This window comes from Paenibacillus sp. MAEPY2 (genome assembly GCF_000499205.1).
Taxonomy (GTDB): domain Bacteria; phylum Bacillota; class Bacilli; order Paenibacillales; family Paenibacillaceae; genus Paenibacillus; species Paenibacillus vandeheii.
Genome location: NZ_AWUK01000038.1, coordinates 230,686 through 280,815, shown reverse-complemented (window position 1 = coordinate 280,815; position 50,130 = coordinate 230,686). Strand labels below are relative to the sequence as shown.

Sequence of the window (50,130 nt, the reverse complement as noted above, 5' to 3'; positions counted from 1 at the left end):
TGTTATCCCCAGATTTTTTTAAATCCCTTATAAAGGGGAAATCCGGGGATAAAGGCGAACGCTTCGCTTCTTCACGTTATTTCTGTCCTCTCCGTTATCGTGTAAATGTTTAGTTCAATTTATATAGTTGTTTAGCGTATCTAAAAAGTCGTGGGGGATTCCAGTACTCTACTTGATCGAAACGTAAAAAAACCTCTAAATCATTGAAGAAGTCTTCAACATTCAGAGGTTTATTACGATTCGGAAATCTGTTTTCAGATCAAATTATGTTTTTCTCACCCAAATTAATGTGCAGTATAACCTCCATCAACAAGCAAGGTCGTACCATTCACGAAACTAGCATCATCGCTGGCCAGGAACAACACAGCTTTTGCTACTTCTTCCGGACGTCCAAGTCTGCCCTGCGGATGAAGTGAAGTTAAATATTGTTTACTTTTTTCATCTACGTTCTTCAATAAAGGAGTTTCAATGTATCCAGGACATACCGCGTTGACACGGATTCCCTCTTTTGCATAAGCAGTACATAAATTCTGAGTTAACAGCTTAACTCCACCTTTTGCCGAGGCATATGCTGTGGTTTTAGGCAACGCAACAAAGCTGTGAATTGAACCAGCATTCACAATAACTCCGCCATTTCCTTGCTTAAGGAACTGTTCGATTGCATATTTATCGGAAAGAAATACGCCTGACAAGTTAATATCAATCGTACGTTTCCATTTATCATAGGATAATGCATCAGCAGTATCGTCATCTGCAACCCCCGCATTTGCATACATAATATCCAGTTTACCGTATTTCTCAACAGTTTCATTAATCATGTGCTTAATATCTTCTTCTTTAGTAACGTCTGTTTTGATGAATACCGTATCATGACCTTCCCCATTGAGTTCGGCAGCTAGTTCTTTACCATGATCGGAAAAGTCAGCAATGACGACTCTTGCTCCTTCTTGTGCGAAAAGACGAACGGTGGCTTCACCAATTCCACTGGCCCCACCTGTGACAATAGCAACTTTATCTTTTAATTTCATACGATTCAACCGCTCCATTCAACATTAGTTAAGTTTATATACATATTTTGTCCATTCATTACCATCTTATAAATCCTAATCGGACTCAAAAGATTCAAGACCTTGTACTCTTCAATCTTACTCTTTTAATTTTGAAATACTATCCTATAAAGTTCTGTGTAATAATGGATTGTATACCCCCCGTTTGTAGGGTATTTTATTTTGAAGGGAACGGCTTATTATGACACAATCTTTTCACCCATATGCTGAAATGACTTTTCAGGAATTTGTATTGTTTTTCAGAACGCATAGCAAACAGCTCGAAGAAAATACAAACATTTACTTGATATCGGAAATTAACATCTCTGAAACACATCGGATCGAAACGGAAGCGTTGATGAAATCCTTTTTTCGCATATTTACTTATTCAGATATTGAAAATATGGATCATCACTACTCTTCTTATTTGGACACCTGGGTTCAATCTCAGCTATCCATGTTAAATATGGCAAGCTTAAATTGGCTTCAAATTATCTTTGAAAAAGCTTTGCTGACACTATTGATCCAATTGAAACATCAGCGAATGATGGAACCAGTCATGTTTATGCTATCTGTTTCTTCTTATCTGATGCATAGCTTTCATAAGTGGGCAGATACGGAGCCTGTAACTCATGATACGGATGAAAATGACGAATTGAAGAAGCTCCGTCTGCTGGACCAATTAAACAAACTCCTAGTCAGTTCTTCCGGAGTTTCCGATCTAGCCTTTATTCTTAAAAAATGTGAGAAGTATTTCAATTATAAACGTTGTGTTTTCTATGCCTATGTACCTTGGTCCAACCAGTTCTATGGGGTCATCGGCGAAGAGCTTCCAAAGGTTCAGAGTATGAAGGGACAATTGACTGAGCAAAATCTAATCTTCAACTCCAAAAGACCGATCTATTTGAAAAATCCAAAGCCTTATCTAAGGGACGAACATATCGAGTTATTTCACTTGTCTTCCATCATATTTGTACCGATTGCTCATGAGCATCAATTGTATGGCTGGGTTACTTTTGACCAAATGGGAGATTCATTTGACTGCACGAAGGGTGAACTGGAGTTGCTTGAAGAAGTGGGAAAGCGAATTGGGTTGTTTTTATCCAGAAAAGAAAAGGAAAACACCGCGAAAACGATGGCCATTCTGTTAACAGAAAGGGAGTCTACCGTTCTCAAACTTCTGGCAGAAGGATACGATAACAAGAAAATCGCTTCCTTGTTGTTCCTAAGTGAGTATACCGTGAGAGATTACGTAAGCAGCTTGATGATCAAGCTTCGTGCCAAAAACCGGACACAGGTCGTTGCCTCTGCTTTCCGTTGGGGTTTATTGAGTTAGTACATTGTGTTTAAATTCAATTCGTTAAAAATAAAAGATCACCAACTTGTGTCCATGTTGATGATCTTTTATTACATTTAGTGCTTTTTAGGTAAAAGCAAAATTACGTTGAATTGATCACCATGAATCTCGATTTTAATCTGCCCTCCGTGTAACTCAACGATGCTTTTCACAATGGCTAGCCCTAGTCCCGACCCCTCTGTCTGGCGGGATTCGTCAGCTCTTTTGAAACGCTCGAACAATTCTTCCGCAGCAAAATCAATTTCATAGGCAGAGGTGTTTTGAATTTTGAAGGTTACCTGATTATCAGACTCGTCCAAATAAATATAGATTCGAGTTCCTGGAAGCGAATATTTCTGCGCATTGTTAATTAAATTTTCAAATACACGCCACATTTTATTGCCGTCCAAATATGCATGAATTGGGAATTTCGCAATCCTCTCCCGAATTTCAAGCGACGCTTGTCCCCTATGCGTGTTTGATTCCGCAATCGCCTGGGTCAACAAAGTTGCCACATCGACGTACTCCATATCCAGATCTACTGTGCCGCTGGCCATCTTTGATATATCGAACAGATCTTCAATCAACAGCTTCAGCCGCAGTGCCTTACGTTCCAGCGTTTCAATATAGGCTCGGGATGTCTCCTCAGAATGATTTTCTTTTTTCAATAAATCGACATAGTTGATAATAGAAGTAAGCGGGGTTTTCAAATCATGCGATACGTTGGTAATCAGTTCAGTTTTTAAACGCTCGCTTTTCATTTGATGTTCCAATGCACTTTGATATCCGGCTTTCATATTGTTAATATAGCCAGCAAGTTCAGATAGGGAGTCGTTTCCGTTATCCTGAATGGAATTCTGAATATTCCCTTCGGCAATCTCTTTACTTCCATTGATGATGGCGATGAAACGTCTAAGCTTGGAAAGTACATATGGAACCAGAAATAACACAAATAGCAACAAATAAAGGATGAGCCATTCCTGTCCGTAATATGTGACTGCCTCCCAAAAACAAATGCCGGATATCGCAGTCAGCAGAAACATAATGATGAGGCCAAACGTTAGTCTCCCGTTTTGTAAGCTGGCTCTAAGGCCCGTTCCCCAATTATGAAAATAATCCATCAGCACACAGCCATGCCAGAAGGAACGTCTACTATGAGGTTCCTTAAAATAAAGATACAGTCGAGCTGCCAACAACCCAAGGATTATAATGGACAGCAATTCCAAAATAAAAATTGAGGTTGAAAACCTCAGACTCAACCCCAGATATAAATACTCGTTTATAAGTATATAGATCCATAAAATAACGGCGACAATGATGACAAGCAGGTCGATTCCAACCTTTCGATCTGCTTTACTTTTTCTCGATTTTGTATCCAATTCCCCATACCACCTTTAAATATTTTGGGTCTTTGGGATTGATTTCAATTTTTTCTCGAATATTTCTCACATGAACGGCAACCGTATTCTCTGAAGCAAAGATCGGTTCATTCCACACGCGCTCATAAATTTCCTCAATTGAAAAAACTCTGCCCTTGTTCTCCATAAGTAACTCCAAAATTTTGTATTCCTTCGCTGTCAGTCTTACGTCCTCTCCATCTACCTCGATAGTCTTCGAGCTTTTGTTCAGCATGAGTCCTCTGACTTGGATAATTTCATCCCCATTTGACTGGAAGGAACCTAAATTCGTAAACCGGCGTAGCTGAGATTGGACTCTGGCAATTAGCTCCAGAGGATTGAACGGCTTCGTGATATAGTCATCGGCTCCAACGTTGAGTCCCAAAATTTTGTCGCTATCTTCCGATTTGGCCGAAAGCATAATGATCGGTATATTTTTGCTTTCACGAATTTTAAATGTGGTTTTAATTCCATCCAGCTGTGGCATCATGTTGTCCATGATAATCAGATGAATCGTTTCCTGTTCAAGGATTTCTAGCGCTTCCAATCCGTTGGAGGCCGTAAATACATCTACATCATTGCTTTTTAAGTAAATAACGAGAGCTTCTCGAATTTCCGGTTCATCGTCTACAACAAGAATATTATTTATCTCCATATTTCTCACCTTCATCGCGTAATTGCTCCTACAACTCTACAATACTTTCTGCAGAGGCACCAGTTACGTAAAGCGAATACATTTTTCCATTTTCGTTTCACCAGACCATCATACACGATTTAAATGAAAAATCTTTGGTATAAAAACGAAGGAATTTCTGAAGTTTTTAAACATCGTAGTTTCTTTCCTACTAACTGCAAATTCTTTAGATTTTCTTTAGAAATTCACTAATCAATTCCTTAATTTCTCTCGTTAAGATACAGCTATCAACATGAGGAGTTGAAAAAATGATTATTAATACAGTATTAAATCTTATCCATCAATATGGCTATCTTTTCTTTTTTCTGGCCTTCTCTTTAGGCCCGTTCGGAATCCCCATTCCAAATGAAGTAACGATTCTTACCAGTGCTATTCTAAGTCGCTCAGGTTTTATCAATCACTGGGTTGCTTATATCAGTATCCTGATTGGCCTGCTAACAGCCATCACCGTTGCTTATTTTACAGGCAAATTATTCGGCCACAAATTCAAACATAAATTTTCACACAATAAGCACTATCTCATAGCCGAATCCATTTTAAGAAAAAGAGGCCATGTAGCAATGTGTATCGGAATGTTTATCCCGATTGTGCGTTATTTCATGCCTTTGCTCATTGGATTGAGCGGTATTAATTATCAAAAATTTGCATTTATAACGTACTCAAGCGCTCTGCTCTGGACGATCACTTTTTTTGCATTAGGAAGTTTCTTTGGAATCCCAATCTTATCCATGCTGGAGGATATAAAATGAAATCAAATGATAGTCTGCTATTTTTAAAGAGTTTTGTGAAGAGCCCCAAAAAAGTGGGGAGTATTATTCCAAGTTCTCGTTTTTTGGCCAATGCGATGGTTAAACAAGCAAGTTGGCAAGAAAATATGACAGTTGCAGAGCTTGGGGCAGGGACTGGAGCCATTACCCGATACATTCAAAAAAATGCACATAAAAGCACCATAGTTTTATTATTTGAAATGGATCAGACGATGCGGACCATTTTACAAAATGAATATCCAAATTTCACTTCTTACCCGAACGCGGCTACTTTAATGAACACAATGAGGAATGAAGGCATAGATGAACTGGATTATATCTTTAGCGGTTTGCCTTTTTTTAATTTTGAACGTACATTAAGGACCACTTTAATCGAACAGATTCACCAAGCTCTCAAACCTGGAGGACAGTTTATTGCTTTTCAATATTCTCTACAAATGAAAAAACAACTATCCGAAAAATTTATTATCGAAAAAATTGTGTTTGTCCCTCTGAATATTCCTTCAGCTTACGTTTATGTGTGTCGTAAAAAAGAAAGTAATAACTTGCAAATATCTTTATTCTAATTGTAGTTTGAATTGTGGAAGCTCTATGATTCCTTTGTAATTTCTCAAACTGCATTCTATGATAATCAAAAAACCAGTGAATGAATTTAAATCCCACTGGTTTTACACTTTATTTCGTTAAAAAGGGATCTTTCAATGCATATTCATAAAAAAGAATATTTGAAAAGCCCATAGTAAAGAGGTCCAATCATGATAACTAACGTTATTAACATCCAAACTCTCCTCACCGCAATCGGTAATTCCTCTAGAATTTCTTTATCTTCATAATCCTTTAGAAGCATCGTAAACGATATATCCCACAGAAAAGCTATCACGGTAACAATTTTCCAGAAAGCAGGAGTTAGAATAGTGTTTTCTGTAACGAACCCTAACAACCCAATCCATGTAATGACAGATACGATGAAATCTATTTTGCTAAGTTTTGATTTATACTTCCCTTTAAATAAAAACGCGAGAGATGCTGTTCCCAGCAGTCCAAGATACATCGTCCATAAAAAGTAAACCACATACATTCCGCCTTTTTGTTAAATTTCACATCTCCTTCTATATCCTTTTGCATTATAGCCAATCAATTTCGCAATTGATATATTAAAAACCTTCCATATATAGGGTCATTCCACTATCCGCTCACAACCTATGTACCCTATCTACTATATTCTTTCTACATCATAAAATAAAAAGCCGCTTAAATAGCGACTTTCAATCGGACTATGTTTTGTCTCCCTCAGGTAACCTTCGTCCGTAAGCTTAAAAAGATCATGGCCAAGCTGAATGCACATCCCCCAGCAATTCCAAGTAAAACTGTCCATAATGAAATGAGAGCATTTCCCCCGAAGTAAAGGCCTCCCAATGAGACAAACAACAGGATAGTCATTATGATGACCAGTAAACGTTGGTTCTTCATGCGTCCCGCAACGATCGGCACGATGAACGCTACGGGCAGCGCAGCTGTTTGAAATAGTGATAACATCCAACCCGCGCTGTCTTCACTCAAGCCCCGGCTTGTCATCATTTCAGGCAACCAAGCAACCAAAACATAGAATAAGAGAGATTGCATCCCCATAAAAATCGTAACCATCCATGCCAGAGGCGAACGCCACAGACTTCGCCGCTTGAGCACACCACTTGTTGCCGCTATGGCAGACCCTCTACTCGCCCGAGCTTGAGGCAACCAGAATAGCGCGGCCAACAGAACGAGTACGCCCCAAATGCCAAGTGCACCATTCCAGCCGAAACCGAGGTCGCGGGCGACCGGAACACTGACACCGGATGCAATCGCCCCGGATAAATTCATCGACACGGAGTACACACCGGTCATGAGGCCGACTTGATGAGCAAAATTACGTTTGACCAGACTTGGAATGAGCACGTTGCACACCGCAATCGCCAGCCCAATCAAAGCAGTGACTGCAAACAAAGAAGCGGTTGCGGCCAACGAACGGGTCGCGATACCTACTATGAGTAAAACCAACGCATAAAGAAGGGTTCGTTCCACCCCAAAACGGCGTGCCAGAATGGGGGCGAACGGCGAGAGCAGCGCGAAAGCAAGCAATGGCAGCGTTGTGAGCATCCAGACAACTCCTTCTCTGAAAAACTGCCTATAGTTAATCGGGACGAGAACTGTGCTGGACTTGGGAAGAAACTTGTTCCGCAAAGCAAAAAAGCCGCTAAAATAGCGACTCTCAATGGGTTACCAGGAATGATGTATGCACTTCTACTAGGTTTTTAACAAGAACATTAATCCGGATCGATCTCAACTTGTCTCTTCTCGCAAATCATGCTCCATGAAGAGAATGTCGCGTTTCATTTCCTTCATGCCCTGTCTTGAAATCCGGCCAGCCTCGAACATGGACTGGATGTTGTCTCTCTCCAGCTGAATTCCGACCCGTGCCAGCTCCTGCATCGCTGTACCGAAGTCTTTTCGAGTGTCGGCATCCCGTTCATTTCTGGTCAGACCCAGCAGCATACGTTCATATTGCAGAATCAGCGAGCTGACCAGCTCCATATCCCGCTCGCCTTCTGCGAGCAGAACATTTAGCTGCTTAATGACATAAGTAACATTTTGAATTCTAAGTCTGTTCAATTCTGCCCTTCTTTCTCGAAAACTTAACCGGAATTGCTTCAGTACTCCGAGCACTTCGTCCCAATGTTTTACCGGGAATAACTCTTTTTTATAACGCGCATCTCTTGTGTGCATAAACAACAGTTGGTTAATTCGGTTAAGGTAACGGTACGCTGTGTACGGATTCACTTCTTTCTTTTCAAGTGCAAGCAGCGTATTCTCTCTTTCCCAGTTCAGAACGGACAAACCCAAGGATCGCTGTGCCTTATTTTTATTTTCATCTTTCTTGAGTGTTCGGATTCTGGAAGTATACGTATTGATGATCTGAGCGGTTGCAAGCCGGTTCTGGTCCGTGGTCAGTTCATTTAATCCAGTAACCACATTCCTCAGAATCTCAATTTTGGCCTGAATCTCATCCTCTTCCTGCTCCGTTTGTGTTTCTTTACCTAATAAAAGCGGCAACAGATAGTTGGATGCCAGAAGCGTCCACAGGATAACTCCAGATGCAAGGAAAATGATCAGATCCCTGGCCGGAAATGCAGTGCCATCATTAAGAAAAAACGGCAATGACAACGTACTCGCCAGTGTGATCGTTCCCCGGACTCCCGATAGGCTCAGGATAAGCGCATTCTTCAATCTAAGCTTCCAAGGTTCGCTCTGTTTGGGCCCTTTAGAAATATCCATCAGAATAGCCCAGATGAGACGCAGCCCAAGTACAGCCAAAGTCAATACCAGTGTATACATAATGACTTTAAAATTCCCTATTTCCGGGTTACTCCAAATCGTCTGGATAATATCAGGAAGCTGTGTTCCAAGCAACAGGAATACCAGTCCGTTCAACACAAAGATAATGACCGACCAGGTGCTTTTGGATACAACACTTAGCTTGGCTACCTCGGGGTTCATTTTCTTGTAACCCAGAGAATGTGCAATCCCTGCAGCGACGACGGCGAGGATACCGTTGACTCCTAACTCCTCCGCTGCCATGAAAATCAAAAAGGGAGTCAAAATCTCAATCAGCATGTGGAGCGTGACATTCTCCATCCCCAGTTTTCGTAACCACTTCACCACACCATATTTTACAAAGGTAAGCAGAAGGCCCAGTACAACACCCCCAAGTGAAATGGAAATAAAGCTGATACTGGCAGATTGGAGTGAGAACACACCAGTGACCATTGCGGCTACGGCAAATTGAAATGAGACCAGCCCCGATGCGTCATTTATTAAAGATTCTCCCTCAAGAATTTGCATCGTCTGATGGGGAATCTTCACTTTCTGCTCCAATGCACCCACGGCCACAGCATCGGTAGGTGCTAGTGCAGCCGCCAATGCAAAGGCTGCCGCCAGCGGGATGACCGGAAGCAGCCAATTTAGGAAATAACCCATCACGGCCACAGTTACAAATACCAAACCCAGTGCAAGCAAAAGGATAGGTTTCTTCAGCTTCCACAGCGCTTCTTTATCCGCATGTCTGCCATCATTGAACAGCAACGGGGCAATGAATAGTAGCAAAAAAAGCTCCGGATTTAATTTCAATTCATAGTGCAAAGGCAGCAAAGTAATTAACATACCCAGCGCGATTTGAATAATAGGCACCGAGATCGAAGGGATAAACCGGTTTACTAAATTAGATAATGAAACTACCGCAAGCATTAGTAAAATAAACTCAAACAATTCCAAACGAATCTTACCTCCATATTGATCTGCAATAAGCAGCTTTTCGTGAAAATAGGTTCCTAACAACAAGAATTAATCTTATTGTAAAATGCATTTGTGAACTGAATATGAATCGCTTTTCACTTTTCACGTAGGCTGCCCAGAGCAAGATTCTATAATTCCCACAGGTTTCTTTATCGGAATTACAGAACATTTCGTTAACACTCCCTAATCGAAATTTCTATTTAGTAGATATGTAGAGATGAAATTGATCAAAACAAAAGCAGCCGGCGAGCGGCTGCCTCTATATAGCTAATTACTCGTATATTTAACCCAGTCGTACTCTGCGTACAATGGATTGGCACCATTATAAGGACCTAACCAGCTATCAACCCCGGTTCCATTCCATATATTCATCATAATTTTACCTGGTGTTACGGGGATATTGCTGGTTGCGGTATGCTTTAATACGCCATCAACATACCACTTGATATACCCTGGTTGCCAGTCGAAAGCATAGGTATGAAACCCCTGTGATGCATCAAAGCCAAGGTTAATAACCTTTTCATGACCACCCACCCCATTTGTAAAATAATTAAATTGCACTTTGGTCGTGTCTTTTCCTAAAAATTCAATATCAATTTCGTCCCATTGCGTGCCATGAGCAGGTCCTGTGTACGTAAAAAAGGAGGAAACTATGCCTGTATTTTTGGCAGGTTTCATGCTGACTTCATAAAGCCCATATCCGTAATTATTAGTCGAACGGTACTCCCCGCAATCAAACTTGTTGTATGCAGAACTTGTCAAACCCAGCTTGAGCTTTCCATCATTCGTAAAATTGACATTGTTGGCGCGCCACGTGCAGTTGAACATATCTCCGTTGGAGTAGCCATCTGCCTTTTGCCATGTTTCCGGGTTAAAATAAGTTAATGGTTCCCAAAAAACATAACTTGCAAAAGCACTTACCGAAATAAACAACGATACCACACCTGCCACTACCAACGTGTACCAAGACTTCCTCTTCATCACACACCTCCATGAATGATTTCAAACATGTCGAAGTTTGGGCAAGCGATCCCCAAAAAAAAACGAGTAGATACTCTTGCGGCAGCAAAAATATAAAGCGCTTACATGTTTGGTGTTTTCATTCTATATGGATGTAAATGGAATAACTATAACAATCTTTAAAGATAGATATTCATTTCTAAAGTTTTTCGTGATGAAAAGGTCAACGCCTTATTCTGCACGATCTGTTCATTTCCAGTTCATAAAGCTATTTTACTCTATACAAAATCATTAGAAATATTATGGATCACGGGAGGAACGAATATGAAAAAAAACATCCTCGTCAGCGGGGCGAGCTTTGCCGGCATCTCAACAGCCTACTGGATGAAGCAGTTTGGCTACAACGTGACCGTTGTTGAGATTGCTGAAGGTCTTAAAAAAGGCGGCACACCTGTAAATATTCGTGAACATACGGTCGACATCGTGAAACGTATGGGGCTGCTAGGCCAAATCCAGTCGAACAAAATAGACATGGAATTGATGGAATTCAAAAATGCCGATGATGTCACAGAACGATTCGAAATCCGTGAGCAGCTGGCAGAAGATGAATATGAAATCGAGCGAGATGTATTGCTGGATATTATGTTCGAGGCTGTCAAAGATGACGTTGAGTTTATTTTCGGAGATAGCATTACATCATTGAAGGAAGAAAATAATGGCGTTGAGGTAGCTTTCAAAGGAGGACAAAAGCGCTCGTATGACCTGGTATTCGGCTGTGATGGTATTCATTCGGCGGTCAGAAAATTATGCTTCGGAGAGGAGACGAAATTTTCGCATTTTCTTAAAAGTTATTTCTCTATCACGATCGTGGATAAGGTGTTGATCAGGGAGAATACGACACAGATGTACAACGAGCCGGGCAAAGCGATCATGCTGAACACCTATAACAATAAAACCGATATTGTCCTATGTTTTTCTTCGGAGAAGGAGCTCCCCTACGATTACCGAAACGAAGAACAGCAACGGGATATCATTTTGAATCAATTTTCTGGACTAGGCTGGCGAACGCCGGAATTGCTGGAAGAAGTGAAGAACTCGAAAACTTTTTACTTTGACAAACTGTGCCAAATGAAAATGCCGTCGTGGACAAAAGGCAGGGTAGCGCTAGTCGGTGATGCTGGATACTGCGCCTCTCCGGCTGCTGGCATGGGTGGATCACTGGCGATAGATGGGGCGGCAGCCTTGGCTGATGCTTTCCAAAAAAACGATGGGAATTTTGAGCTTGCGTTCCAAGAATATAATAAGAGTTTCCGTCCTTTCATTGAGGAAGTGCAAGAAAACGCGGAAATGATGGTAGATTTTCTTGTCCCACGAACTGAAGAAGCCATTCGCGAAAGAATTTCGCAAGCCGCATCCATCAAGGACATCTGAGGAACAACCTGTAGGATATGGAGAGGCTATCATTTGATGGTATTTTTCCCGTGTGTATTTGTTGAGTTTAATGATTAGGACCAAGTTCTTGTCCTCAGTTTGGGGCAAGAACTTGATTCTTTAAACAACAGCTCCATTTCGAGTTGGTTCACCTAAAATATAATACCGATAATTATGGCCGATAAAACGCTTACAAGAGTTGCCCCATATAACAGCTTCAATCCAAACCGGGCAACAATATTCCCTTGTTTCTCATTCAGTCCTTTCACTGCACCTACGATTGTACCAATGGACCCAAAGTTAGCAAATGAGATTAGAAAAACGGAGACAATGGCTGTAGTACGGCCACTTAAACCATCTTGGATCTTAACAAAGTCAAGCATAGCTACAAATTCATTCGCAACCAATTTCGTTGCCATGATACTACCGGCATGAACAGCTTCATGCCATGGCACACCGATCATAAAGGCAATGGGTGCAAACACATACCCTAGAACTCCTTGGAACGAGATGCCAAATATGCCACTGAAGACCCCGTTAATCAAGGCAATAATCCCGACAAAACCAACTAACATGACCCCAACCACGATGGCTACTTTAAAGCCGTCCATAATATATTCGCCCAGCATTTCAAAAAACGTTTGTTTCTCCTCTTCCTGGACTTCAACAATATCTTCTTCAGCTGTAACTTCATACGGATTAATGATGGATGCAATGATAAAGCCGCCAAATAGGTTTAATATTAATGCAGCCACTACATACCTAGGTTCGAGCATCGTCATATATGAACCAACAATGGACATCGATACTGTCGACATTGCAGATGCACATAATGTATACAAGCGATGCTTTGGTAATAAACCAAGTTGATTTTTCACCGAAATAAATACTTCATTTTGTCCTACAATTGCGGCTGCAACCGCATTATAAGATTCCAATTTCCCCATGCCATTTACTTTACTTAGCACCAGACCAATATACTTTATAATGAATGGCAGTATTTTGTAATGTTGCAGAATCCCTATTAATGCTGACATAAAAACGATAGGCATCAAAACATACAGGAAGAATGTATGTGCTCCTTCATTCGCCATCCCGCCAAAAACAAAGTTCGTTCCTTCGTTGGCATATCCAAGTAATTTCGAAAAACTATCGGCAAAACCTTTAATTAAAAATTCGCCTATACTCGTTTTTAGTATAATTAATCCCAAGCCTATCTGAATAACAATCATAATAATGATAGGACGATATTTAATTTTCCGCTTATTATTACTCGCAAGCCATGCCAGCAATAGAACCATAATCAGACCGACAACAGAAATTAGATAATGCATGTTTAACCCTCCAAATTATCGGTACATTTTTTTGGAATCCTCATATCGATAAATTAGCTCTCAATGGCTGTGTTAAGTGCTATTTCGACCATTTCATAAAAGGATTGCTCACTGTCTTGATGAGTTAAGTGCTCCTGTGTTAACAGTTGACTGCCTACTGTCAAAATGGATAGGGCTTTTACACCATATTTAGCGGCTGTAGTATAGAGGGCTGTGCTTTCCATTTCGACCGCTAATACACCAAAATCCATAAACTTGTGAAGACGATCTAAGTTCTCACGATAGAATTCATCGGAATTATAGATGTTACCCACAAAGACACTTACCTGTTTAGCTTGTGCTTGTTGATACGCTTTCATTAACAATGAGAAATCTGCCGTAGGTGCATAATTACAGCCATGGAAGATCTTATCCGTCATATTACTATCTGAAGACACGGCTTGAGCGATTACAATATCGCGGATATTAATTTCTTTCTGCATGGCGCCACATGTACCGATACGAATCAATTTCTTAACTTCATAATCGACGATCAATTCCGTTGCATAGATACTCATCGATGGATTTCCCATTCCTGTCCCTTGAACCGACACCGGTATGCCCTTGTACAATCCGGTGTACCCATACATACCTCTTACTTCGTTATAACAAATCGTCTCATCTAAAAAGTGTTCTGCTACGAATTTTGCACGCAAAGGATCTCCCGGAAGCAAAACGATGTCCGCTATTTCTCCTTTTTTCGCGCCTAGATGCCTACTCATATTTCTGCCCCCTACTCTCAATATTGAACTCAGGCTTACCGACATCTCTTCTGCATGCCTAGAAAATCAGTTCGGAAAGTACATTGAGCATAAGATTTTTTGTCATAACAAACTAGACCAAAATCTTACGGAGGGTAAGGGAAATAATTGGTCAAATTATAAAAGCAACTCTTTACGTATATTGTCCAGATCTCTTTTGGACGGGATCGTAGAGATAATAACAACAGGCACGGTCTGCAATGAAACCGGAATATTACTAATGACAAAATCAATCTGGTGTTGCTGCATCATTTCGTCAGAGAGCCCTTTCATTATGGACGTATTGATGACCAGCTGATCCCCAATTTCCTTCTTGATCAAATCCGCTATGTAATGACGAATTGAAAATTCTTCTCCGATTACTAGGAAGGCCCTTTTCCTTTTATAACGTAAACTTGAACGAACCATTAAGGTTAGCTTGGTTAAATGAAAATGATTGTACATGACGGCAGGGTAAGCTTTGCCCCATGTTTGCATGCAGGTTTGCAGTTCCTGATACAGCTGCTGGCATTCATTTTGAACATATGCCGTTAAATTACTTTTGGAAATCATCATCCATTCAGAAATTGCATTATCGATTAATAACTTGTCAAAGAACGCGTATATCTCCAATATAAATCGTTCTTCCATCTCCAAATTGGGGTATACCTTTGCCAATAGACTTAGGAGCAGATTACCCATTTGATATTCCTCTTTATCTTTATGTAATTCGACTTCTTTCCTGGGCGTTATTTCTGATCCTTCATAATAATGATATTGGCTGAGACTAACCAGGGATTGCATAAAGTAGATTTCACTTTTGGGAAAATCAATGGAAAGCTTCTCTTCAAGACTTTTGGCAAGGGTCTTCACAGGCATATAAAACATCCCCTTTTCCCAGGGGTAAGCACTTTCGTCGATGTTTACGAATTTCCCTTGAAAGACTCTTTCTATAACAATGGCCAGCAAAAAGGAAAGTCTCCTTTTGGAATTGATAAAATATACGATGTTTTTCTCATTCTCTATATTTGTGATCAACTGATTGATGTAATCATAATCGACATTCGCAAAAGGCCATCCTGTAAACTCATACGCATCGCAATACAACTTCCAATAAAAATATCGAATATTCATTTCATTCCCTTTGATCATAGGGGTTGAATACGTAATGCGTAACTTATAAGCTTTTAGATCATTATTATTTAATTGCACAATCAGTTTCTTCAAAGATGAGGTGCTCATAAACATGACTCCGGCAAGCTCCTCCACGGACAGTCGGTCCACATTCGTGAACAAAACATTCATCAGTCGATAAAAAATAGTTTGTCTGAACATCGAAGAAATCACTTCACTCATCGTCTCACTTCGCCCATCACGCAGAAGAACGATTCCCTTTCCTCTAGAAACTTCTATAGTTACAGTCGGGGGCAATTGCTTGCTGATTTCCTCAACCATCTTACGTATTGTTTTATCTGAGACCCCTAAACTTTTTTCAACTTCGGCTAAGGTAAACCATCTTTGTTCCGTATCCAGCAGCGTTAGTAGTTGACTAGCTAATGTAAATCCTTTATCCATGTTTCCACCCTATTCCACTTATTTTGAATGTCATCGTGTTCGTTCAATCCATATGCGAGCCGACCCTTTCGGCACCATTTATAGGTTTTTCCTTTTTTTTCATGAAAAAACCCCCTCTGCTCAGCAAGATCAAGTCCATCTTAACAGATGTCTTTTTTATCTTGTCTACGAAAAGGGGATAACAGCAATTTTAATCCTATAGTTCCTATACCTTATTATTCAATTTGGGTTGTCTTCATAAAGATTTTTTTCAAATTGTTCTTCTATATGCTCTGCGTAACGGACAACACGCGGGGATTCCAATAACCTACCTATTACAAAATATAATCCAATCAAAATACATACTGATATAATGATTTCAACCATGAGTGGCATCATTCTCCCATTTTCTCTCCTTGCCAGGTAGCGTCTAGTCGGCCAAGTTAAATTTCATGATTTGCTTGGTTATCCATTACCATTCCACTTGGTCGAAACGCATGTTTTTATAGTAATACTCTCTGTCATGATCCGTGATTTCACGAAGGACTCTGCAAGGATTTCCAACAGCAATTACGTTGCTAGGAATATCTTTGGTTACCACGCTTCCTGCTCCGATCACACTTCCAGCACCGATAGTGACTCCTGGTACAATCACAACACAGCTACCGATCCATACGCCATCCTCGATAACTACGGGCAAAGCAAACATCCCACCTTCTTTACGTTTTTCTGGGTGTACGGGATGATTGGTTACCGCAATCGTAACATTTGGACCAAACATAACATCATTTCCAATCGTCACTTTATAGTCATCGACAACAGTTAAATTAAAGTTGATATAGACATTATTGCCTACCGTAGTGTTTGATCCGTATGACATCCGAATAGGAGGCTCCATCCAAACATGTTCACCAATACTACCGAAAAGCTGTGCCATCAGCGTCTTGCGCATTTCAATATCATCGGGATGTAAACGATTGATCTCATAACATAGTGCCTTTCCTCGTTGACGCGCACGAGCCAGATCCGATGCTTCCTTTGGATAATTCGCATCATGATCCGTAAACAGTTGCCGATTTGCCATTCGTTCTATAATATTCATGCCTTTGTCCCCTCTGCCTTTAATCTATTTCTTTTAGTTGACCGTACATTCTTTGATCGCATATTTCTTAAGCTACTGGTGAAAAAGTCCTTGTAATGTTATTTAGCCATTTGTATTGTCGGTAACGAATGAATGCCAAGGGTAACTTAATGAACTCATCCAAACTGATAACGATATATAATACAAGGGGGGATACGTTCCATACAAAAGCACAGAAATAGCCAAGCGGCAAAATAATGCCCCACATTACAATTGAATCACACCAAAAGCCAAATTTAGAGTCACCTCCTGCAGTGAATATTCCCGATATATTGGTTGCATTAACGGATTTGGCAATACAATAAAATGCACTAATATATAACATTCCATCCAGGTAGCTTTGAGAAATGACATTTAGATTTACTACGGTAAAAACAAGCGGTTTTATCAGGATAATTGTGACCCCTGCTATTATTCCAAATAGTACAGCATATAGATTCATTCTGTTTCCCACCTGTTTGGCTTTCTCGATCTCCCCTTTCCCTAGATATTTTCCAACCAGTATAGAACCTCCACTAGCAATACCTCCACACAGTACAATGGTTAAATTCTTAACTACGGATGCAACTGAATTCGCTGCCACCATATCAGCACTTACATGTCCAATAATTGCAGCAGTCGCCGTTAGTGCACCTCCCCAAACAATATAATTGCCCTGTACAGGCATGGTGTATTTCAGGAAATCCTTGAGGAGATTGCGTTGAATGCCATCACGTATCGGGAAACGAAACCGAATCGATCCTCTTGTCACGGAATAAATAACACAGCAGGCCAATTCAATAAACCGAGCTAAAACTGTACAAAGAGCCACCGCCGCAATCGCCATTAGAGGTCTGTCTGGAAAAAGGACAAAGATGCATAACGCATTAAACAAAATGTTTAAAATTAAACATAATGAACTAATCCAAGCACTTAATCTTGCATTCTCCATACTTCGAATCACGCTGAGATACATTTGTGAAATGCCCATCGCAAGATAAGAAAACGAATTCATCTTTAAAAATAATGAACCATACTGAATTAACTCAACATCATTTGTGAAAAATCGCATTAACGATTCAGGATATACAAAAGATACGAAGAAAAACAAAATGGAGATGCTAAAGGAGAACATGCAGGTAGTGCTAAGAATACGCTGGATGGTTTGTACATCTTTCCTCCCCCAATATTGTGCGGTTAGAATTCCTGCCCCCGCAGACATCCCCATGTAAAACAAGGTCAATGCAAAGGTAATTTGTCCGGCTAGAGATACAGCCGACATTGTAGATTGGCTAATCATTCCCAGCATAACTACATCAGCTGATATGACTGTGGCTGAGATTAGATTCTGTAATGCAATCGGAATGACAAGAGTAATTAATTCCTTATTAAAATTCCGAGTCATAGGAGCAGTTAACGGTACACGTTTTTTCACCTATCCACCCCTCTCTGTTGATCTCCATATTATCAAGATAGGATAAAATCATTGTCCTTTCCATAAATATTTGCTATAATTTTGTCAAAATCGTATATTCGTCGGAGGCATTTTGTTTTATGAAAAATTTAGAAGTATTTTCTGATTTATCGGAACGATTGAATTATAATCTACCTGAGTTGCCCTTGTATGTCCGGAAGGGGAGCTTGAATCAATTTGATAATTTTGAAGCTGCGGCTCATTGGCATTCGGATGTGGAATTCATTTACATTCTTGAAGGTTCTATGGAGTATTCTATTAACGGACAAACCGTTTGCTTAGACCAAGGAACTGGGATTTTTGTGAACAGTCATCGTTTGCATTTTGGTTTTTCTCACACTCATAGTAATTGTTCATTTATAGTTGTAGTCATTCATTCCTCTCTTATCGGGGAAGGTGCTTCGTTGATGCAAGCATACTGGGGAGAGAAGTTCGGTCCAAACATGGATGATTTTCTAGTACTAACAGATGAGATCGCCTGGCAGCAAAACATATTGTCATCTATCCAAGCGATCTATGAGGAAATGCACAATAGCTTTGCTCCAAATCCGTTCCGTTTAACTTCACAGGCTTTATCTCTATGTGCTGGTGTGGGAGATCATTTGCAACAGAAGGTGGGGGGGATTCAAGATGTGCAATTATGGACGAATATTCAGAAAATGACTCGATTCATTCATCAAAACTACGAGCAAAAAATAACTCTTCAAGACATCGCATCCGCAGGAGCCGTTTGTAGGAGCAGCTGCTGTACTTTATTTAATAAATACGTGGGTCAAACTCCCAACAACTATCTCATTCGATACCGCCTTCATAAAAGTTGTGAGATGTTGCGAGAGACCAAAAGATCGGTGAGTGAAATCGCACTGGCCTGCGGCTTTCAAAGTGTGAGTTATTTCTCATCCCTTTTTCGCAAACAAATAGGATTAGTTCCGCTAGCATATCGAAAAAGCGGTATAAATGGCTTAAGTAAAACGGAGAATTAAATCTACTTACAGCGGACCTTTTAACAGCACGACTTAAGGTTCAGTTTTGTCCTGCCAACCCTTCCTTTTACGCGCATTGCCTTTGGCATTCACCCTCTTATGAGCCAGCTATTTATCCGTTTTCAACTCACTCTTTGCTGTATGGATGAAGGCAGCCATTGATAGAGAAATCCATTTCTCCCAATGCCAGAGCATCTGTGCGGAAAGGAACCTCCGATAGATCCCATGGTAAGGCAACCAGCCTGCCCTCTCTCAAGTCTTCTTTCAGAAAAATTTCAGGTAACAAGGAGATTACGTACAGGAATAAGTGGAGACATTAGCTATAATCCCGTCGATCGGTACAACTTCGAGCAGGCATTACGTAAAATCTCCTCTCCTGCACTCGTTATGCCGGGGTCAAATGATTTGTTTTTCACCCCAGAGGATTTATACAGTCTCATTGATTTTGATCAACAATTTCTTTAATACTTGCTTCTCTTCGTCGGTAAGGACTTGAACGATTTCTTCCTCCACCTTTTGAAAAGAGTCTTGAAAGTCTTCAATCAGTTCAACCGCTTTTGGCAATACGTATATATTTTTTTGCCGTTCATTATTGGCCGGGATTTTACGTTCGATGAACCCTTTTTGCTCTAGACCTTGAAGCATACTTGTAATGCTGGCCCGACTTAAATGAAACCGATCAGCAAGATCCATTTGGATAATATTTTTATTTTGGTTCTCGTAAAGATAGTCAATTACTTTTCCTTGTTGAGCGTTTAACCCCAGCTCTTTTATACTCTCGTCTGCTCTTTTCTTTAACTTAAGACCGATAATCTGAAATAAATCCAGATAAGGTGTTTCCTTTCGGGATTTCATCATCGTCCCCCCTTTGATTGTTAGTTATCTAATTGTAAGTAAATAAACTATACAGCGATCCTATTCGCTTGTCAAAAAAAACATTAGTCTATTGACAGTTAGAAAACTAACAGTTAACATTCAAATTGTTCATATACAACATTCAGGAGGAATTCAGATGGAGAAGTTAACTCAAACTGCTGCGTTAGAACAAGTTACGGCGATTACAAATGTACGAATCTTTGATGGAGAGCAAATTATTGCGCCCAGACATGTTGTTATTAAAGGGGAGTCTATTATTTCAGTCGGTGGCGACTTTCCAGCCAATGCAAAGATTATCGATGGAGAAAATGCGACTTTAATGCCTGGTCTGATTGATGCACACGTTCACACCTCGATCGGCGGATTACGAGATGCCCTAAAATTCGGCGTTACCACGGAACTCGAAATGAACGGAGATTTTACTCAAAGAGGGCGCGAAATTCAGTTAAAAAATGTGAATGACATCGCAGATGTGCGTTCTGCTGGCACAGCGATCACCGCTCCAGGCGGACATCCGGATGAATTACTACCGGATGGAGATGAAATACCGGAATTCGTATTAAAGGAATTAGCGAAGTTATCGGAGGCAGACCGGGAAGCCATGTTAGCCGCTTACGCTCACGATCATGAAGAAATACCGCAAGTGACAACGGTGGAAGAAGCGATTAAACATGTGCATACCCAAGTCGAGAATGGAGCCGACTATATTAAGATCATGATAGAAGAAGGAACGGTCATGGGTGCACCTGGCCTGCCTGTATTGAGTGACGAGATTCTAAAAACAGCCGTGACAGAAGCCCATAAGTCCGGTAAGCTGGTCATCGCCCACGTCTTGACGGCTCTTTCTTCTCAACAAGCCATCGATTTTGGAGTCGACGGTTTGGGCCACTTGTTCATCGACAGACCCGAGTACACCTCCGAGTTAGTGAAATCTATAGCGAGTTCAGGCGCATTTGTTACTCCGTGCTTGGTGTTGAATTCATCGATTATCGGAAATCCAGCATCCGAATTGGCGAATGATCCGCGTGTTCATTCCAAATTAAGTTCAGATTGGATTGATATTTTGAACTCAAGCTTCAATACGTTCCCTCAAGGCAATATGGAGAACAGCTTTAAAAATGTGATGGACCTTCACCGTGCTGGAGTTGATATTTTGGTAGGGACGGATGTCGCGCCGGTTCCCGTTCCAAATCTTGGCGGCCTTGCTCATGGGGCAAGTGTCCACCACGAAATGCAGCTGCTGGTGAAGGCCGGATTCACTCCGATCGAAGCTCTGCAGTCGGCTACTTCGAAACCGGCCCGTTGCTTTGGTCTTCACGATCGCGGCCGCATTACCGAAGGTGCGCGAGCAGATCTCATTCTCGTTGACGGTGATCCAACAACTACGATTTCGGATACCTTGTCGATCAAATCCGTATGGTTCAATGGATCGCACCAAGTAGGTTAATCAGCCTCAATCTGCCTGTACAATAAAAACTAAATAACTAAATAACTAAAACTCCGTGCCAAAGCACGGAGTTTTAAAGTTTAATGATGCATCTTATTTCTCTGGATATGGATCAATCATGCGAATCGTGCCGTCCGGGTTGTACGTCAACTCGGCAAATTTTACGCAGCGCTTGTAATCAACTCCGCCGGAAAGGGAGCAATCGTGATAGAACAAATACCACTTTTCCTTGAATTGTACAATCGAATGATGCGTTGTCCAGCCCATGACTGGCGGCAAAATGGTACCTTGGAACGTAAACGGACCCATGGGATTGTCACCGATGGCGTACACCAACTTGTGCGTCGTTCCTGTGGAATAGGACAAATAGTATTTTCCATTATATTTGTGCATCCATGGTCCTTCAAAATATCTGCGATTCTCGTCCCCAGCGGTCAGCGGATTTCCTTCCTGATCCACGATGGATATCTCCAGCGCCTCCGAAGCCATTGAGAGCATATCTTCACTCAGCTTTGCAACTCTTGGGCCGATCGCCGGAGCACCCGGAGCAGGGCCCTCCGCTTGTTCCACATAGCTTCCAGTCTGCCATTTTTCCAACTGTCCCCCCCACAGCCCACCAAAGAGCATATAGGCCTGCTGATCCTCATCCACGAATACAGCGGGATCAATACTGAAGCTGCCCTGAATATATTGCTCCTCTGGCTTGAACGGTCCTGCTGGAGACGACGATGTAGCCACGCCGATGCGGAAAATGCCATCATGGTCCCTTGCCGGGAAAAACAAATAATAGGTACCTTTTCTGTATGCGGCATCCGGTGCCCACATCTGACTGGACGCCCAAGGGACATCCCTCACATGCAGCACCTCGCCATGATCCGTCACGGGTGAAGCCGTGTCCGCCATAGATAGCACATGATAATCCTCCATCTTGTACTGATCTCCGTTGTCATTTACCGGACCGTCGTGATCCAGATCATGGGATGGGTAAATATAAATGCGACCCTCAAACACATGCGCTGAAGGATCAGCAGTGAATATATGCGTAACTATAGGTTGATGCGGTTTAGGTAATTCGGACATACAAATGGCTCCTTCCAAAAGATATGCACTCCCGAGTTTCTCTTCGAGACTGCTATGGATTAAACGAAACGGTATTTCCGCTCCATGTCACTTAGGTACAGTGATTCGCGCAACACGCTGATAGGCTTCCTTGGGGCGATGCAATTCATCGAACAGGAATGGCCAATTTTTCCGCCCTCGGACCGGGAAATGGTCCAGCCAGGTGTAATCGTCGGCAGCCCCCCAGAATGTTACAGCGCTAATATGTCCCTTATATTCGTGAAGCAGGCGGAAGATGGATTCATATCGCTCGGCTTGCAATTCTAGCATCTCTTGCGAAGGCTGAACTAGATCCGTCCGCCTGTCTTCAAAGCGAAATACCGATACATCCAGTTCGGTGAGCTGAAGCTGCAGGCCAAGCTGCGCATACCGCTCAATCGCGGCGCGCATATCATCCAGGGAAGGATCATACAAATTCCAGTGTGCCTGCAGGCCAACACCATGAATTGGCACGCCTTGATCGAGTAACGAACGAACAAGCCGAAAGATGCGTTCCCGCTTCTGCGGATTGGATTCGTTATAATCGTTATAGAACAAAAGCGCCTGTGGATCTGCCTCATGGGCGAATTCGAACGCTTTGGCAATAAAATCCTCCCCGGCGATATCCAGCCATTTGGATGGACGCAGGAGCGCGCTTTCGTCATCTGCATCATCGGAAATAACCTCGTTCACGACGTCCCATGCATAGATAACGTCCTTGTATCTGCCAACAACGGTCTGAATGTGCTCCTTCAATCGCTCCAGCAATACATCGCGCTCCACCAGTCCGCCGGTTTCATTCTCGAACAGCCAATCCGGAGTCTGGTTATGCCAGACCAGTGTGTGACCGCGCAGCGCCATGCCTTGCTCTTTGGCAAAGGAAGCGATCACATCCGCATCCTCAAACGTATACAGTCCCTGCTGTGGATGCACACTGGAGAATTTCATTTCATTTTCTGCCGTTAGGCTGTTGAAGTGATATGCAAGCAATGAACGCTGACTTTCGATCGTCTTTGGATTCACTGCTGCTCCAATGTGAAAGCTATCCTTGTACAGGTCCTTCAGTGGAACCTCTTCTCGAAATGAACCCATGATTTCCCTCCTCTAATATTTCTAATTGACTAGCAGTTTAGCTCTTGTTATTGGCGGATTAGATCGAGTATTCGAACCAGTCGAATCGGGCAGGTGCACTGCTTGCCTGACCATTTCCGGTAGCATATAGTCCGACCACCGCCCCGGTAAAGCACATTTTGTGCACAAAATCCTCCGGGGAAATGGCTTGTGCCGAGCCTGAACCCAATACTGTCCAGTTCTGTCCGTCCTCGGAACAAGCCAGCCTATATTCCTTCTCTGTTGATTCAATTCGGAGCGATAGCCGCTCTGTTACAATCTCGCTCTCGTGAACCGTGTTAGACTCTCCCCGCACCGTCAAGCGAGCAAAGAGAACGTTTCGTCCTTTCAACCGCTTAATTCCAATCTCATAATGTGCGTCCTCATCCCGTCGAACGCACAATCCCGCTTCTTCTCCATCGGCAGCTGGCATGAATGAAAGGCAGGTCGTAAAACTGGCATGAATATGCTGCTGCCTGCGGCCTACAAACGTGATCTGACCGATGTCATCAAGACTTCCCGCCTGGCCATACAACGTCAGGTAACCTGGTTTTTCCGTAAGCATGCATACTCCTTCTGTCGGGTTGCGCACAAACATCCATTGCAACCCAAGCTCACCGTCGAATTCTTCCCGGCCGACAATGATGGCTGTATGGCTCTCGGGCAAGGAAGGCGATGCCACTGGCAAACGTTGGACCTTCATATCCAAACTCACTAGTCCTTCATTGTTGTCAATGTGTGGCCACCCCTCGTTCCAAACAACCGGTGCGAGGAAGGTTTCACGTCCAAGCACGCTATATCCATCCGCTGTCAAACGCACGCCAAGGAAAACGGCCCACCAGTCTCCATTGTGATCCTCCACCAGATCGGCATGACCCAAATACTGAATCGGATGATCCAGATGGCGATGGGTCAGAATGGGATCAGGATAGCGTTCAAACGGACCATAAAGTCGATCGCTTCGGCCGATGATCTCACGATGCTCCTTAGCCGTTCCGCCAGAAGCGGACATCATATAATACAAACCATTAATTTTATACAGATGCGGTCCTTCGGTCCACGGCCCGCCATCCCCATGCCACACAACTTGTGGCTCAGAGAGCGCCTCACCCGTGGCGATGTCGATCTCGTACTGGATGGCATGAGAATCGTAATCGGCGCCTTGTTGAGCGGTCACGTACACTCTGCCATCATCATCAAAAAACAGCGATGGGTCGATTCCCCCATATGGGATGCGAATCGGATCAGACCAAGGGCCAGCAGGATCGGTTGCCGTAACGTAGAAATTGCCAATGCCTCTCACATCCGTCGTAATCATATAAAATGTTCCTTCATGGTAACGCAGTACAGGAGCATAAATGCCGTCTGAACTTTTCCGCCCGGTCAAATCAAGCTGGCTGACCCGATTTAACACATTGCCAATCTGCTCCCAATGAATGAGATCCCGGCTCCGAAAGATCGGCACTCCGGGAAAATATTCAAACGAGCTGCAAATGAGGTAAAAATATTGTTCCGCCTTTACAATGCTGGGATCCGGATAGAATCCGGGAAGGATTGGGTTGGCATAATAGATGGTATTAGTTTGGAGTTGTTTCATCTATTCCTTCACGCTCCCTACATTTAGTCCCACAACAAAGTATTTTTGCATAAACGGATACACCAGCAAGATCGGTACCGAAGCAACAATTGTAATCGCGGCTCGGATTGAAATCGGTGTAACTTGGGTGGAATGTTCCATGCCCACACCATTGGCTACCGATGGATTGCTATTGGCATTCATACTGGAAGACAAGAGCTTCATCAATTCATATTGCAGCGTGCTTAGCTCTTGACGGGAGGATGTGTACAGGAATGCATCGAACCACGAGTTCCACGCACCTACCGCAACAAAAAGCGCGATGGTTGCGAGCACAGGCTTACAAAGTGGGAAAATGATTTTCCAGAAGATTCTGAAATCCCCCGCACCGTCGATTTTTGCTGATTCAATCAAGCTTTCGGGAATCGTGTAAATATAGGTACGAATAACGATCAGGTTGAACGCACTAATCAGCGATGGTAAAACATATACCCAGAATGAATTGATTAAGTGCAGGTCCTTCATCAGGAAATACCCCGGAATAAGCCCTGCGTTGAAATACATAGTAAGTACAAAAATGGTCGTAATCAGTTTACGAAAAATATAATCCCGCCGGCTCAGCGTGTAGGCAAGCATCGTGGTCAGGAATATATTCAGTACAGTGGACAGAACCGTACGCGCCACGGACACCAAAAACGCGTTATAGATCGTGCCTGACGCAAATACGGCTTTGTAATTTTGCATCGTGAAATCGCGGGGCCATAAATAAAGCCCCCCCCGGATGGTGTCGTTCCCTGCATTGAACGAAACGACAATCGTATTCAGAAACGGGTACAACGTTACAATGACCAGCAAAATCATGAAAATTGAATTGAAGGTGTTGAACAGAAGTGGTTCGATGCCTCTGCCACCCGGGCGGCGAACGGAAAGTGCCCCTGTATTTCCAGAACCAGACAATGGTGTTTTTTTCATCATTATAAAAGCCTCTCTTCCCCAAGCCGCTTGGCGGTCCAATTCGCGATGAGCAACATGGTAATGCTGACTACCGTTTTGAATATACCGCCGGCAGTAGCGAGCGAATAGTTGCCCTGGGCGATCCCGTATTTGAGTACAAAGATATCAATGGTCTCCGACCAGTCAACAACCAGTCCGTTGCCCAGCAAATATTGAACCTCAAAACCTGCTTCCAGAATATGTCCGATAGACATAATCAGCAGGATGACAATGGTAGGCTTGATTCCCGGCAAGGTGATGTTCCACATTTTTTGATAGCGATTGGCTCCATCAATGTCAGAAGCTTCGTACAACGCCGGATCAATAGAGGCTATGGCTGCCAAATAAATAATCGTGTTCCAGCCAACTTCCTTCCAGACATGGGACCCCGCAACAACTCCCCAGAAATATTTCCCTTCGGTCAGCCAGAGAATAGGCTCATTGATGAGATGCAGCTTCATTAAAATATCATTAATAATACCATCGGAAGCAAGAGAGGTCGCTACGATGCCAGTAACGATAATCCATGATAAAAAATGGGGCAGATACGAGATCGTTTGCACTGTCCGCTTCCACATGACCTTTTTGATCTCATTAAGCAGAAGGGCCAGAATAATAGCGGTTACAAATCCCAAAATTAGATTGATAACACTCATGGCCAGCGTATTACGCAGCACACGCAGGAAATTGTCATCGGTGAATAAAAATTGAAAATGCTTGAATCCTACCCAGGTTTGCTGGGAGAAGCTTCTCGCAGGCTTATAATCCTGAAAAGCCATTGTCCAGCCCCAGACAGGCACATAAGAAAAGGTGATAATATACGCGAGCAAAGGAACAGACATCCAGATCAGTTGTCTCTGCGCTTTGATGTTCTGCCAGGTCAGCCGTCGAATTTTCGGTTTTTTCTTTGGGCTGAGCGGCTTGCTGCCCACTACAATTTCCTCCATAATATCAAGCTCCCTATCCATCTTTATATTGTAAGGAAAAACGTCTAGCGACACATTTCCCACTATGACAATCCGCGCCCAGTGACATGTTTCTTTGAAAAATCAGGAAGGAAGTTAACCTTCCTTCCTGACAGCAACTTCTTATTTCACAGACCAGTTATCGATTCTCCACTGCAATACTTCATTGATGCGGCCTTCGAATGCCTTGATATCCAGCTTTTGAATTTCGGAAACGTATTCGCTCCATACACTGCTGAATTCGGATGTGTTGGCCAAAATCGCTTTCGGCAAATATTTGGTTGATAATTCGTTCAGCTTCGTATTGGCGATTTTAGCTGGAGAGCCCTCAACCAGATCGACGGACCAAGCCGGGTAATAGATTGGGTTTTCCGGTGGATCACTGAAGAACTCTATAAAGCTGTTTAATCCATATGCATCCAGAACTTCCTTATCAAACGGTTTCAAGCTGGCCTGATATTCTTCCGGCTGATTGCTTGCTGAAGTGGCGTTGCCATCGCTGAAATAACCTTCCATCTTCGGTGCGGTTCCATAGAAAGCGTCTGCTTTGTTGGCCAGCTTCCAGGCCGCATCCGCAGCATTGTCGCGCTGTTCTTGGGTTTTCATGAAACGACCTTCGTCATTGACGTAATAGTCTTGATCCTGAATGCCCCAAGTGAGCGTCTTTTGCCAATCTTCTTCCATAAGCTTGTCGAGCGCTTTAATGATTTTCACAGGGTCCTTGGCACTTACCGTAATGCCGTAACCATTGTTCAGGTTAAGGGCTGCGCGATCGCGATAGTAGTCCTTCGTGCTGCTGTCGTATACCAGTGGGAAGCCGACGTATGTGCGTTCGATTTTGTCCTGCGTTATCAAAGAATCTTCCGCACTGCCAAAGTTCCAATGCTGGTCGAACATGCCGAGCACTGCGCCGCTGGACAATTTGGCCATGTACTGATCGTAGTTTTGGGCAAAAGCCTCCTTGTCGAGCAAGCCTTGTCCGTTAATTTCATTAAGCTTTTCATAGTATGTTTTGGCATAATCCTTGTCTGCAAAGATCTCTGCCTTGCCGTCGTTTACAACGACACCCCCATCATTCGGATGACCGATCAAATGCTGTGGCGGGTTCAGCAATCCCCAGTTTTTCCAGTCATAGTTCAGCACTTCAAAGCCAATGGTCGGCTTGCCGTCGATAGTAGGATACTTCTCCTTGTATTTCGCGATCAGATCAAAGTATTCGTCCAGTGTTTTTGGTGTTGGATAGCCAAACTCTTTCAACACGGCTTTTTGAATCCAGAAGGCAGGTCCGCTGTAGTAGGTATCTGACACCTCACCATTGTAAGCACCGTAGTTAGGCAAATAATAGATATGTCCATCGTTAGGGTCCTTCATCTGGTTCCAGTATTTCTCGTAATGCTTCTTCAGATTAGGCGCATGTTCCTCGATCAGGTCCTCTAGAGGAATGACCGACCCTGCTGCTGTCAGCTTGGTATCCGCAGAGATCAAATCGGGATAATCTCCTCCGGCAATCATGACGCCGAGCTTTTGGTTTTTGTCGCCGGCCAAAAATTCAAATTTGAATGTAACGCCAAGCTCTTCCTTGATTTTTTTGTAGATTTTGTTGTCAGCAGTTGGCTGTTGTCCGGCCTCGTTCAGGAATACCGAGATTTCTAACGGATTATCAGCCCCAACCTCACTACCTTTACTGCTTTCCTCTCCGCTGCCTGAATTGCCACTTGAGCAACCTGCTAGCACAACGCTCAACGACAATAACAGTGTTGCCCCCATACGGAAAAATGATTTTTTACTGTCCCCCATAAAGCACCTCCAAAGTTTGATCTCACTACATGAAAGCCCTTTCATTTGAATAATTTAATTATAAATTTACATCACTATGGAAACTATATTCGAATTATAGCTCTTTCCGAGAAAAGCTCAGGTTTTCTTGTATTCATTAGGAGACATGCCCATGCGTTTCTCAAATTGTTTTAAAAAATGATGGTAATTGGCGTATCCAACCTGTTCCGAGACCTCGCTATTTTTGTACTGATTCTTCTGAAGCAGCCGACACGCCTCCTCTACCCTCAGGTTATGAAGCAGTTCGTTGAATCCGATTCCATTTTTGCGTATCAACAGTTGCCCTAAATAGGCCGGATGCAGGAAGAAACGTTCCGCCAGCATCTTAATGGTCAATCCCTCCCGGAAATGTACATGAATATAATCGTTGATATCCTGTACAATACCCTGTGCTTCGAAGACGCTTTCTTTAAGCAAAAACTCAAAGCAGACTCTTCCGCACGCTTGCAACATGCCAATTAAATCATCAAAGGTTAACAGTGCTTCATCCAGATCCGGTATTTCGAACAAACGGTAATTCTCTGAATCTTCTGCCATTTGCGCCCTCATATACGCCCGAATTTCATGAAGAAGGTAAATCACAAATTTTCGAGCTTCATCCGGGTGAACCCGCATCTGTCGAAAGGATTGCTCAATAAACTCCACAGCGGACTGGAAGTTGGCGTAATCAATGAGCTGAAGTGCTCCCAGTACTCGCTCGACCAGTTCGACCTGTTTGTTATGCCTTTGAAAATCGTGGTGCTGGAGATCGGCATAATCCATTATGCTGTTCCCTTGCACTTCATAAAAGGCGTGCAGCAGCGCCTTCTCTGCTGTTATTCGAGAGTTGCTGATAAGATGAAGAGAGGATTCGGTTGTGCCAATCGCCATATATGTACGAAAGCCCGCCAGACGGCGAGCCAGTGCTTCTAATTGTTTTCTTAAATTCCCGCTCGTTCTATGCGGTTCGGAGGAAACATCGCCGAACACAATGGACACGAGATCATTTCGCATACGAATGATATAAATGACATGCTGTCCGCTCAGAACCTCTGAAGCAAGACTAATCCAGCGGCCAACCTCTTTCTCGGACACCTGAACCAGGCACACATTCCAGGATCCAGCTGACCGGGACAGGGACTCCATGAGTTGAGTACCTTCTGCAGACAGCACTTTTCCCATCAAAGCCTCCTTCATCGTCAACATTTCCTGCTCTCTCAATGCAATCTGTCCAATATAAAGCTGCTCTTGCTCCTTCATTAGTTCGATGCCCATCATACGAACCTCGGACTTCGCCTGTTCCTCATCCAATGGTTTTAACAGATAACCGGAAACTTTGAATTTAAGCGCTTTTCGCGCAAACTCAAAATCGCTGTACCCCGTAAGAATAATGAACTTGGTCGACCAATTCCCTCGATGTCGCCATTCTTCAATCATTTCTAGTCCATTCATCACTGGCATATGAATATCAACCATAACAAGATCCGGCTTAAGCTCTTCCATTTGTTGCAGCCCTTCCACCCCGTTGCCGCACAATGCGCATACCTCAAAGCCAAGACTTTCCCATGGAATCCACAGCTCCAAACCCTCTAGCGCCCATGGCTCGTCATCAATCAGCAGCACTTTAAATGCCATTGTCCCTACCTCCTTTTGCTCCCTGATACTCTAGCAGTTGTAATGGAATTTCGAAGGATACCTCTGTTCCCTCACCTATTCTGCTCACCAGGTTAAAGCTCACTTTATCGTCATAATACAATTCAAGACGACGATATACGTTGCGTATGCCAATATTACTTCCTCCATCCTCCTCTTTGCTCCGCATATGATACAGAACCTCTTGTAGCCGTTCCTTATCCATGCCTTTACCATTATCGGATACAACAACACGCAAGCGCTCGCTTACTACTTCTGCTTTAATCTTCACATAGCCAAGTCCTTCAATAGCCTGAATTCCATGTTTACAAGCATTCTCGGCCAACTGCTGGATACTCATTTTTGGAATTCTATACTGCCCCGCCTCATCGCTAATTTCAATGTAATATTCAAACTTATCTCGAAAACGGAATTTTTCAATTCCCAGATACATGACCGTGAAACTCATTTCCTCTTCCAGAGTGACCACATCATCCTTCCAATTCAACAGGCGACGAAGCAACTTGGATAGGTCCTTGATAATATCTTTGACATCCGCGTAATTGTTTTTGGTGCTGACCACCAGCAGCGCATTAAGCGTATTGAATAAAAAATGAGGATTCATCTGGCTTTGCAACAAATTTAGCTCAGCGCGAATGCGCTCGGCCTCCTGACTCCGCTGCTGAATTTCAAGCTTGTACACATTATTGATCAAGGAATGGATCTGCGCGGTCATCATATTGAAATTACGAATTAAATGACCTATCTCATCCTGTCCACCATCAATGTTGATCAGATCAAATTTCTCGTTCCCCACCTTTTGCATATGTCTGGACAGACGCTTTACTCGATAATTGTATGAACGCAGCATGACATAGATGAAGATCGAGGTAACCAAAGTAATGATACCGGCCAACATGCCAAAATAAAGCTTCATGGAGAACATCGCTTGTTTGACACGTGTTTCCTGAGGCACGCCGATGAGCTTCCAACCTTTCACATAGCTGGCATTACCAATCGGAACGATATGTAGATCCTTTTCCGCTGTCTTGCTCATATCGAACAACGCATAATCACTGTCTACCTCGCCCTGGTACTTGTCATCTGCAGACACAATAATCTGATTCTTGGCGTTGACCAGATACAGGTCCAGCGAACTTTTCTCTCTCGCAATAACGTCATAGAATCGATTAAGGTAAAAATCAATCCGCACCAGCTTCTCGTAAGAATTGTCTACGTTGTAATAGTCCATTTTTTCAATCACACTAAAATATGATGAGGTCGCCGCGCGATCATTCGCCGCCTGATCGCGATAAGCGAGCACACTCAGTGATTCCCCTGCCTTTTCCCATTGTCTGAACCAAGCACTCGCATACATTGAGCTGTCCAAATAATAATAATCTCCTCCAGACACGATGGTTGGGTTATTCGTGTAGATGCCGATTCGCTGGATCTGGTTGTTCACGGGAATATAAGATGTCACCCTATGGCGAAGCTGTTCATCGAACGTATTATAGAAATCCAGTTGACCATTGTACACACGATCCATGGATTCGGACAACAGCTTGTCCGTGATTAAGGCGTGACTGACAGCGATACCCCCGTCAATCATGGTGTGAATGTCCTTTCTAGCCCGCTCCAGCGATATTTGCAAATTCTGTTCTTCCCGTTCCTTGATCAGCCCTGACATACGATCCATGAACAAATAATTGCTTGCAATAATCGGAAGTAAAATACCGATAACATATATCAGCGTAAACTTGTAGTTCAAAGGAATATCGTTCACGATGCCGCGAAATCGGAATTTCTTAAACATGTCTTCAATCGCCATCCTTCATTCGTTACTTGTCGAGTGGATCTATGGTTGTTTCCGATATGCAGAAGGAGCCATGCCCGTCATGCGCTTGAACTGACTTACAAAATAGTCGGCATTGGGGTACCCTGAGTTGACCGCAACTTCGGCTATGCTGGAACAACTCTGACGCAACAGTTTCTTGGCCTCCTCGATCCGTTTATCATTCAGATATTCCCGAAAAGACTTGCCAGTCTGCTGTTTGAAGGCTTGCCCCAAATAATTGGCATTCATATGAAATTTCTGTGCAAGTTCTTGAAGCTGAAGCTTCTCCCGAAACTCTTGGTTAACATACTGCACCACACGAAAAATGGTGCAGCATTCCTTTTCTCTCCGCTGCTCCTGCAGAGCTCTCAAAGCTTTGAGACTTAATATAAGTGCATATTCCCGAAATGCAGGAAAGGATTCAATGTCGGTTAAGACGCCCAACGTATGTTGTAGCTGCAACACAAACCTCTCCACATCTCCATCCAGCTCCTTCAGTTGCTTGAGAACTCCCATTTCAAGGGCAAGCAATTGCACCCGAACATATTCTATATCCGACGCAGGAAGCCCTGAGTCTGGATTCACCAGCAGTTCATATACCTCTTTCTCCAGTCCATCCTCTTGACCCGTTAAAATGATTTTAAACAGGTTAGTCAAAGCTTTTTGGTTCACAGTCGCCATGCTACCATCCCTTGGCAGATCTTGATCGTAAATAATGCCGCTCCCTATCTGATAACGCTTCCATTTTAGCGCAGAAAATGCTTTTTCATAGGCCGTCCGCATAGCGACTACTCCACCTGAATGATATGCAAATGCCACAATAATTGTTGCTTGACTGGAGTACATCTCAAACAGGGTGCTACCTAACCTCTCAAGCCAACTTAGAGAATCATCCATTCCAGCAGCAAAGACCCCAATTCTTCCTTCAGTATCCATATAAAGTTCGTAGTGCTGAGCGCTAGCAAAACGCTGTACCTGTGACTTGATGTCCTCATGGCAAGCATCTGTTTCAATTAAAAGGCAGGCCATGTTCTCATGGCCCTCCATTTGCATTATACTTTTCACTTCAGCTTGAAGTTCGCTGCTCTCCTCACCCTGAAACAGGCGGTTGAACAAACAGTTTACATATAAAGTACGCTCGTGTTGATGCAATTTCTCTGAGACAAGCTCGTTCTGAATTTTACGACTCATCTGTTCTAATACGTTTTCAATTTCAACCTCATCAATGGGTTTGAGCAAATAATCCTCTACACGCTGTTCCAGCGCTGTTTTCGCATAATCGAAGCGTTCGTATCCGCTTAATATGACAAATCGCGGTGGTTTGGCTAATTTTTGTATAGAACGATCAATCAGTTCAAGTCCGCTCACCGAAGGCATATGAATATCTGTAAACACCAGGTCTGGCTGAAGATCTTCAATAATGGCCCATGCAGCGTTCCCGTTCTCGGCCTCTCCACAAATTTGAAAACCGTATTTGTTCCAATCTACCATTGTTCGCAGACCTTCCAGTACCCATGGCTCATCATCCACCAACACAACATTCATCATTCTTGTTTCCCCCCGTTAATAGTGATGAATAATCTGCTTTTACCTTGGACACAATCATGGATCATTGCACACTGGAAAATGTTTACCTGTAGCTTTATGTACCCATTCGACGATTATTCAGGTTCAATTCTGTCACTGTACACCTCAAGTAGCGACTTTTATATAAGCATAACATCCGTGAAAAGAAAACCAACACTTCAAACCAATTCACAATAATTTTTAAAGAAAATGCTTTAATTTGAAGAGTAACCCGGCTTGAATGCACACCCTGACAACTGATCTAATGTCTATGAGCAAGGATGTTGATCAGCTTACCAAATGGATCGCGGACATAGAATCGACGAACGCCCCAGGGCTCATCCGTAAGATCATATTCTATTGTGTAACCAGCACTTTTCATGCGTTCATACACTACATCAACATCATCGACTTCAATCGAAAGATCAGGTGTAGGTGTATTGGAGCCACCTTGAGTGGCGATACTTATTTGAACGTTCTCCTTTCCTAGTAATCCGTATGTTTCAATCCAGCCATGATTCATCAATAAATCAAGTTCAAGCACGTCCTGGTAAAAGCTTTTTGCTGCTGGAATGTTCTGCGTATTAATATTAGTGACAATTCGTTTTACCCTCATTTTCAGAACCTCGATTCAAATCGTATATTCTTCGCAAGCCCAAAGCCTAATCCTTATTTTACATTATCATCTAGTACCACGTTATTCAATTGGAAACCAAGAAATCGGTTTTGAATAGGTTTTGTAATCCCTATCTTGATTGGGGGGATTCTACATAGAAACGTAAAAGACCATAGCTCGCTGTAATTTATACGGGCGCCAAGGTCTTTTATATTTTGTTATCGATTACATATTTAGTTAAAAACGCTACATCTATTTCTCAGCTATTTCGATTCAAGAATGTATCGATTCCATTTCTGCTGCCAGGCTATATCGTCCCAGAAGGGATGATGCGGCGCACAGTTAGAGCACAGAGTCATTCCCCAGAAGCCAAGAGTCATTCCTTTTCGTACAGCGTACTCTGCAATAAATTTCCCGACAGGCCCTTCCTCAAATCCGGCTAACAGCGGCGTATAACCGACATAACCTTCTCCAATAACGACCGGTAACCCGGAATGAACGGCCCATTCGTGCGCTTCCTCCAAGCGCATATCTGCCTTTTGCAGCATAGCCAGCTTATGTTTACTATAATTGTCGTATAAAAAAAGATCCCATTTATCCGGCTCCACCCAGTCATGCAGATAGAGCAGTCTTAGCCCTACCGGATTGCCTTCCATCCTCCATTCCTGGCCGCGCGGCAGCATATACTCTTTGAATGGAGGCGCATCCTCCCGCAGGATCGATTGGACGAGCATGCCCGGAAAAGGCGCCTGCTCATCATCCAGTCCGGCTGCTTCGGTTAATTCATTCAATACCCCTTTGATATACAGATGGAAATGTGCAACCTGTAAATTTCCCGCTACATAGCATTTGGGATATGCTTCGTTTAATGTATAGCTTGCTGTCATCAGGATATCCGGATGGACCCTTCTGAGATATCTGACAGCCTCTTCAATATACGGCTGCATGGCTTCCACAAGTGCTGGTATATTGGATGGGACAATGCCTTGAGTGATTCCTATGGCGGTCAATTGCCCGAACTCCACCTCATTATGCAGCTCCGCATAGATGATCTGTTCCTCGTATCCTTCCGCTTTTAAATAGCGGATAAGCTGATCCAGGGATTTGGCAATAGCCATAAACCGGTTCTCCGGAGCGATGGCAGCCAGCTCGTCACGCAGTGCGGGAAAGGTCAGGAAGCTGGGGCTCTGTTGATATTCCCACGAAGATAACATGATATAACAACCATGGGCCTTGGCCTGTCTGAACAATTCTAGCAAATGCGCATGCCCGTCCAGCACGGCGCCGCCCCGGCAGTTGTACCAGCGTGTTCGCTGCCCGATCTCTCCAAGGCTGCCAAAGTGTAGCGGGCCTGGCCGCTTGCCTTCCGCCGTGAACAGTAAGAAAGGCATCGCACAGATTCGGATCGTATTGTAGCCTCTCTCCACCGCTTCCTTAAATCTTGCCTCAAGATCGCTGTACGGCTCTCCCGGTAGGGTCATGGTGTACCAGGAGAAATCCCACATAGTGATGGTCAGTTTGCGCGGCAACCTGCCAGGCACGACATCCATTATCATCACACCTTCTTTTTTTGTTTTAGCAATACCGTTTTCTTCCTCTATAAGCCAACCAATGGACAATATCTCATTGATAATGGACTATCAAGGTTAAACTCCTTCGCGCAATTGCCGAGGATACCTTCTATGGACCATCGCCCCTTGATGATTAGGCTCCATTTCGAGAACCAACTCAAGTTCGGTTTCGGCTTCTTCATCACGGCCAAGCCCCAGAAGTCCCAAGCCTCTCATGTACCGGCAATGGATTACATTGCGACGGTTCAGGTCATCTTCAAATACCAGGAAGTCTGGCAAGGATACGGCAAAGTAATCCATTTTGATGTCATCAAACATATGCTTTTCAGCATAATCAATCAGTTTATTGAAACAGCGCTTGGCTTCCTTCGCGTTATGAAGCTTCAACCAAGCTAACCCTTGGTAGAAGATCATCTCTGGCGGCTGATCGTTGTAGAACAACGCACTTGTCGGCTCAGCAAGGCCCTGTGAAGCTATGGTGTAACTGGAGATGGCTTCTGTTTCCCGCTGCAGACCTTCGTAGACCATGCCGAGATAATAATAAATATGATTCTCCTGAGTTCCTTCCAGCTTTCCTTCACCCAAATTCAACGGATAAACTAATGCTTGTTGTAAATGCTGAGCTGCTGCTTCATAATGACCGTTTTGCAGCGCTTGTTTACCAAGCTCGGTATGAGCCAACTTATATTGCCCTGTCACTTTCCCCTCTCCACCTTCCCACGGATGGAAATTGCGCTGAGTTAGGGCAGCAATTGCTTCTTGATAACATTCAGCATTGTTTATCAGGGTTACGTATTCCACATACAGATCATCCCGTTTCTCGACCAGATCTCGCCTCTCTTCAAGGATATGGAGGCGTTCGTCTGCTGACCACGCGAGCTTTTTACGAAGCTGATCCAGTTCGAAGAAAATACGACCATCATCCGGTGCACAGGCAAAGGCCTGTTCAAGCGAAGTCAGAGCTGCTTGGGGATTGTTCTGTTTGTTATAATAGGCCAACCCCAAATTGCGGTGTACAGTTGGATAATCATCTCGCAGTTCACGTGAACGCTCCCAGCTCGCAATCGCCTCGACAGGCCGTTTCTTATCATAATAGAAGTTTCCGAGATAGTAATGAGCCCTGTCGTCCTTCGGATTAGCATGAACAGCACTTTCCAGTAGCTCAAGTTCAAACAACGTGTTCGGGAAACAATAGGTTAGATTAGCCAATTGTCCCTTACGGCGAGCTTCATGAGCATGTTCATGTTGTCCGGTACGTTTATATAATTCTGCGAGTGCATAATGCAGCATGGGATAGACGGATTTTTCCGGGTTCACTATTCTTTCACCTACGGCAATGGCTTCTTCATAGAAACCGCTGTTCATATAGTCTGCGATGACATGCAAATAGTTATGATCATCATTTCTCATCAATCGCTGCAATTCAGACAGAATACCTTGTGCAGCAGCGTTATCCCCTAAAGCTGTATGAGCCAAGGCCAACTCATTATAAGCTCCAAAATCCGCGACATCCAGTTCGATGGTCTCAAGCGCATAGCCTTTTGCTTTATCAATCAGCTCAAGCTTGCGCAGCAAAGCGGCTTTCAGATTACGTGCTTTGTAGTTTCGTGAATTACGGATGAGTGCACGCTCAATCTGCTCCATTGCCTCGGCGTACTGGCCTTTCATGCTGGAAATCTGAGCTAGAGAGAAGTACCCTGCATCCTGCCACGCTGCCGACCATACCGATTTGTGAAAAGCAGTAAAAGCTTCATCCAAACGGCCTTGGCCACGAAGGCCTACTCCCAGCTGATAGTAGGCCTCGCTGTCATATGGGTTCGGATTGCGCCAGGTCAAACGCTCGATTGCTTTGCGGAAATATTGCTCGCTGTCTACATATAATCCACGGCGAATCAGTAGGGTTCCATAAGCTACATTTAATCGGATATCACCGCTATCCCGATTCAAGCCTTCCAGATAGTAGGCTTCGGGCTCAAACGTAGCATGCCGGTATTGCTCCAGATGCTGGCCCGCCAAATACAGCTCTTCGGTCGAACGCAGTTGTTCTGGTGCTGTCAGTGGTCTCGCAGCTTCGGGGACCCGCTCAATATCCGGACGTTTCGGTTGATAGGAAATCAGTAATCTGCCTTCCCTATTTCGGACGGAAAGCTTCAAATCATGCTCCTTCTCCCCGCTTTCCAGCGGTACGACCTTCAGATATGCATCTACCGGGGATAATTTAACGTTCTCTTGCACATACCGGGTTGCTGCTCCGCTCAACTCCACAATGGCATGTTCAAGTGCAGAGGTTGCATATACCCTAATCACTGCCTCTCCGGCTTTAACGTCAACCTCCAGATTGACGGCTGCTTCAATGGAGGCATTTTTTACGACACCTATGTTTTTGTAAGGCATGAAATACTGGCTGAAGGTCTTCTCCTCGTAAGGTTGAAGCCAAGTGAAGTCTGGCTGATTGTCTGTGTACACTCCAGTCATGAGTTCAATGTACGGGCCATCCTCATCCGTCAATTGACGGTCCCACGCCTGACCGAACTCTCCGTTCCCCCAGGTCCACTGTTTCTTGCCGGGAGAAATATGATGATTCGCCACATGCAGCAATCCTGCCTCTACACTGTGATCATATGCACCGACGAAATTATAATCGGATTTGTAAGCCATATACGAAGTCGGAACCGGGATGTTCTTATACCGGGAAATATCTACGCCTTCCGAGTAATCCTGTTTGTAATAGGTTCCGGTAGCGATGGGGAAACGCGAGACATCCCTTTTGCCATGATCAAATACAGCCGTTACGTCTGGAGGAAACACGGATTGCGTATATTCATTAACCGCTACAGCCGGATTTGCCCACCACAGGAAGGTCTGCGGCTCAGATGTCCGGTTGTATAATTGAGCATTGATCTCCAAGTAAGCCTTGTCCGGATAGAGCTTGAAAGCCGCTGTAACTTTCGTTCCGTACATCCGGTCAATCTCACTTACCCATACTGTAGCACTGCCATCTTCCGTTGCTTCGTATTTGTATTCAACCGGACCGAACGTATTCGGGCGGTGATGCTGGGGCCAGTTAAATTCAATTCCCCCGGAGATCCAAGGACCGGCAAGGCCCACCAACGCAGGCTTAATGACGCGGTTATAATAGACGAAGTCATAATTGTTCGTCTTATCAAGCGCGCGGTAGATTCTGCCCCCGATTTCTGGCATGATCTCAATACGGATATATTGATTTTCCAGAATAACCAATTTGTAATTTTTATCATGCTTCACATCCGATATACTCTCAATCACCGGATGCGGATACACACGGCCGGAACTTCCCTGATAGACTCTTTTCTCCAGAAACATAGGATTGGGGTCAGCTTTACCCGCCTCATATGTAGGTATCAACACGTTTGTTTCCCACACTTGAACCTGACTGGATCCGGTTGGTTTCTCCTCCAGCGTACGATCCACAGCCTCATGCTTCATGTTAGAATGGCCTCCCTTATCTTGATAGTTATACTGTATCTTCTGGCAAGAAAGGTTCCAATTGACGAAATACGGGAAGTGATGGATTATATTCTTATTCTGATTATTAATTACGGGGGTAACTGGAATGAGTCCTGACCATATACGCAAGCCTGAAGGATTTGTAGAGGAAAAGTTATATGTACTTCCGGAATACTGGATGAGAGAACTGGAACAGGAGGAACTGACTTCTACCTTATTTATTACGGATATCGGTTATTTTGCTAATGCTCAATATCATTTCAGAGAGCGTCTGGAAGGCAGCTCGTCGCATATTTTCATCTTTTGCGAAGCGGGAGAAGGATGGGTCGAGCTGAATCATGGAGAACGATTAATCATGCAGCAAGGCAATATGGTGATAATCCCACCCGAAACTGTACACCGTTACGGGGCAATGCAGGAAAATCCATGGAGTATCTACTGGTTTCATTTCAAAGGAAGTCATGCGAATAGATTGGTGAAGATGTTTGGTTTGTCTAACGCTTCACTCTCTTTATCACCAAGCGGCAAGGCCCGTTTAATGGAATGGTTCGTACCTACCTATGAAATGCTGGCCGAGCGGACATACGCCCTGACTACCCATGTACATGTGGCCCAAACTACAAGACAGCTGCTCTCCGGGATTGGCTTGAATGCCATCAAATCGGCACAAGAGAAGAAACGTGAAACTTATCTGGAACAGGCGATTCAATACATGAATGTACATATGAATGGTTCTATTTCTCTTGCGGAATTGGCTAATCATGTCGGGGTATCGAAACAGCATCTGATCTTTCTATTTAATTCTGAAACTGACATCGCTCCGATCGAATATTTCCTACGGCTCAAAATTCAGCGGGCTGGTCATCTTCTCGATCTTACCGAGCTGAGCATCAAGGAAGTCAGTTCGGCAGTAGGCATTAGTGATCCCTATTATTTCTCCCGGCTTTTCAAGAAGATATCGGGATTCTCCCCTTCCAGCTATCGGAAGATTCCAAAAGGCTAGTCCGCGGAAATCCCCCCTTTTTCCCTTGATTACACACAATAAAAAAACCGTTGAATCTTTGAATTAAAGTTCAACGGTTTTAAATTCATCTAGGATCAATATATTCTCAATTAAAATCAGGATCAGACTGCGTATGTTGAGGCGTGTGATGCGAGACTTTTTTAACTAATAGGAAGTACGTGAGAATCGCAACGAGACTGGTCATTAATAAAGTGAGTCCTAACGGGACCGCAGTGTCTTCTCCTGCAATACCTACCAGAGGAGCCACCAACGCGCCTAGAAGAAAGGGAACAACGCCGAGCAGTGCTGCTGCACTTCCGGCCATCTTGGCTTGGCTCTCCATGGCAAGTGGGAATGCCGCAGTAGATGTAATACCTATGGAACAAACAAAGAAGAACAATGGAATGACCAAAGCGAAAAGCGGGCCATGAGCTATAGTTACCGCCAGAGCAGCAACGCTTGCCGCTAAAGCAAGCCACAGTCCAGATAATAGAAGGGTCTGCTCAGGTATACGTTGTGCCAATCGACCTACAATTTGGGAACCGATGATCAAGCTGATTCCGTTTGAAGCAAACAATATAGCGAATACAGTAGGTGTGACTCCATATATATTTTGGTAAATAAATGGTGTTCCTGCTACATATGCAAATACCCCAGCTGTCATGATTCCCTGTGCCAGCATGTAACCAACAAACTTGCGGTCACGTAGAAGTGTTTTGTAGTTCCCCAACTGTTGTTTGAAGTCAGGGGCCATACGTCGTTCAGGTGGGTTTGATTCCTTTAAGCCCCATTTTGTCATGATTAATAAGAAAATGCCCAAAACTGAGAGTGAGATAAACACACCAATCCATGACGTGAATGAAAGAATGCCACTTCCAGCGATCGGTGCTGCCAGAGGTCCCAAATTCCCTACAAGCAAAAGTAGAGAGAAGAATTTAGTGAGTTCATGTCCACTGTAAAGGTCTCTAGCTATCGCACGAGAGATGACAATCCCTGCTGAAGCTGCAAATCCTTGAGTGAAACGGAATAAAATCAATAGTCCGATATTAGGAGCAAAAGCACACGCCAAGGAACAAATAATATAGGCTGCCATGGAGATTAACAGCGGTTTACGTCTACCGTGAGCATCACTCAAAGGACCCATAACGAGTTGTCCCATACCTAGCCCTAATAAACAAGCTGTAAGACTAAACTGTACGAGTGATGCGTTTGTATTGAAGTTTTTTGCAATCTCAGGAAATGCCGGTAAATACATATCAATCGTAAATGGACCTAATGTTGAAAATAAACCCAGCAACAAGGCCAGGCCATATACATTCCAATTATTACTCTTTGTCATTATTCAATAAATCTCCAATTCATTACTTCATTTATTTTATTTGAATCCCCGTTGCAATACATTTGGCGTTCATTCCTTTTCCTGTTCACACCCCCATTAGTTTAAAGGCAAAGAATTCAAATGAGTTTGATCTATCTACGGTTTTTCATAGATTTAGTTTGATCCCAACAAATTGTAACTGCCCTACCCCAGAAAAGCCACTTATTTTTTCTTTCATATTCGGAGTATAAGACATAGAGTTAACTGTAAGTCAAATCATAATTTTAAAGCAGATTAAGCAAAAACACCTCCAAGAAGATTTCCCTATCTGTCGACAAGGTTTCATTTTCTTGAAGGTGCTTTGATTTTGATTTGTCTCAATCAAAACATTGAATTATTTATTGAACGTGACATTCTCCGAACCACTCTCAAGAATAATAGATGTGTCCCGCGGCTTCGTTTCCGCGATTTTACGGCCGCCTCTGTACGAATAAAGTACGCCGGCCTGTTTGCGAATAGCCTCATATTCGTTCTCTGCTTCAAGAACGATGAAGTTGGCAGGCTTACCTTCTTCAATGCCGTACACTTCTTCGATATGCAGCGTTCTTGCGCTATTTTTCGTAATAAGATCGATCGAGTTCACGATTTGGTCGTAACCGAGCAGCTGTGAAGCATGGATGCCCATGTGCAGCACCTGAAGCATGTTGCCCGTACCTAGCGGATACCATGGATCGAAGATGTCATCGTGACCGAAGCACACGTTAAGGCCGGCTTCCTGCAATTCTTTGACACGAGTCAGCCCTCTTCTTTTCGGATACGTGTCGAAGCGTCCCTGTAGGTGGATGTTGACGAGCGGATTGGAGACGAAATTCAGGTCAGCCATCTTCAGCAATCTGAACAATTTGTACGTATAGGCATCATTATATGACCCCATCGCCGTTGTATGGCTTGCCGTCGTGCGGGAGCCCAGTCCGCGTTCATAGGCTTCTTTGGCAACGACTTCCACGAAACGGGATTGCTCGTCATCAATTTCGTCGCAATGGATGTCGATAAGACGGTCGTATTTTTCGGCGAGATCAAACGCGACCTTCATCGAATCGACGCCGTATTCCCTTGTAAATTCGAAGTGTGGAATACCGCCGACCACGTCAACGCCCATTTTCAGCGACTCTTCCAACAACTCCACACCGTTCGGATAAGAGTGAATGCCTTCTTGAGGGAAAGCGACAAGCTGGATATCCATGTAGGGTGCCATTTCCTCTTTTACTTCAAGCATCGCTTTAACAGCGGTAAGGCTTGGATCGGTGACATCCACATGCGTCCGTACGTGCTGGATGCCCTGGGCCATTTGCCATTTCAGTGCCGTTTTGGAACGTATTTTGACGTCTTCATGCGTCAGGGAAGCCTTGCGTTCCGACCAGCGCTGGATGCCTTCGAACAGCGTTCCACTCAAATTCCATTCCGGTTCGCCTGCCGTTAATGTAGTATCCAGATGAATATGAGGTTCAATGAACGGCGGCAGTACAAGTGAACCGTTGACGTCAAGTACTTCCTCATTTGCCGTTGCTTGCAGCTCCTGCGTAATTTGTACGAACTTCCCGTCCTTCACGACGATATTCCATAGACCTTCTTTACCCCGCAATTTTGCGTTCTGTATAATCATTTATTTTCCCCTTTTCTTTGTTGGATTCTTTCGAAGGAACGATCAGCATCAGCACGATGTAGGCCACCGCCGTACCGATCAGTGCATTTAAAGGTGTTACTCCTGGGGCAAGCTGGGCAAATGCAACACCGATGGCCCAAGCTGCCATCGCTACCCAGTTTACCGTTTTAAAAGTCATGTCAGCAAACGGTTTATAGTTTCTGCGCTTCACGAAGAAATAGTCCGCGATGATAATGGCGCCGATCGACGGTATTGCCGCGCCCAGCACATTCAGGAAACTGACGAAATTGTTGTACATCCACATAGCAAATACGGTACCCACGATGCCATTGACGATAACGAAGAATTTTTTCGAAATTTTAGTGATATTGGCAAAGCCCAAACCGGAAGCGTATAAGGCGTTATCGTTGGTCGTCCAGATATTGAGTCCAAGCACGATGATCGCGGGAATGAGCAAGCCTTGCAGGAACATGACCTCCGAGATATCTGCCAGGTTATAAGCCATTGCACCGACTGCACCGAACAGGAACATAAGGGAGTTCCCCAGAAAGAATGCAATGACCGTTGCGGTAACCGCCTGCCGGGACGTCCGGGAGAATCGGGCAAAATCGGGCGTCAGCGTTCCGCCACTAATGAATGAGCCAATACAAATGGTCAATGCTGCTGCCGCAGTGAGCGACTGTGACGGGGTGTAATCGAGCATGCCTTCCAGACCGCCCAATGTACCTGCACCTTCGAACATGGAGTAACCGCCGAGAATGGCAATCGCCGGAACCGCGATATAACCCAGGATGACGAGTGACTTCATGCCGAAGATGGCCGATGCCGTCATGGCTAGACCAAACAGGAAGATCAACAGGTACACGTTCCAATCCATCGCTTTAGCGACCGGAATCGCGAACATGGCCACACCTACCCCGAACCATCCAACCTGTGTGAAGCCGAGCAGGAACGAAGGCAGGTATGATCCTTTCTCACCGAACGCGTATTTGGCCAGCAAGTGTGTGGACAGGCCCATTTTGGCTGCGATATGTGCCAGCGCTCCCGTATAGATACCGAGCACCAGATTGCCCGCAAGGACGATGCCGATGAACTCCATGAACGTCAAGCTGACTCCAAGCGTCCCCCCTGCCAGCATGCTTGCCGAGAAGAAAGTGAATCCCAGCATCACGGCTAACGTCTTCCAAAAATGATTTCTCTGTGCTTTCGGCACCTCTTGCCACGAAAACTCTTGATCTTGTTTGCTCATCAGAATACCTCCAACTTAAAGTGTCCTGATACCAAAAAAAGCAGAAAAAAGAGGCTACTTGTCAAGTCTCAAACTGACAAGTAGCCTCTTTTTTACATCATAACCCGCGCGAAGACACAGAGCATCCCTGACGGAATATGCCCTGATTCACGCGTGATTACAAAAATCCGCTGCCCTTGCCAGCCTCTCTGGACTGAATTAAAGGTACCAGTATTCAATTACATCCCATTATTTTCGAAAAACCTTTCGTTGTCAATGTCATTATTATCCAAAATAAATTAAACTAGCATCGTCTACTTTACTATGAAACGCCGTAAATGTTGGTTTGATGCTGATCAGCATCAGTCCATGTTACCCGTCTAAAAGTAATTTTTTTTATTTTCTATGAACATCATATAGTCGAATTTCAATCACTTCTGCCCGATCTCCGCCGTGCGTTTCATTGATGACAACTCTAATCCGGTCTGACTGTATCGGATTCTCAAGTCGATGGATCTTTTTGCGAGCACTGTTATGACTATCACCAGCAAGCGTTTCCCACTCCCCATTTATATATGCCTGCACCTCATAGGTCTTAACCATCTCCGGAATAATCAAAAACGGTGTTTCGTGATGATGCAAATTAATCAAATCCTCATTAACATCGTCATTAAAGGTAAGGTGGATTTCCCGGATATCCACTGGTTCTGGGAGCTTGACTTCAATCCATTCTTCACGGTCGTTAGTGATTGGCTCCGATACCCACAGCTGCGGACCGCCAAACGGACGAACGTAGCCGTTGATGACTTTATCAGGTAAATAAGCACCGGTCTCCACTGCAAAACAGAATGGTTTTCGGACAAGGCCCTTCATTGACCATTCGATAACGGGCTGATCCGGCTGATGCTCCTCCAGATCCGAGCTGACTATGGGTTTGACTTCCCGCTCGAACGCGAGGACGCCGCTAACCGGGACAGCTGATGTAAAGAGACTGATTGCTTCATTCGCACGAACAATGATAAATACATTACAAGGATCGCCTCCAAACATTGCACGATCTGCAGGCACATCCAGCCATTGCTGTTCACCTATATCGACCTGGATCTGCAAAGCTTGTTTGAAGTTTGCCGGTACATAATTCTCAGGGCGACCCGTATCCCACAGTTCTATAGTCAGACTTGTCACCTCATGGGCGGAGACCAAGAGAGTCAATCCTTCAAATCCACCATCGGCCGGAAACAGCCATCCAACGTCAGCGACCAGACGGTACTCCTCGGAAGGTTCATTGAGCCAAATTCGGGTCATCGTGCTTGAAGCCGTGATGGTTCCCTTTCTCGCAAGGTCAGCAGAATCAACATTGTGCAGACCTATAATCGAAGCGTCGGTCCGCAGCATCGTTTGCTGCAATTCGGTCAAATGCAGCTCACGCAGTTCACGAGGCGTGATGCCCTTGATTACCGACAAGGCAGCGCCTACACCTGCCGCTTCTCCCATTACCGCACAAGTTGCCATGACACGGGTTGTTCCGAATGCAACATGCGATGCACTGATATTACGTCCCGCAAACAGCAGATTGCTGACATTCCGGGAGTACAGACATCCAAACGGAATATGATAAATGCCATCCGCATGCAGATGCTTGGATCCACTCTCGGTTGCATACATCCCTTGTGGAGGATGCAGGTCGATGGACCAACCGCCAAAGGCGACCCGGTCTTCGAATGGGCGCTGAGAGATGACATCATTTTGCGTCAGGATCGTATCACCAAGGAAGCGGCGGTATTCGCGTTTGCCTGGAATCGAGCCTACCCATTCCAGCGTCATATTCTCGGCTTGAAACTTGCCGGAGTTCTTAATATAATCCCAAATGCCATAAATAACAGACCATAACTCATCCCGGATCTGCTCGTTCTCATGTACCGTATCCAGCTCACCGCCCCATTCAATCCACCAGTAATGACAGCCGGAATCTCCGCTACGGATCACACGCTTTATCGGAATAGAGGTTGTCGTAATGTCTTTAGCAAACGATGGAGCAACAAATCGTACCGGTTTTCCGGTATCTTTCGTATAGAACAACATTGTACTGCCTAGGGTAATATCATCAGCAACATCCGGTGCCCATTCTTCACCGAACTCATGACGGGCTTCACGACCAATCCGGTATGCTGCTCCAGCGAGAAATCCGATGAGTCCGTCACCTGTACAATCAAGGAACATCTCGCTTTCAAACGTAATCTCACGCTCGGAGCCCATCATCCAGCCCTTCACGCTGCGAATGATCCTTGCATTCTTCTCACCGTCTGCTTCTACTTCTCTAACATCCGTATTCATAAACAGCGTCAGATTAGGCTCGGCTCTTACCGCCTCCAGCAGCGTAACGTCCCACAAATATGGATTTCCTTCCGGATTCCGGTATTGATTCTGAATGAACAATTCACCCATAATACCGGTCTCCCGCGCATAACGGTTCACGCCATGCCCGGTTGCACCGCATACCCATACACGTACCTCGGAGCTGGAATTGCCGCCAAGTACAGGACGATTATGAACGAGCGCTACCTTTTGTCCTAATCTTGCTGCTGCAATAGCAGCACAAATCCCGGAAAGTCCTCCGCCAATGACCGTAACATCGAATGATATCGTTTCACGTTTCATCATATAAGCCTCCTTTGAATTAGCCTTTCACAGCCGAACTGGATACGCCCTGAATGATATATTTCTGACCAAGCAGAAAGATCAAAATCATAGGAATGATTGCTGCCGAAGAAGCTGCCATCATGCCGTTATAGTCTACGTTGTTTTCCAGCACGAAATTTTGTAGACCTAGAGGAATTGTATAAAGCTTTGGACTCTGTAAGAATACCAGCGCATTCTCATAATCATTCCATTGCCAGGAAAAATCGATAATTGCAAACGTTGCAAGCGCGGGTTTGGCTAACGGTAACACCAGTTTGAAGAAAATTCGAAAATGACCGGCACCATCGAGAAACGCAGATTCTGTAATCTCCTTCGGGATACTAAGAAAGAATTGGCGCAGCATAAATACGCCAAAGATCGAGAACATGGCAGGCAGTATTAATGCCCAATGCGTGTTATAAATATGAAACCAGTTAAACAGGATAAACTTCGGAACAAAAACGACTTGAGGAGGAATCATCATCATGGATAGATACACCAAGAAGAGTGTATTGCGTCCCTTAAATTCCGTACGTGCAAAGCCATAAGCAGCAAAAGCAGACATAAAAACGGCACCTGCTGTACCAATCACGGCAATCTTAAGGGAGTTCAAGTAGTAAGGGAAAAAACTATAGTTTCCCGTCCAGATCCGCTTATGACTGGTCCAGTCCAGCTTCGAAGGGAGCCATTGACGGAATACTTCACTTGGGGTCTGGAAGGAAGTACTGAGCATCCATAAAAAAGGGACGATCATAAACAACCCTGCAATCAGCATAAGGATTGTGACGGAAAGCTTAACCGAGCGTATCTTAGTTGTTCTAAACATAGAGCCATCTCCTCTCTAGTAATGGACCCAGCGTTTTTGGCCGACCCATTGGATAATGGTAATGATGAGAATAACCGCAAACAGGAACCAGGAAATGGTTGACGCATAACCCATCTCATAATAGCTAAATGCCGTTTTGTAGACGAACAGCGACAGAATCGTGGTGCTTCCGCTTGGGCCGCCGCCTGTAATCGCCTGGATGAGAGAGAAGGATTTGATGGTCATAATCAGCCCCGTAATCAAAAGCATAAATGTGGTTGGACTCACAAGTGGCCATACAATTCTCCATGTAATAGTCGCTCTCCCTGCACCGTCGATACGTGCCGCTTCAAGCTGCTCGGTCGAAATCTCCTGCAGGGCCGCCAAATAGATAATCATGTTGTAACCTAACATAAACCAGATTTGCACAACGTCAATTGCATACATCGCCGAGCTTGAATCAGCGAACCATCCTGGAGGTGATTCAATTCCGATAAAGCGAAGGGCTTGATTTATTGGCCCCTGGGACGGCTGGAACAGCAGCATCCATACAAAAGCAACGGCAACCCCGCTCGAGATGTATGGCAGGAAGAACATTCCTCTAAGCAATCCCTTCAAATACACGTTCCGGTTGAGCACAAGGGCAACAAGAAACGCAATGGCTAATGAGACGGGAACGGACAAGAGGAATATGAGCGTATATTTGATTGAAGCATAGAACTGATCATCACCAAAAAGGCGTTTGATATTATCTAATCCGGTGAACGTCCAATTCGGATTAGCGAATTGATAGTCCGTGAACATCATAAAGAAAGAATACAAGGCAGGCAGAATAAAAAATGCCAGAATACCCAGCATATTAGGCAAAATAAATGCGTAGCCAACCCAGCCTTGTTTCCGAATCCAGCTGTTCCTTTTCACAGAAAACGCCGCCTTTCTTCTCGTATGGAACGTTGTAGATACAACAAAGAGAGAAGAAGGAAGCGGAAGATCCTTCTTCTCTCTTAAGGACTATTATCGATATTCGATTATTTGATATAATCCTGATGGCGTTTGGCCATATTCTTAAGCGTTGTATCGATATCCTGCTCATTCAGGAAGTATTTCTCGTATTCTTCCTTGCGGGCATCCAGTGCTTGCTGCCGTACATTCAGCTGGAACGATGGGAACTCACCGAACACTACGCTATTCATGGACTCTGTATCGTATTTGTCTTCAACACCCTTGAGCAGTAAGTCCATTGCCTGCTTGTTATCAACACTCTTTGAGGATGGAAGGCGTCCCCCGCTTGCCATCGGCAGCATTCCGCCGTCGGCATACCACTTTGCGAATTTCCATGCCGCATCCTGATGCTTGGATTTTGCATTAACGGAGAGCATGTCACCTAAACCGCCAGCATATTTATAATCCTTTTGATCGGCGGATATTTTCGGAATCGTTGCGAATGCGATTTTGAAGTCATGCGGAAATTCCTTCAGGTTATTGGCGTTGCGGAAAATAAATTCTCCTGCGGCTAACATGGCTGCTTCACCTTTCAGGAACATGGTATCTACCGGCATCTTGCTTGTTACTTGTTCTCCATATTCCGGTGTCGATTTGTCCACAAACATCATATCATGCACGATTTGAAGCTGCTTTTTCC

At 44.0% G+C, this 50,130-nt stretch carries 39 protein-coding genes (1 of these 39 only partly in view); 7 read left to right on the top strand and 32 right to left on the bottom strand.

Features of this window, described 5'->3' with window-relative positions:
• Positions 1–284 precede the first annotated feature (284 nt).
• Positions 285–1,028, bottom strand: a complete 744-nt coding sequence (locus P364_RS0128385) for an SDR family NAD(P)-dependent oxidoreductase (protein ID WP_024633414.1) — start codon at positions 1,026–1,028, stop codon at positions 285–287.
• Positions 1,029–1,248: 220 nt separating this feature from the next.
• Between P364_RS0128385 and P364_RS0128380 the strand changes: the two genes are divergently transcribed.
• The gene (locus P364_RS0128380) at positions 1,249–2,382 is read left to right on the top strand and encodes a LuxR C-terminal-related transcriptional regulator (protein ID WP_024633413.1); all 1,134 of its coding nucleotides are present in this window, start codon (positions 1,249–1,251) and stop codon (positions 2,380–2,382) included.
• Between the two features lie 77 nt (positions 2,383–2,459).
• Here the strand turns inward: P364_RS0128380 and P364_RS35685 are convergent, their stop codons facing one another.
• Together P364_RS35685 and P364_RS0128370 are read right to left on the bottom strand one after the other, a co-directional pair.
• Entirely contained in the window at positions 2,460–3,761 is a 1,302-nt protein-coding gene (locus P364_RS35685) for a sensor histidine kinase (RefSeq protein ID WP_024633412.1), read from the bottom strand.
• On the bottom strand, positions 3,736–4,434 hold the full coding sequence (locus P364_RS0128370; RefSeq protein WP_024633411.1) for a response regulator transcription factor: 699 nt from the start codon (positions 4,432–4,434) through the stop codon (positions 3,736–3,738). The genes P364_RS35685 and P364_RS0128370 overlap by 26 nt, the downstream gene beginning before the upstream one ends.
• Before the next feature lie 287 nt (positions 4,435–4,721).
• Between P364_RS0128370 and P364_RS0128365 the strand changes: the two genes are divergently transcribed.
• Both P364_RS0128365 and P364_RS0128360 read left to right on the top strand, forming a co-directional pair.
• Positions 4,722–5,222: a DedA family protein gene (locus P364_RS0128365; RefSeq protein ID WP_024633410.1), complete on the top strand. Its 501-nt coding sequence runs from the start codon at positions 4,722–4,724 to the stop codon at positions 5,220–5,222.
• Positions 5,219–5,806 carry a class I SAM-dependent methyltransferase gene (locus P364_RS0128360; RefSeq protein WP_024633409.1) on the top strand — a complete coding sequence of 196 codons (588 nt, stop codon included), beginning with the start codon at positions 5,219–5,221 and terminating at the stop codon, positions 5,804–5,806. The genes P364_RS0128365 and P364_RS0128360 overlap by 4 nt, the downstream gene beginning before the upstream one ends.
• A 724-nt stretch (positions 5,807–6,530) precedes the next feature.
• Here the strand turns inward: P364_RS0128360 and P364_RS0128350 are convergent.
• The 3 genes from P364_RS0128350 to bglS all read right to left on the bottom strand — a co-directional run bounded on the left by P364_RS0128350 (position 6,531) and on the right by bglS (position 10,550).
• The gene (locus P364_RS0128350; protein WP_024633407.1) at positions 6,531–7,376 is read right to left on the bottom strand and encodes an MFS transporter; all 846 of its coding nucleotides are present in this window, start codon (positions 7,374–7,376) and stop codon (positions 6,531–6,533) included.
• Positions 7,377–7,559: 183 nt separating this feature from the next.
• Positions 7,560–9,548, bottom strand: a complete 1,989-nt coding sequence (locus P364_RS0128345; protein ID WP_024633406.1) for a Na+/H+ antiporter — start codon at positions 9,546–9,548, stop codon at positions 7,560–7,562.
• A gap of 288 nt (positions 9,549–9,836) precedes the next feature.
• Positions 9,837–10,550: a beta-glucanase gene (gene bglS / locus P364_RS0128340; protein ID WP_024633405.1), complete on the bottom strand. Its 714-nt coding sequence runs from the start codon at positions 10,548–10,550 to the stop codon at positions 9,837–9,839.
• 303 nt (positions 10,551–10,853) lie between these two features.
• Here bglS and P364_RS0128335 point away from each other — a divergent pair, with 303 nt between their 5' ends.
• A complete protein-coding gene (locus tag P364_RS0128335; protein WP_024633404.1) occupies positions 10,854–11,960 on the top strand; it encodes an FAD-dependent monooxygenase in 1,107 nt (368 codons plus the stop codon).
• A 152-nt stretch (positions 11,961–12,112) separates the two neighbouring features.
• On the opposite strand, the gene P364_RS0128330 is transcribed toward P364_RS0128335, so the two are convergent.
• The 6 genes from P364_RS0128330 to P364_RS0128305 all read right to left on the bottom strand — a co-directional run bounded on the left by P364_RS0128330 (position 12,113) and on the right by P364_RS0128305 (position 18,182).
• Positions 12,113–13,294: a NupC/NupG family nucleoside CNT transporter gene (locus P364_RS0128330; protein WP_024633403.1), complete on the bottom strand. Its 1,182-nt coding sequence runs from the start codon at positions 13,292–13,294 to the stop codon at positions 12,113–12,115.
• A 53-nt stretch (positions 13,295–13,347) separates the two neighbouring features.
• Positions 13,348–14,055, bottom strand: a complete 708-nt coding sequence (gene deoD, locus P364_RS0128325) for a purine-nucleoside phosphorylase (protein WP_024633402.1) — start codon at positions 14,053–14,055, stop codon at positions 13,348–13,350.
• Between the two features lie 156 nt (positions 14,056–14,211).
• A complete protein-coding gene (locus tag P364_RS0128320; RefSeq protein WP_024633401.1) occupies positions 14,212–15,648 on the bottom strand; it encodes a helix-turn-helix domain-containing protein in 1,437 nt (478 codons plus the stop codon).
• 219 nt (positions 15,649–15,867) lie between these two features.
• Positions 15,868–16,014 carry a hypothetical protein gene (locus P364_RS37660; protein WP_161634216.1) on the bottom strand — a complete coding sequence of 49 codons (147 nt, stop codon included), beginning with the start codon at positions 16,012–16,014 and terminating at the stop codon, positions 15,868–15,870.
• Between the two features lie 85 nt (positions 16,015–16,099).
• The gene (locus P364_RS0128310; RefSeq protein WP_024633400.1) at positions 16,100–16,729 is read right to left on the bottom strand and encodes a DapH/DapD/GlmU-related protein; all 630 of its coding nucleotides are present in this window, start codon (positions 16,727–16,729) and stop codon (positions 16,100–16,102) included.
• Positions 16,730–16,796: 67 nt separating this feature from the next.
• Positions 16,797–18,182, bottom strand: a complete 1,386-nt coding sequence (locus P364_RS0128305; RefSeq protein WP_024633399.1) for an MATE family efflux transporter — start codon at positions 18,180–18,182, stop codon at positions 16,797–16,799.
• A gap of 119 nt (positions 18,183–18,301) precedes the next feature.
• On the opposite strand from P364_RS0128305, the gene P364_RS0128300 reads away from it, so the two are divergent.
• Entirely contained in the window at positions 18,302–19,204 is a 903-nt protein-coding gene (locus P364_RS0128300) for an AraC family transcriptional regulator (protein WP_024633398.1), read from the top strand.
• Between the two features lie 426 nt (positions 19,205–19,630).
• Here P364_RS0128300 and P364_RS0128295 read toward each other — a convergent pair whose 3' ends face one another.
• Entirely contained in the window at positions 19,631–20,059 is a 429-nt protein-coding gene (locus P364_RS0128295; protein ID WP_024633397.1) for a MarR family winged helix-turn-helix transcriptional regulator, read from the bottom strand.
• A 157-nt stretch (positions 20,060–20,216) separates the two neighbouring features.
• Between P364_RS0128295 and P364_RS0128290 the strand changes: the two genes are divergently transcribed.
• Complete coding sequence (locus tag P364_RS0128290; RefSeq protein WP_024633396.1) at positions 20,217–21,527, top strand: amidohydrolase family protein; 1,311 nt, start codon at positions 20,217–20,219, stop codon at positions 21,525–21,527.
• A gap of 93 nt (positions 21,528–21,620) precedes the next feature.
• Here the strand turns inward: P364_RS0128290 and P364_RS0128285 are convergent, their stop codons facing one another.
• The 12 genes from P364_RS0128285 to P364_RS0128230 all read right to left on the bottom strand — a co-directional run bounded on the left by P364_RS0128285 (position 21,621) and on the right by P364_RS0128230 (position 39,771).
• Positions 21,621–22,607 (bottom strand): glycoside hydrolase family 43 protein, encoded by a 987-nt coding sequence (locus P364_RS0128285; RefSeq protein WP_024633395.1) that lies wholly within the window; start codon positions 22,605–22,607, stop codon positions 21,621–21,623.
• A gap of 87 nt (positions 22,608–22,694) precedes the next feature.
• Positions 22,695–23,717: an endo-1,4-beta-xylanase gene (locus tag P364_RS0128280; RefSeq protein ID WP_024633394.1), complete on the bottom strand. Its 1,023-nt coding sequence runs from the start codon at positions 23,715–23,717 to the stop codon at positions 22,695–22,697.
• A 58-nt stretch (positions 23,718–23,775) separates the two neighbouring features.
• The gene (locus P364_RS0128275) at positions 23,776–25,332 is read right to left on the bottom strand and encodes a glycoside hydrolase family 43 protein (protein WP_029881370.1); all 1,557 of its coding nucleotides are present in this window, start codon (positions 25,330–25,332) and stop codon (positions 23,776–23,778) included.
• Complete coding sequence (locus P364_RS0128270; protein WP_024633392.1) at positions 25,333–26,286, bottom strand: carbohydrate ABC transporter permease; 954 nt, start codon at positions 26,284–26,286, stop codon at positions 25,333–25,335.
• On the bottom strand, positions 26,286–27,251 hold the full coding sequence (locus tag P364_RS0128265; protein WP_024633391.1) for an ABC transporter permease: 966 nt from the start codon (positions 27,249–27,251) through the stop codon (positions 26,286–26,288). Before P364_RS0128265 ends, P364_RS0128270 begins: the two co-directional genes overlap by 1 nt.
• A gap of 141 nt (positions 27,252–27,392) precedes the next feature.
• Entirely contained in the window at positions 27,393–29,066 is a 1,674-nt protein-coding gene (locus tag P364_RS0128260) for an ABC transporter substrate-binding protein (RefSeq protein ID WP_024633390.1), read from the bottom strand.
• A 117-nt stretch (positions 29,067–29,183) separates the two neighbouring features.
• Positions 29,184–30,719: a response regulator gene (locus tag P364_RS0128255; protein WP_024633389.1), complete on the bottom strand. Its 1,536-nt coding sequence runs from the start codon at positions 30,717–30,719 to the stop codon at positions 29,184–29,186.
• Positions 30,709–32,532: a sensor histidine kinase gene (locus tag P364_RS0128250; RefSeq protein WP_024633388.1), complete on the bottom strand. Its 1,824-nt coding sequence runs from the start codon at positions 32,530–32,532 to the stop codon at positions 30,709–30,711. The genes P364_RS0128255 and P364_RS0128250 overlap by 11 nt, the downstream gene beginning before the upstream one ends.
• A gap of 42 nt (positions 32,533–32,574) precedes the next feature.
• Positions 32,575–34,101, bottom strand: coding sequence for a response regulator transcription factor (locus tag P364_RS0128245; protein ID WP_024633387.1), 1,527 nt, complete (start codon positions 34,099–34,101; stop codon positions 32,575–32,577).
• Between the two features lie 280 nt (positions 34,102–34,381).
• Positions 34,382–34,735 (bottom strand): VOC family protein, encoded by a 354-nt coding sequence (locus tag P364_RS0128240; RefSeq protein ID WP_024633386.1) that lies wholly within the window; start codon positions 34,733–34,735, stop codon positions 34,382–34,384.
• 263 nt (positions 34,736–34,998) lie between these two features.
• Positions 34,999–36,285, bottom strand: coding sequence for a cellulase-like family protein (locus tag P364_RS0128235; RefSeq protein ID WP_024633385.1), 1,287 nt, complete (start codon positions 36,283–36,285; stop codon positions 34,999–35,001).
• 96 nt (positions 36,286–36,381) lie between these two features.
• Positions 36,382–39,771 (bottom strand): tetratricopeptide repeat protein, encoded by a 3,390-nt coding sequence (locus P364_RS0128230; protein WP_029881369.1) that lies wholly within the window; start codon positions 39,769–39,771, stop codon positions 36,382–36,384.
• A 127-nt stretch (positions 39,772–39,898) separates the two neighbouring features.
• On the opposite strand from P364_RS0128230, the gene P364_RS0128225 reads away from it, so the two are divergent.
• A complete protein-coding gene (locus P364_RS0128225) occupies positions 39,899–40,795 on the top strand; it encodes an AraC family transcriptional regulator (protein ID WP_024633383.1) in 897 nt (298 codons plus the stop codon).
• 106 nt (positions 40,796–40,901) lie between these two features.
• On the opposite strand, the gene P364_RS0128220 is transcribed toward P364_RS0128225, so the two are convergent.
• From P364_RS0128220 to P364_RS0128190, 7 genes are all read right to left on the bottom strand, one after another.
• Positions 40,902–42,134, bottom strand: coding sequence for a multidrug effflux MFS transporter (locus P364_RS0128220; protein WP_024633382.1), 1,233 nt, complete (start codon positions 42,132–42,134; stop codon positions 40,902–40,904).
• 373 nt (positions 42,135–42,507) lie between these two features.
• Entirely contained in the window at positions 42,508–43,776 is a 1,269-nt protein-coding gene (locus P364_RS0128215) for a cytosine deaminase (protein WP_024633381.1), read from the bottom strand.
• The gene (codB, locus tag P364_RS0128210; protein WP_024633380.1) at positions 43,745–45,025 is read right to left on the bottom strand and encodes a cytosine permease; all 1,281 of its coding nucleotides are present in this window, start codon (positions 45,023–45,025) and stop codon (positions 43,745–43,747) included. The genes P364_RS0128215 and codB overlap by 32 nt, the downstream gene beginning before the upstream one ends.
• A 375-nt stretch (positions 45,026–45,400) precedes the next feature.
• On the bottom strand, positions 45,401–47,662 hold the full coding sequence (locus P364_RS0128205) for an FAD-dependent oxidoreductase (RefSeq protein WP_024633379.1): 2,262 nt from the start codon (positions 47,660–47,662) through the stop codon (positions 45,401–45,403).
• Positions 47,663–47,681: 19 nt separating this feature from the next.
• Positions 47,682–48,509, bottom strand: a complete 828-nt coding sequence (locus P364_RS0128200) for a carbohydrate ABC transporter permease (protein WP_024633378.1) — start codon at positions 48,507–48,509, stop codon at positions 47,682–47,684.
• A 15-nt stretch (positions 48,510–48,524) separates the two neighbouring features.
• Positions 48,525–49,409, bottom strand: coding sequence for a carbohydrate ABC transporter permease (locus tag P364_RS0128195; protein WP_024633377.1), 885 nt, complete (start codon positions 49,407–49,409; stop codon positions 48,525–48,527).
• A gap of 107 nt (positions 49,410–49,516) precedes the next feature.
• A protein-coding gene (locus tag P364_RS0128190; protein WP_024633376.1) for an ABC transporter substrate-binding protein crosses the window boundary here: on the bottom strand, positions 49,517–50,130 show its 3' end. It continues 697 nt past the right edge of the window; only the last 614 of its 1,311 coding nucleotides appear in the window; the start codon falls outside the window, past its right edge; it ends in the stop codon at positions 49,517–49,519.

Excerpts from the sequence above, each read along its gene's own strand:
- P364_RS0128385 (WP_024633414.1), bottom strand. The coding sequence starts at position 1,028 with ATGAAATTAAAAGATAAAGTTGCTATTGTCACAGGTGGGGCCAGTGGA.
- P364_RS0128380 (WP_024633413.1), top strand. The coding sequence starts at position 1,249 with ATGACACAATCTTTTCACCCATATGCTGAAATGACTTTTCAGGAATTT.
- P364_RS0128370 (WP_024633411.1), bottom strand. The coding sequence starts at position 4,434 with ATGGAGATAAATAATATTCTTGTTGTAGACGATGAACCGGAAATTCGA.
- P364_RS0128365 (WP_024633410.1), top strand. The coding sequence starts at position 4,722 with ATGATTATTAATACAGTATTAAATCTTATCCATCAATATGGCTATCTT.
- P364_RS0128360 (WP_024633409.1), top strand. The coding sequence starts at position 5,219 with ATGAAATCAAATGATAGTCTGCTATTTTTAAAGAGTTTTGTGAAGAGC.
- P364_RS0128350 (WP_024633407.1), bottom strand. The coding sequence starts at position 7,376 with ATGCTCACAACGCTGCCATTGCTTGCTTTCGCGCTGCTCTCGCCGTTC.
- bglS (WP_024633405.1), bottom strand. The coding sequence starts at position 10,550 with ATGAAGAGGAAGTCTTGGTACACGTTGGTAGTGGCAGGTGTGGTATCG.
- P364_RS0128335 (WP_024633404.1), top strand. The coding sequence starts at position 10,854 with ATGAAAAAAAACATCCTCGTCAGCGGGGCGAGCTTTGCCGGCATCTCA.
- P364_RS0128330 (WP_024633403.1), bottom strand. The coding sequence starts at position 13,294 with ATGCATTATCTAATTTCTGTTGTCGGTCTGATTATGGTTCTATTGCTG.
- deoD (WP_024633402.1), bottom strand. The coding sequence starts at position 14,055 with ATGAGTAGGCATCTAGGCGCGAAAAAAGGAGAAATAGCGGACATCGTT.
- P364_RS0128320 (WP_024633401.1), bottom strand. The coding sequence starts at position 15,648 with ATGGATAAAGGATTTACATTAGCTAGTCAACTACTAACGCTGCTGGAT.
- P364_RS37660 (WP_161634216.1), bottom strand. The coding sequence starts at position 16,014 with ATGGTTGAAATCATTATATCAGTATGTATTTTGATTGGATTATATTTT.
- P364_RS0128310 (WP_024633400.1), bottom strand. The coding sequence starts at position 16,729 with ATGAATATTATAGAACGAATGGCAAATCGGCAACTGTTTACGGATCAT.
- P364_RS0128300 (WP_024633398.1), top strand. The coding sequence starts at position 18,302 with ATGAAAAATTTAGAAGTATTTTCTGATTTATCGGAACGATTGAATTAT.
- P364_RS0128295 (WP_024633397.1), bottom strand. The coding sequence starts at position 20,059 with ATGAAATCCCGAAAGGAAACACCTTATCTGGATTTATTTCAGATTATC.
- P364_RS0128290 (WP_024633396.1), top strand. The coding sequence starts at position 20,217 with ATGGAGAAGTTAACTCAAACTGCTGCGTTAGAACAAGTTACGGCGATT.
- P364_RS0128285 (WP_024633395.1), bottom strand. The coding sequence starts at position 22,607 with ATGTCCGAATTACCTAAACCGCATCAACCTATAGTTACGCATATATTC.
- P364_RS0128280 (WP_024633394.1), bottom strand. The coding sequence starts at position 23,717 with ATGGGTTCATTTCGAGAAGAGGTTCCACTGAAGGACCTGTACAAGGAT.
- P364_RS0128275 (WP_029881370.1), bottom strand. The coding sequence starts at position 25,332 with ATGAAACAACTCCAAACTAATACCATCTATTATGCCAACCCAATCCTT.
- P364_RS0128270 (WP_024633392.1), bottom strand. The coding sequence starts at position 26,286 with ATGATGAAAAAAACACCATTGTCTGGTTCTGGAAATACAGGGGCACTT.
- P364_RS0128265 (WP_024633391.1), bottom strand. The coding sequence starts at position 27,251 with ATGGAGGAAATTGTAGTGGGCAGCAAGCCGCTCAGCCCAAAGAAAAAA.
- P364_RS0128260 (WP_024633390.1), bottom strand. The coding sequence starts at position 29,066 with ATGGGGGACAGTAAAAAATCATTTTTCCGTATGGGGGCAACACTGTTA.
- P364_RS0128255 (WP_024633389.1), bottom strand. The coding sequence starts at position 30,719 with ATGGCATTTAAAGTGCTGCTGATTGATGACGAGCCATGGGCGCTAGAG.
- P364_RS0128250 (WP_024633388.1), bottom strand. The coding sequence starts at position 32,532 with ATGTTTAAGAAATTCCGATTTCGCGGCATCGTGAACGATATTCCTTTG.
- P364_RS0128245 (WP_024633387.1), bottom strand. The coding sequence starts at position 34,101 with ATGATGAATGTTGTGTTGGTGGATGATGAGCCATGGGTACTGGAAGGT.
- P364_RS0128240 (WP_024633386.1), bottom strand. The coding sequence starts at position 34,735 with ATGAGGGTAAAACGAATTGTCACTAATATTAATACGCAGAACATTCCA.
- P364_RS0128235 (WP_024633385.1), bottom strand. The coding sequence starts at position 36,285 with ATGGATGTCGTGCCTGGCAGGTTGCCGCGCAAACTGACCATCACTATG.
- P364_RS0128230 (WP_029881369.1), bottom strand. The coding sequence starts at position 39,771 with ATGAAGCATGAGGCTGTGGATCGTACGCTGGAGGAGAAACCAACCGGA.
- P364_RS0128225 (WP_024633383.1), top strand. The coding sequence starts at position 39,899 with ATGAGTCCTGACCATATACGCAAGCCTGAAGGATTTGTAGAGGAAAAG.
- P364_RS0128220 (WP_024633382.1), bottom strand. The coding sequence starts at position 42,134 with ATGACAAAGAGTAATAATTGGAATGTATATGGCCTGGCCTTGTTGCTG.
- P364_RS0128215 (WP_024633381.1), bottom strand. The coding sequence starts at position 43,776 with ATGATTATACAGAACGCAAAATTGCGGGGTAAAGAAGGTCTATGGAAT.
- codB (WP_024633380.1), bottom strand. The coding sequence starts at position 45,025 with ATGAGCAAACAAGATCAAGAGTTTTCGTGGCAAGAGGTGCCGAAAGCA.
- P364_RS0128205 (WP_024633379.1), bottom strand. The coding sequence starts at position 47,662 with ATGAAACGTGAAACGATATCATTCGATGTTACGGTCATTGGCGGAGGA.
- P364_RS0128200 (WP_024633378.1), bottom strand. The coding sequence starts at position 48,509 with ATGTTTAGAACAACTAAGATACGCTCGGTTAAGCTTTCCGTCACAATC.